Annotated in this window: 51 protein-coding genes and 1 pseudogene (1 of these 52 running past the window's edge); 27 read left to right on the top strand and 25 right to left on the bottom strand. The window is 71.7% G+C overall.

The features are described from left to right. On the top strand, positions 1 to 278 hold the final stretch of the coding sequence (locus tag M503_RS0106960; protein WP_028928162.1) for a putative peptide modification system cyclase. Its footprint begins 2,338 nt before the window's first position; 278 of the gene's 2,616 nt are visible here — the last part of the coding sequence; its start codon lies beyond the left edge, outside the window; it ends in the stop codon at positions 276 to 278. Here the strand turns inward: M503_RS0106960 and M503_RS0106955 are convergent. Next, complete coding sequence (locus tag M503_RS0106955) at positions 233 to 571, bottom strand: NHLP-related RiPP peptide (RefSeq protein ID WP_028919549.1); 339 nt, start codon at positions 569 to 571, stop codon at positions 233 to 235. The genes M503_RS0106960 and M503_RS0106955 overlap by 46 nt on opposite strands. A gap of 172 nt (positions 572 to 743) precedes the next feature. Between M503_RS0106955 and M503_RS0106950 the strand changes: the two genes are divergently transcribed. Continuing rightward, positions 744 to 1,907, top strand: a complete 1,164-nt coding sequence (locus M503_RS0106950; protein WP_028928161.1) for a putative peptide maturation dehydrogenase — start codon at positions 744 to 746, stop codon at positions 1,905 to 1,907. Positions 1,908 to 1,978: 71 nt separating this feature from the next. Here the strand turns inward: M503_RS0106950 and M503_RS0106945 are convergent, their stop codons facing one another. The 3 genes from M503_RS0106945 to ubiK all read right to left on the bottom strand — a co-directional run bounded on the left by M503_RS0106945 (position 1,979) and on the right by ubiK (position 5,995). Next, complete coding sequence (locus M503_RS0106945) at positions 1,979 to 4,051, bottom strand: S9 family peptidase (RefSeq protein WP_028928160.1); 2,073 nt, start codon at positions 4,049 to 4,051, stop codon at positions 1,979 to 1,981. A 137-nt stretch (positions 4,052 to 4,188) separates the two neighbouring features. Then, on the bottom strand, positions 4,189 to 5,709 hold the full coding sequence (locus M503_RS0106940; protein ID WP_028919552.1) for a YifB family Mg chelatase-like AAA ATPase: 1,521 nt from the start codon (positions 5,707 to 5,709) through the stop codon (positions 4,189 to 4,191). 7 nt (positions 5,710 to 5,716) lie between these two features. Beyond that, positions 5,717 to 5,995, bottom strand: coding sequence for a ubiquinone biosynthesis accessory factor UbiK (ubiK, locus tag M503_RS0106935; RefSeq protein WP_024868901.1), 279 nt, complete (start codon positions 5,993 to 5,995; stop codon positions 5,717 to 5,719). A 189-nt stretch (positions 5,996 to 6,184) separates the two neighbouring features. Between ubiK and M503_RS0106930 the strand changes: the two genes are divergently transcribed. Then, positions 6,185 to 6,523 carry a P-II family nitrogen regulator gene (locus M503_RS0106930; protein WP_024868900.1) on the top strand — a complete coding sequence of 113 codons (339 nt, stop codon included), beginning with the start codon at positions 6,185 to 6,187 and terminating at the stop codon, positions 6,521 to 6,523. A gap of 59 nt (positions 6,524 to 6,582) precedes the next feature. Here M503_RS0106930 and M503_RS0106925 read toward each other — a convergent pair whose 3' ends face one another. Both M503_RS0106925 and speE read right to left on the bottom strand, forming a co-directional pair. Next, on the bottom strand, positions 6,583 to 7,233 hold the full coding sequence (locus tag M503_RS0106925; protein ID WP_028928159.1) for a phosphotransferase: 651 nt from the start codon (positions 7,231 to 7,233) through the stop codon (positions 6,583 to 6,585). A 205-nt stretch (positions 7,234 to 7,438) separates the two neighbouring features. After that, positions 7,439 to 8,293 (bottom strand): polyamine aminopropyltransferase, encoded by an 855-nt coding sequence (gene speE / locus M503_RS0106920; RefSeq protein ID WP_028919555.1) that lies wholly within the window; start codon positions 8,291 to 8,293, stop codon positions 7,439 to 7,441. Positions 8,294 to 8,446: 153 nt separating this feature from the next. Between speE and speA the strand changes: the two genes are divergently transcribed. After that, a complete protein-coding gene (gene speA, locus M503_RS0106915; RefSeq protein ID WP_028919556.1) occupies positions 8,447 to 10,339 on the top strand; it encodes an arginine decarboxylase in 1,893 nt (630 codons plus the stop codon). A 70-nt stretch (positions 10,340 to 10,409) separates the two neighbouring features. Next, positions 10,410 to 11,087 carry a MarC family NAAT transporter gene (locus M503_RS0106910; RefSeq protein WP_028928158.1) on the top strand — a complete coding sequence of 226 codons (678 nt, stop codon included), beginning with the start codon at positions 10,410 to 10,412 and terminating at the stop codon, positions 11,085 to 11,087. 39 nt (positions 11,088 to 11,126) lie between these two features. Here M503_RS0106910 and M503_RS0106905 read toward each other — a convergent pair whose 3' ends face one another. The 4 genes from M503_RS0106905 to radC form a co-directional block, all read right to left on the bottom strand. Next, positions 11,127 to 11,876 (bottom strand): SDR family NAD(P)-dependent oxidoreductase, encoded by a 750-nt coding sequence (locus tag M503_RS0106905; RefSeq protein WP_028919558.1) that lies wholly within the window; start codon positions 11,874 to 11,876, stop codon positions 11,127 to 11,129. Between the two features lie 225 nt (positions 11,877 to 12,101). Continuing rightward, entirely contained in the window at positions 12,102 to 12,863 is a 762-nt protein-coding gene (locus M503_RS0106900; RefSeq protein ID WP_028919559.1) for an SPOR domain-containing protein, read from the bottom strand. Between the two features lie 30 nt (positions 12,864 to 12,893). Continuing rightward, the gene (argS, locus tag M503_RS0106895; protein ID WP_028919560.1) at positions 12,894 to 14,582 is read right to left on the bottom strand and encodes an arginine--tRNA ligase; all 1,689 of its coding nucleotides are present in this window, start codon (positions 14,580 to 14,582) and stop codon (positions 12,894 to 12,896) included. A 362-nt stretch (positions 14,583 to 14,944) separates the two neighbouring features. Then, the gene (gene radC, locus M503_RS0106885) at positions 14,945 to 15,619 is read right to left on the bottom strand and encodes a RadC family protein (protein WP_024868892.1); all 675 of its coding nucleotides are present in this window, start codon (positions 15,617 to 15,619) and stop codon (positions 14,945 to 14,947) included. Positions 15,620 to 15,715: 96 nt separating this feature from the next. On the opposite strand from radC, the gene coaBC reads away from it, so the two are divergent. Genes coaBC through M503_RS0106870 form a run of 3 tightly spaced genes read left to right on the top strand, consistent with a single transcriptional unit; the run spans position 15,716 to position 19,776 of the window. After that, positions 15,716 to 16,963, top strand: coding sequence for a bifunctional phosphopantothenoylcysteine decarboxylase/phosphopantothenate--cysteine ligase CoaBC (coaBC, locus tag M503_RS0106880; RefSeq protein WP_028928157.1), 1,248 nt, complete (start codon positions 15,716 to 15,718; stop codon positions 16,961 to 16,963). Continuing rightward, a complete protein-coding gene (dut, locus tag M503_RS0106875) occupies positions 16,960 to 17,424 on the top strand; it encodes a dUTP diphosphatase (protein ID WP_028919562.1) in 465 nt (154 codons plus the stop codon). The genes coaBC and dut overlap by 4 nt, the downstream gene beginning before the upstream one ends. A gap of 51 nt (positions 17,425 to 17,475) precedes the next feature. Continuing rightward, positions 17,476 to 19,776, top strand: a complete 2,301-nt coding sequence (locus tag M503_RS0106870) for a phosphomannomutase/phosphoglucomutase (RefSeq protein ID WP_231472339.1) — start codon at positions 17,476 to 17,478, stop codon at positions 19,774 to 19,776. A gap of 175 nt (positions 19,777 to 19,951) precedes the next feature. Here M503_RS0106870 and M503_RS0106865 read toward each other — a convergent pair whose 3' ends face one another. Further along, on the bottom strand, positions 19,952 to 20,647 hold the full coding sequence (locus M503_RS0106865; protein WP_081720964.1) for a hypothetical protein: 696 nt from the start codon (positions 20,645 to 20,647) through the stop codon (positions 19,952 to 19,954). A gap of 22 nt (positions 20,648 to 20,669) precedes the next feature. Next, positions 20,670 to 21,329, bottom strand: a complete 660-nt coding sequence (gene pyrE, locus M503_RS0106860) for an orotate phosphoribosyltransferase (protein ID WP_028919565.1) — start codon at positions 21,327 to 21,329, stop codon at positions 20,670 to 20,672. Positions 21,330 to 21,449: 120 nt separating this feature from the next. Between pyrE and M503_RS0106855 the strand changes: the two genes are divergently transcribed. The 3 genes from M503_RS0106855 to M503_RS0106845 all read left to right on the top strand — a co-directional run bounded on the left by M503_RS0106855 (position 21,450) and on the right by M503_RS0106845 (position 23,886). Then, on the top strand, positions 21,450 to 22,262 hold the full coding sequence (locus M503_RS0106855) for an exodeoxyribonuclease III (RefSeq protein WP_028919566.1): 813 nt from the start codon (positions 21,450 to 21,452) through the stop codon (positions 22,260 to 22,262). Then, a complete protein-coding gene (locus M503_RS0106850; protein ID WP_028919567.1) occupies positions 22,259 to 23,578 on the top strand; it encodes an AmpG family muropeptide MFS transporter in 1,320 nt (439 codons plus the stop codon). The genes M503_RS0106855 and M503_RS0106850 overlap by 4 nt, the downstream gene beginning before the upstream one ends. An 80-nt stretch (positions 23,579 to 23,658) precedes the next feature. Next, positions 23,659 to 23,886, top strand: a complete 228-nt coding sequence (locus M503_RS0106845) for a hypothetical protein (protein WP_024868884.1) — start codon at positions 23,659 to 23,661, stop codon at positions 23,884 to 23,886. A gap of 24 nt (positions 23,887 to 23,910) precedes the next feature. On the opposite strand, the gene M503_RS17745 is transcribed toward M503_RS0106845, so the two are convergent. Then, entirely contained in the window at positions 23,911 to 24,177 is a 267-nt protein-coding gene (locus M503_RS17745) for a hypothetical protein (protein ID WP_231472338.1), read from the bottom strand. Here M503_RS17745 and M503_RS17740 point away from each other — a divergent pair. Then, the gene (locus M503_RS17740) at positions 24,170 to 24,679 is read left to right on the top strand and encodes a hypothetical protein (protein WP_231472337.1); all 510 of its coding nucleotides are present in this window, start codon (positions 24,170 to 24,172) and stop codon (positions 24,677 to 24,679) included. The genes M503_RS17745 and M503_RS17740 overlap by 8 nt on opposite strands. 177 nt (positions 24,680 to 24,856) lie before the next feature. After that, positions 24,857 to 25,372, top strand: coding sequence for an O-acetyl-ADP-ribose deacetylase (locus tag M503_RS0106835; protein ID WP_028919568.1), 516 nt, complete (start codon positions 24,857 to 24,859; stop codon positions 25,370 to 25,372). A gap of 24 nt (positions 25,373 to 25,396) precedes the next feature. On the opposite strand, the gene M503_RS17735 is transcribed toward M503_RS0106835, so the two are convergent. Next, positions 25,397 to 26,392 (bottom strand): isoaspartyl peptidase/L-asparaginase family protein, encoded by a 996-nt coding sequence (locus M503_RS17735; RefSeq protein WP_051414354.1) that lies wholly within the window; start codon positions 26,390 to 26,392, stop codon positions 25,397 to 25,399. 186 nt (positions 26,393 to 26,578) lie between these two features. Further along, positions 26,579 to 27,133 (bottom strand): annotated as a pseudogene (locus tag M503_RS17730) (cyanophycinase); the annotation flags it as partial. Positions 27,134 to 27,424: 291 nt separating this feature from the next. Here M503_RS17730 and M503_RS15875 point away from each other — a divergent pair. The 3 genes from M503_RS15875 to M503_RS0106815 all read left to right on the top strand — a co-directional run bounded on the left by M503_RS15875 (position 27,425) and on the right by M503_RS0106815 (position 32,211). After that, complete coding sequence (locus M503_RS15875; protein WP_051414352.1) at positions 27,425 to 28,021, top strand: RNA polymerase sigma factor; 597 nt, start codon at positions 27,425 to 27,427, stop codon at positions 28,019 to 28,021. Further along, positions 27,999 to 29,099 (top strand): FecR family protein, encoded by a 1,101-nt coding sequence (locus M503_RS0106820; RefSeq protein WP_028919570.1) that lies wholly within the window; start codon positions 27,999 to 28,001, stop codon positions 29,097 to 29,099. The genes M503_RS15875 and M503_RS0106820 overlap by 23 nt, the downstream gene beginning before the upstream one ends. An 88-nt stretch (positions 29,100 to 29,187) precedes the next feature. Then, positions 29,188 to 32,211 (top strand): TonB-dependent receptor, encoded by a 3,024-nt coding sequence (locus M503_RS0106815; RefSeq protein WP_028919571.1) that lies wholly within the window; start codon positions 29,188 to 29,190, stop codon positions 32,209 to 32,211. A 111-nt stretch (positions 32,212 to 32,322) separates the two neighbouring features. Here M503_RS0106815 and M503_RS0106810 read toward each other — a convergent pair whose 3' ends face one another. Beyond that, positions 32,323 to 33,435 (bottom strand): anhydro-N-acetylmuramic acid kinase, encoded by a 1,113-nt coding sequence (locus tag M503_RS0106810; protein WP_028919572.1) that lies wholly within the window; start codon positions 33,433 to 33,435, stop codon positions 32,323 to 32,325. 159 nt (positions 33,436 to 33,594) lie between these two features. Then, entirely contained in the window at positions 33,595 to 35,010 is a 1,416-nt protein-coding gene (locus M503_RS0106805) for a M23 family metallopeptidase (protein WP_028919573.1), read from the bottom strand. Positions 35,011 to 35,180: 170 nt separating this feature from the next. On the opposite strand from M503_RS0106805, the gene tyrS reads away from it, so the two are divergent. Beyond that, the gene (gene tyrS / locus M503_RS0106800; RefSeq protein WP_028919574.1) at positions 35,181 to 36,398 is read left to right on the top strand and encodes a tyrosine--tRNA ligase; all 1,218 of its coding nucleotides are present in this window, start codon (positions 35,181 to 35,183) and stop codon (positions 36,396 to 36,398) included. 474 nt (positions 36,399 to 36,872) lie between these two features. Here the strand turns inward: tyrS and M503_RS16805 are convergent, their stop codons facing one another. The 3 genes from M503_RS16805 to M503_RS0106785 form a co-directional block, all read right to left on the bottom strand. Next, positions 36,873 to 38,024, bottom strand: a complete 1,152-nt coding sequence (locus M503_RS16805) for a GGDEF domain-containing protein (RefSeq protein WP_051414350.1) — start codon at positions 38,022 to 38,024, stop codon at positions 36,873 to 36,875. A 209-nt stretch (positions 38,025 to 38,233) separates the two neighbouring features. Then, positions 38,234 to 41,458 carry a bifunctional proline dehydrogenase/L-glutamate gamma-semialdehyde dehydrogenase PutA gene (gene putA, locus M503_RS0106790; protein ID WP_028919575.1) on the bottom strand — a complete coding sequence of 1,075 codons (3,225 nt, stop codon included), beginning with the start codon at positions 41,456 to 41,458 and terminating at the stop codon, positions 38,234 to 38,236. Positions 41,459 to 41,631: 173 nt separating this feature from the next. After that, a complete protein-coding gene (locus M503_RS0106785) occupies positions 41,632 to 42,345 on the bottom strand; it encodes a helix-turn-helix transcriptional regulator (protein ID WP_024870340.1) in 714 nt (237 codons plus the stop codon). A 233-nt stretch (positions 42,346 to 42,578) separates the two neighbouring features. Here M503_RS0106785 and M503_RS15865 point away from each other — a divergent pair, with 233 nt between their 5' ends. From M503_RS15865 to M503_RS0106755, 6 genes are all read left to right on the top strand, one after another. Beyond that, positions 42,579 to 43,076 carry a DUF2244 domain-containing protein gene (locus M503_RS15865; protein WP_024870339.1) on the top strand — a complete coding sequence of 166 codons (498 nt, stop codon included), beginning with the start codon at positions 42,579 to 42,581 and terminating at the stop codon, positions 43,074 to 43,076. Continuing rightward, a complete protein-coding gene (gene coxB, locus M503_RS0106775; protein WP_028919576.1) occupies positions 43,073 to 44,008 on the top strand; it encodes a cytochrome c oxidase subunit II in 936 nt (311 codons plus the stop codon). The genes M503_RS15865 and coxB overlap by 4 nt, the downstream gene beginning before the upstream one ends. A gap of 62 nt (positions 44,009 to 44,070) precedes the next feature. Continuing rightward, on the top strand, positions 44,071 to 45,684 hold the full coding sequence (gene ctaD, locus M503_RS0106770) for a cytochrome c oxidase subunit I (protein WP_028919577.1): 1,614 nt from the start codon (positions 44,071 to 44,073) through the stop codon (positions 45,682 to 45,684). A 55-nt stretch (positions 45,685 to 45,739) separates the two neighbouring features. Continuing rightward, positions 45,740 to 45,874, top strand: coding sequence for a hypothetical protein (locus M503_RS17895; protein WP_255326755.1), 135 nt, complete (start codon positions 45,740 to 45,742; stop codon positions 45,872 to 45,874). Then, on the top strand, positions 45,871 to 46,464 hold the full coding sequence (locus M503_RS0106760; RefSeq protein WP_028919578.1) for a cytochrome c oxidase assembly protein: 594 nt from the start codon (positions 45,871 to 45,873) through the stop codon (positions 46,462 to 46,464). Before M503_RS17895 ends, M503_RS0106760 begins: the two co-directional genes overlap by 4 nt. A gap of 19 nt (positions 46,465 to 46,483) precedes the next feature. After that, the gene (locus tag M503_RS0106755; RefSeq protein WP_028919579.1) at positions 46,484 to 47,353 is read left to right on the top strand and encodes a cytochrome c oxidase subunit 3; all 870 of its coding nucleotides are present in this window, start codon (positions 46,484 to 46,486) and stop codon (positions 47,351 to 47,353) included. 146 nt (positions 47,354 to 47,499) lie between these two features. On the opposite strand, the gene M503_RS0106750 is transcribed toward M503_RS0106755, so the two are convergent. Beyond that, entirely contained in the window at positions 47,500 to 47,718 is a 219-nt protein-coding gene (locus M503_RS0106750) for a twin transmembrane helix small protein (protein WP_024870334.1), read from the bottom strand. A 63-nt stretch (positions 47,719 to 47,781) separates the two neighbouring features. On the opposite strand from M503_RS0106750, the gene M503_RS0106745 reads away from it, so the two are divergent. From M503_RS0106745 to M503_RS0106730, 4 genes are read left to right on the top strand one after another with little or no spacing between them, the layout of a single operon-like run. Next, positions 47,782 to 48,549, top strand: coding sequence for an SURF1 family protein (locus tag M503_RS0106745; protein WP_028928156.1), 768 nt, complete (start codon positions 47,782 to 47,784; stop codon positions 48,547 to 48,549). Next, entirely contained in the window at positions 48,546 to 49,118 is a 573-nt protein-coding gene (locus M503_RS0106740; protein WP_028919580.1) for a hypothetical protein, read from the top strand. The genes M503_RS0106745 and M503_RS0106740 overlap by 4 nt, the downstream gene beginning before the upstream one ends. A gap of 13 nt (positions 49,119 to 49,131) precedes the next feature. Next, positions 49,132 to 50,319: a COX15/CtaA family protein gene (locus M503_RS0106735; RefSeq protein ID WP_028919581.1), complete on the top strand. Its 1,188-nt coding sequence runs from the start codon at positions 49,132 to 49,134 to the stop codon at positions 50,317 to 50,319. Further along, the gene (locus M503_RS0106730; RefSeq protein WP_028919582.1) at positions 50,316 to 51,221 is read left to right on the top strand and encodes a heme o synthase; all 906 of its coding nucleotides are present in this window, start codon (positions 50,316 to 50,318) and stop codon (positions 51,219 to 51,221) included. Before M503_RS0106735 ends, M503_RS0106730 begins: the two co-directional genes overlap by 4 nt. 60 nt (positions 51,222 to 51,281) lie before the next feature. Here M503_RS0106730 and M503_RS0106725 read toward each other — a convergent pair whose 3' ends face one another. The 4 genes from M503_RS0106725 to dnaG all read right to left on the bottom strand — a co-directional run bounded on the left by M503_RS0106725 (position 51,282) and on the right by dnaG (position 55,424). Next, complete coding sequence (locus M503_RS0106725; RefSeq protein WP_231472336.1) at positions 51,282 to 52,256, bottom strand: MBL fold metallo-hydrolase; 975 nt, start codon at positions 52,254 to 52,256, stop codon at positions 51,282 to 51,284. Between the two features lie 73 nt (positions 52,257 to 52,329). Continuing rightward, entirely contained in the window at positions 52,330 to 53,073 is a 744-nt protein-coding gene (locus M503_RS0106720; protein ID WP_028919584.1) for a TerC family protein, read from the bottom strand. A gap of 83 nt (positions 53,074 to 53,156) precedes the next feature. Next, the gene (locus tag M503_RS0106715; RefSeq protein ID WP_028919585.1) at positions 53,157 to 53,450 is read right to left on the bottom strand and encodes a zf-TFIIB domain-containing protein; all 294 of its coding nucleotides are present in this window, start codon (positions 53,448 to 53,450) and stop codon (positions 53,157 to 53,159) included. Between the two features lie 240 nt (positions 53,451 to 53,690). Continuing rightward, positions 53,691 to 55,424: a DNA primase gene (gene dnaG, locus M503_RS0106710; RefSeq protein ID WP_028919586.1), complete on the bottom strand. Its 1,734-nt coding sequence runs from the start codon at positions 55,422 to 55,424 to the stop codon at positions 53,691 to 53,693. Positions 55,425 to 55,703 lie beyond the last annotated feature (279 nt).

The following is a 55,703-nucleotide window of genomic DNA, read 5'->3' as shown; positions in this document are numbered from 1 at the left end:
CCCGCGGCGATACCGCGCGCAGCCTGCGCGAATCGCGCTGGCTGGCCGCGCACCGCGGCCGCAGCTACGTGGAACCCGGCTGCGGCCGCTGCCAGCAGGCCTTGAACGTGTTCGACACCGTCGTCAGCCATCTCGACAGCGCCGAGCTGCTGGCGTCCTCCGCCAGGGCGAAGGACGCCGCCGCGGAACTGGAACGCTTCGACAGCGCGTGGCCGGCCGAACGCCTGCCCGACTACTTGAGGCGGCGCAGGGACGCGGTGCTGGCCGCGTTCAACTGATTCGGGGTCATGCCCACGCCCGAACCGAGCATCGCCTCCAGCGACGAGCGCGCGCTGGCGATCGCCGCCTTCGGCGCGATCCGCTCGACGCGCAGGCACACGGCCAGCCGTTCCAGCGCGGCCTCGCCGGCGGCGTCGCCCTTGGCCACCTTGTAGCCGGACGCGAGCAGCGCGGCCTTCGGGTCCTTCTTGAACAGGCGGCGGAACTCGTTGTCCGTGCCCAGCTTGTCCAGGAACTTGCGCGCCACCTTCGGATCCAGCGGCACGCTGCTGCCAGCCTTCTTCGTTGCCATGATGGTTTTCCCCAGGAACGTCCCGGAATGGGCCGCCCCCGCAATCTAGCGGCCGTGCCGGCCGCCTACAAGCAGCCGCGTTGCGGGGCAGCGGCCGATCGCGCAGGCTGTCGCGGGGTTTCCGCGGCGCTAACGCGCCTGCCGGACGGGTGACGGGGACGAGGAGGGGCGGATGCGCGTGCGGCGGTGCCGGGTGCTCTACATCGAGCCCCGCGAGGAAGTGGAATTCGACCTGGCGGACGTGCTGCGCGGCGGCGACGGCCTGGCCAGCCGCATGCGCTGGCTGGCGCTGGCGCCGCACCTGGGGCGGGAAGTGGAACTCGACGCGCGCGAGCGCGAACTGCTCGGCCGCTTGAGCGCCGAGCGCTGGGTGGACCGCGCCACGCTCGACGAGGACGCGCGCAGGGCGCTGCCGCGGCTGCTGCGCGAGGGCCTGGTGCTGGGCAGCGGCAAGCGGCATGCGGCGATGCGCGAACGCGAGGAGGCGCTGCGCGAGGTGCACTGGGATCCGCTGGCGGCAACCATGCACGCCTTCACCCGCTGGGAGGACGCCGACGCGGTGCGCTCGATGGAGGACACCGGCACGGTGACCATCGAGGAGGTGCGCGAGCTGTTCGGCGCGCCGCCACCGGAAGTACCGCTGCCCGAAGACGACACGTTGCTGCAGCTGCCGCGCGCGCCGCGCGGCGACTTCGACGCGCTGCTCGGGCGTCGCGTCACCTGCCGCAACTTCGACGCCGGAAGGCCGCTGCCACGGGCGCTGTTCGCGCAGGTACTCGAGCGCGTGTTCGCCGCCCACGGGAAGATGGAGGTCACCGGCGACACCGTGTTCCTGAAGAAGAACTGCCCGTCCGGCGGCGGCCTGCATCCGGTGGAGGCCTACCTGCTGGTGCAGAACGTCGAGGGACTGGCGCCGGGCCTGTACCACTACCACCCGGTGCGCCACGCGCTGCGGCCGCTGCCGCCGCCCGGCCTGCCGCTGGCCGGACTGGCGCTGGAGGCGGTGGCGCGGCAGTACTGGTTCGCCAACGCGCATGCGATGGCGATCCTCGCGCCGCGCTACGACCGCCACTTCTGGAAGTACCGCCGCCATCCCAAGGGCCTGCGCGTGGTCACGCTGGAGGCCGGGCATCTTTCGCAGCTGCTGTACTTGGCGGCGACCGACGCGGGACTGGCGGCCTGCATCACCGCGGCGATCAACGAACAGCCGCTGGAGCGCGCGCTGGGCCTGGATCCGCTGCGCGAAGGCGTGCTGGCGGTGTGCGGCTTCGGCTGGCGCGCCGCGACGATGGAGACGATGGAACTGGATCCGGCCGCGGCGGTCTGGCAGCCGTAACGGACACGCCGGACGCGGAAAAGAAACGGACGCCGTTGCCGGCGCCCGCCGCCCACCCAACCACGGATGGCTTACTTGCGCACGTTTGGCGTGTGGTTCTCCAGCGCCTCGGCCAGTCCCTCCACGCCTTCCGCGCCCACCGGCACGGTGGCGCTGGAACCGGCCAGGTCCTCGCCGATCGGCTGGGCGCGGCCGCCAAGGCACCTGGCCAGGAAGTTCTCCGCGATCGCGTTGAACGCCTTGTTGTTCTCCGGGCGGGCGAAGCCGTGGCCCTCGTCGGGGAACAGCACGTAGGTGACCGGGATGTTCTTCGCCTGCATCGCCTCGACGATCTGGTCGCTCTCGGCCTGCTTCACCCGCGGATCGTTGGCGCCCTGGCCGATCAGCAGCGGCCTGGTGATCTGGTCGGCGCGGGTCAGCGGTGAACGCTCGGCCAGCCAGGCGCGGCCTTCTTCGGTGCGCGGATCACCCATGCGTCGCGCCAGCTGCTCGAAGAAGCTGGCCCAGTACGGCGGCACCGTCGACAGCAGGGTGGCGAGGTTGGACGGGCCGACGATGTCCACGCCGCAGGCGAAGGTGTCCGGGGTGAAGGTCAGGCCGACCAGCGTGGCGTAGCCGCCGTAGCTGCCGCCCATGATCGCGACCTTGTCCGGCATGGTGATGCGCTGCTCCACCGCCCAGTTCACCGCATCGACGAGGTCGTCGTGCATCTTGCCGGCCCATTCGCCGTCGCCGGCGTTGGTGAACTCCTTGCCGAAGCCGGTGGAGCCGCGGTAGTTCACCAGCAGGACCGCGTAGCCGCGGTTGGCCAGCCACTGGTTCCAGCTGCTGTAGCCGTAGCCGTCGCGCGCCCACGGTCCGCCATGTACCAGCAGCACCAGCGGCACCGGCGTGTCGGCCTTGCCGTCGCCGTCGGGATCGGCCTGCGCCGGCAGGGTGAGGTAGCTGGGCAGGGTCAGGCCGTCGCGCGATTTCAGCTCCAGCGGCCACTGCGGCACCAGCGGCTTGCCGTCCAGCGCCGGGCGCGCGGAGAACAGTTTCGTCAACCTGCCCTCGGCGCCGGGCGTGCGGTCGTAGCGGTAGTACACGACCGGCGACTCGGCGGCCGAGTAGGTGACGATCCAGGTGCTGTCGTCGAGCGTGCGCGCGTTGACGCCGACCTCGCCCGGGCCGATGCCTTCGAGCACCTTGAGGTCGGCGGCCAGCGCATCGCCGACCGGCTTCCACTCGTTGCGCAGGTAGTCCACCGACACCGCCTGCAGTTCGCCGGTGCGCGGATCGGCCAGGCCGCCGCCGATGTCGGCGCGCGCGTCCTCGGCCAGCAGCGTGCGCTCGCCGCTGGCGCTGTCGACCGCGTACACGGCCGCGGTGTTGCGGTTGCGCGAATCGGCCAGGTACAGCGTGCTGCCGTCGTGGGTCAGGCCCAGCACGGTGGTGGTGAGCACGTCCTCGAACGGCACGTCGTCGGCCTGCTCCCAGCCCTTGCCGGCGCGGCGCAGGATGTCGAGGCCGCCGTCGGGGCGCGAGCGGGCGGCGAAGCGGAGGTTGTAATCGCCGTCGGCGAAGTAGCTGGCGATCTGCTGCGTGTTCTCCTCCACCAGGCTGCGGTTGCCGCTGGCCAGCTCGACCCGGTACAGGTCGTGCCACTTGGCATCTCGGTCGTTCATTCCGACCAGGATGCTGTCCGGCTGCGTCGGGCTGACGCCGACGACCTGCGCGGTGGTCTTCGCGAACGGAGTGAGGTCGCGCGCCTGGCCGGTGGCGAGGTCCACCGCGTAGAGGTGGAAGTCCTCGTCGCCGCCGGTATCGCGCAGGTACAGCAGCGTGTCGGGGCGGTACGACCAGAAGTAGTTGCGGATGCCGCGCGCCTTGTCGTCGGTGACCGCGCGCGCGGCGGAGGGATCGTTGGCCGGCGCGACCCAGACGTTCATCACGCCGTCCACCGGCGCGACCCAGCTGAGGTATTTGCCGTCGGGGCTGATCTGCACCACCGCACGCTCGGGATTGCCGAACAGCGCATCGCGCGGGATCAGTTCCACTTCCTTCGGTGCAGCGGGAGCGCTGCTGCCTTCCTCCTGCCTGCCGCTGCACGCGGCCAGGGCGAGGGCGAGGCTGGAGACAGCGAACAGGGCGGTGCGGCGCATGGCGGTGACTCCCCGGTGATGCCGGCGGCATCGGAGCGGACACGCTAGCGCGGATGCGGCGTGGACGAGGTTGCCTGCGCGTTAAACCGTGACCATGACCGATGGGGGATGAGCCGTTCGCGACAGGCCTGCCCGGCTCAGGCCGGTCCCGGCACCGGCGCCAGCGGCGTGCGGTAACCCAGCGCCTCGGCCAGGTGCGCGGCGCCGATCCCGGCGCTGGCGTCGAGGTCGGCGATGGTCCGCGCCACCCGCAGCACGCGATGCAGGCTGCGCGCGGTCAGCTGCAGGCGTTCGGCGGCCTGTTCGAGCAGCTGCTGGCCGGCGTCGTCGAGGCGGCAGGCCGCGGCCAGGCCGGGGGCATCGAGGTGGGCGTTGAGGATGCCGCTGCGCGCCTGCTGGCGGTCGCGCGCCGCCTCCACCCGTACCCGCACCGCGGCGCTGGATTCGCCCGGGGGCGCGTCGGCGCGCAGCAGCGCCGGTGGCAGGCGCGCCATCGCCAGGTGCAGGTCGATGCGGTCCAGCAGCGGCCCGGACAGCCGGCTCCAGTAGCGGCGCACCATGTCCGGGGTGCAGCGGCAGCGCGAGGACGGATCGCCGGCCCAGCCGCAGGGGCAGGGGTTCATCGCCGCGACCAGCTGGAAGCGCGCCGGGAACTCGGCGCTGCGCGCGGCGCGGGAGATGGTGACGCGGCCGGATTCCAGCGGCTCGCGCAGCACTTCCAGCGCGGCCCGGCTCCACTCCGGGAGCTCGTCGAGGAACAGCACGCCGTTGTGCGCCAGCGAGATCTCGCCCGGCCGCGGCGGACTGCCGCCGCCGGCCAGGGCGACCGCGCTGGCGCCGTGGTGCGGCGCGCGGAACGGCCGCTGCCGCCAGCGCGCCGGGTCCAGGCCGCGGCCGCTGATCGAATGCACGGCCGCGGTCTCCAGCGCCTCGGCCTCGCTGGCCTCCGGCAACAGGCCGGGCAGGCGCGAGGCCAGCAGGGTCTTGCCGCAGCCGGGCGGGCCGCTCATCAGCAGGTGGTGGGCACCGGCGGCGGCGATTTCCAGTGCCCGGCGGGCCTGGGCCTGGCCGCGGACGTCGGCCAGGTCGGGGATGGCCGGGGCTGCGACCGGGCCGGCACCGGCCTCGGCCGCGCGCGGCAGCGAGGTGCGGCCGTCGAGCCCGGCGCAGGTTTCCAGCAGGGTGCGGGCGACATAGGCCTCCGCCTCGCGGGCCAGCGCCGCCTCGGCTGCGCTGCCGGCCGGCACCACCAGGCGGCGGCCGTCGCGCGCGGCGGCCAGCACCGCCGGCAGCACGCCGTCGATCGGGCGCAGCTCGCCGGTCAGGCCCAGCTCGCCGAGGAATTCGCAGCCGGCCAGGCGGTCGCGGTCGATCTGGCCGCTGGCGGCGAGGATGCCCAGGGCGATCGGCAGGTCGAAGCGGCCGCCGTCCTTGGGCAGGTCGGCAGGGGCGAGGTTGATGGTGATGCGCCGCTGCGGATATTCGAACTGGGCGCAGAGGATGGCGGCGCGCACGCGGTCGCGCGATTCGCGCACCGCCGCCGCGGGCAGGCCGACGATCTGGGTGGTGGGCAGGCCGCCGGAAAGGTGGACCTCCACCTGGACCGGCGGCGCGAGGACCCCGGCGCGGGCACGGCTGTGCACCAGCGCCAGGCCCATGGGTGGCTCAGCGGCTGCCGTCGGCCGGGTTGCCGGAGGACGGGGCCAGGCGCGCCTCCAGTTCGGCGACCTGGCGCTCCAGCGCCTCGAGCTTCTCGCGGGTGCGCAGCAGCACCGCGCGCTGCACGTCGAACTCCTCGCGGGTGACCAGGTCCAGGCGGGCCAGGCCGGACTGCAGCGCGGCGCGGAAGCTGGCCTGCAGCTCCTCGCCCGACTGGCGCAGGCCCGGCGGCACCAGGTCGGTGAGGCGGCGCGCGAGGTCGTCGATGTGCTCGAGGTTGATCATGGGTTCCTCCGGCGGGGATGCCAGTGTGCGCCGGCGGGGCGGCGGTGGGGATCGGGAAGCGGCGCCGGCTGGCGTCGGAAAACTCCGAAACCGGGCCGTGGGGGCAGGGCATTGGAAACCGCCGTGCCCGGGCGTGGCAAGCAGGCGTCGCGTTATCCTGTCCTGCCCACCTGCAAGCGGAGTCGCCTGATGAAGATGGTCATGGCCGTGATCAAGCCGTTCAAGCTCGACGACGTGCGCGAGGCGCTGTCGGCGCTGGGCGTGGCCGGCATCACCGTCACCGAGGTGAAGGGTTTCGGCCGGCAGAAGGGCCACACCGAGCTGTACCGCGGGGCCGAGTACGTGGTCGATTTCCTGCCCAAGGTGAAGGTCGAGGTCGCGGTCACCGACGACCAGGTCGAGGCGGTGGTGGAAGCCATCGTGCGCGCGGCCGGCACCGGCAAGATCGGCGACGGCAAGGTCTTCGTCTACGACCTGGGCCAAGTGGTGCGCATCCGCACCGGCGAGCTGGACGCCGACGCCCTGTAAGCGGAGAGGCCGCCTCGCGGCGGCCTCTCCATGTCAGCCTGTCGGCGCGCGGCGCCGGCTCAATGCCCGCGGAGGTCGCGGTAGAAGCGCTTCCAGCCTTCGCGCACGGCGGTCACCCAGCGCGGCTTGGCCAGCACCGACGACACGAAGTCGCCCGGCGCGCGCCCGGTCAGGCGCTGCTCGATGCGGAACGCGTTGGCGATGTCGCTGCGGCGCAGCTCGCGCAGCACCGGCGCATTGCGCAGCCAGCGCGGCGTGCGCAGCGCCGAGGCGAAGTCCAGCAGCACCACGCGGTCGCCATTGACCATCACGTTGGCCGGGTGCAGGTCGTTGTGGGTGAACCCGCTGGCATGCAGCTGGGCCACCGCGCCGCGCAGCCGGCGGAACACCTCGTCGTCGACCTGGTCGGCGCTGCCCAGCGGCTCGCCCGGCACGAATTCCATGGTCAGGGCCAGGCCGCCGGCGATGCCCAGCAGCATCGGCGCATGCGCCCAGCCACGCAGGCGGCGCAGGATCCGCGCCTCGCGGCGGACCAGCAGGCGCGCCAGCGGCGCCAGCGGGGTGCACCGGTAGCGGCTGTAGTCCTTCACCACGGCGGGCATGTCGTCGACCCGGGTCACGTAGACGTCCGGCTCGAGCAGGCGCTCGCCGCGCTTGAGCAGCTGGGCGCGGGGAAGGGGGGTGGGCAGGGCGAGGGGGAAGGTGGTCATGGGGGAATGGCGACCCGTCGCGTCCGGGGGAAGACACGGGGCCGGCTGGGGTGGTGTGGCGAAGCCTAGGGTGGGGCACGGCCGTATAAACGGCGTGCCGCTCATTAATGCGTTGCGGTGCCGCAACACTGGCTTAATTACGGGGTTTCCGGCCGTTTCCGGCCTGTGCCGGACCTCACGGCGAGGTCCGGCGGTCGGCGTCCGTTCAGGCTTCGCCGAGGGCCTCGGCCACGAACGGCGGGGCGACCAGGACGCCCTGGTGCAGGTGCGCGCTGTAATAGCGGGTCGGGAAGCCCTTGGCGGCCGCGTCGGCCTGGCGGAAGTCGAAGCCCTGGCCCTTGCGCGCCAAGGTCACGCTCCACCAGCCGGTCGGGTAGCACGGCTGCGGGAACGGCAGGGTCTTGAAGGTGCTGAAGCCGGCCTTGCCCATCTCGGCACGCATGGCCTTGATCAGCTCCAGCTGGGCCAGCGGCGATTCGCTCTGCTGGACCAGGATGCCGTCGTCCTTCAGCGCGCGGAAGCAGCTGGCGTAGAAGTCCTTGTTGAACAGGCCTTCGGCCGGGCCGACCGGGTCGGTCGAGTCCACGATCACCACGTCCACGCTGCCGGCCGGGCAGTTGGCCATGTAGGCCACGCCGTCGTCGAACAGCAGCTCGGCGCGCGGATCGGCGTTGGCATCGCACAGCTCCGGGAAATGCTTCTCGGCCATGCGGGTGACCTGCTCGTCGATGTCGCACTGGGTGGCGCTCTCCACGCCCGGGTGCTTGAGCACCTCGCGCAGGGTGCCGCAGTCGCCGCCGCCGATGATCACCACGCGCTTCGGAGCGGCGTGGGTGAACAGCACCGGGTGGGCGATCATCTCGTGGTACAGGAAGTTGTCGCGGGTGGTGAGCATCACCGCGCCGTCGATCAGCATCAGGTTGCCCCAGTCGGTCGTCCTGTAGATCTCGATCTTCTGGAACGGCGACTGGACCTCGTCGAGCTTGGCCTCGATCCGGTAGCCGATGGCCGACCCGGTCGGCTCGAAATGCTCGATGTACCAGTTGTCCTGGGTGCTCATGGCGGTCCTCGTGGGGGAGCGTGGGGCGGCGCGGCTGGCGGCCTGGCGGGCCGGCGCGGGGTGGCCCGGCGGCGGGGCCGCGCATTGTAACGGAGCATTCTGAACCGCAGGGTTAGAATGCGCGTCCTTTTCCGTCCCCCGAGCCGCACGCCGATGAGCGACTGGTCCGCCGACCACGCCCGCAAGACCTGGTCCATCCCGCACTGGTCGGGTGGGTACTTCGACGTGGCCGATGGCGCCATGCAGGTGCTGCCGCGCGGCGAAGGCGGCCCGGCGCTGCCGCTGCCGGCGCTGGTGGAGGCGGCCCGCGGCCGCGGCATGCAGCTGCCGCTGCTGCTGCGTTTCCCGGACATCCTCGGCGACCGCCTGGGGCGGCTGCAGGACGCCTTCGCCCAGGCCATGGCCGAGTGGGACTACGCCGGCGGCTACACCGCCGTGTACCCGATCAAGGTCAACCAGCACCGCGGCGTGGCCGGCACCCTGGCCTCGCACCAGGGCGAGGGCTTCGGCCTGGAGGCCGGCAGCAAGCCGGAGCTGATGGCGGTGCTGGCGCTGTCGCGCCCGGGCGGCCTGATCGTGTGCAACGGCTACAAGGACCGCGAATACATCCGCCTGGCCCTGATCGGGCGCAAGCTCGGCCTGGAGACCTTCATCGTCATCGAGAAGCCCTCCGAGCTGGCGCTGGTGATGGAGGAGGCGCGCGCGCTGGACGTGCGCCCGGGCCTGGGCGTGCGCATGCGCCTGGCCAGCCTCGGCGCCGGCAAGTGGCAGAACAGCGGCGGCGACAAGGCCAAGTTCGGCCTCTCCCCGCGCCAGGTGCTGGACCTGTGGAAGTCGCTGCGCGACACCGGCATGGCCGACTGCCTGCAGCTGCTGCACTTCCACATGGGCTCGCAGATCTCCAACGTGCGCGACATCGCCAACGGCATGCGCGAGGCGGTGCGCTACTTCACCGAGCTGTCGCGGCTGGGCGCGACGATCCGCTACATGGACGTCGGCGGCGGCCTGGGCATCGACTACGAAGGCACCCGTTCGCGCAGCTACTGCTCGATCAACTACGGGCTGAACCAGTACGCGGCCAACATCGTGCAGCCGCTGGCCGAGGCCTGCGCCGGACTGGGCCTGCCGCAGCCGCGCATCGTCACCGAGTGCGGCCGCGCGATGACCGCGCACCACGCGGTGCTGGTGGCCAACACCACCGAGGTGGAGAAGGCGCCGGAAGGCCGCGTGCCCGACGCCCACGACGACGAGCCGGCGGCGATCCGCCACCTGCGCGAGCTGCACTCCGACCTCGACCGGCGTCCGCCCCTGGAACTGTTCCACGAGGCCCAGCACTTCCACGCCGAGGGCCTGGCCGCCTATGCGCTGGGCCAGATCGACCTGCCGCAGCGGGCGCGCGTGGACGACCTGTTCTACGCCGTCGCCCACGGCGTGCGCGCGCGCCTCGACGGCGCCGAGCGCAGCCACCGCGCGGCGCTGGACGAGCTCAACGACCGCCTGGTCGACAAGTACTTCGTCAACTTCAGCGTATTCGAGTCGATCCCCGACGCATGGGCGATCGACCAGGTGTTCCCGATCGTGCCGATCGAGCGCCTCGACGAGGAACCGACCCGCCGCGGCGTGATCGCCGACATGACCTGCGACTCCGACGGCATGGTGAAGACCTACGTCGAGAACGGCGGCCTGGACACCTCGCTGCCGCTGCACCCGGTGCGCCACGGCGAGAGCTACCGGCTGGCGTTCTTCCTGGTCGGCGCCTACCAGGAGATCCTCGGCGACATCCACAACCTGTTCGGCGACACCGATGCGGTGGAAGTGCGGCTGACCGGGGAGGGCGGCTACGAGCTGACCCAGCAGCGCCGCGGCGACACCACCGACGTGATGCTGGACTATGTCGGCTACCGCCTCGACGACCTGCGCGCGGCCTACGCCCAGCGCGTGCACGACGCGCGCCTGCCGCAGGACGAGTCGCTGGCCATCGCCGCCGCGCTGGAAGCCGGCCTGACCGGCTACACCTACCTGTCCGACGAGGCACCGCTGGCCTGATCGCGGCGCGGCGTGCAGGCGCCGCGCGATTGGGTGAAGATGCGGCCATCCCGTCAGATGGGGGTGGCCGATGCTGGACCTGCTGAAGGCCGTCGCGATCGGACTGGCGGCGATCCTGCCGCTGGCCAATCCGCTGACCACCGTGGCCCTGATGATGGGCCTGTCCCACGGCATGGACGAGGCCGAGCGCAACCGCCAGGCGCTGCGCGCGTCGATCTACGTGTTCGTGATCATGGCCGTCGCCTACTACGTCGGCCAGCTGGTGATGAACGTGTTCGGCATCTCGATCACCGGCCTGCGCATCGCCGGCGGGCTGATCGTGTCGTTCATCGGCTTCCGCATGCTGTTCCCGGAGCAGCGCCTGGACGAGACGCCCGAGGTCGAGCGGCGCAGCGAGGAACTGCGCCAGCACCGTACCGAGGACATCGCCTTCATCCCGCTGGCCATGCCCAGCACCGCCGGACCCGGCACCATCGCCCTGATCATCAGCCTCGCCGCGGCGGTGCGCGACGAGCGGCCCTACGCGGAGTGGGTGATGCTGGTCGCGCCTCCGCTGGTGTTCGCCCTGGCCAGCCTGATCCTGCTGCTGTGCCTGCGCAGCGCCACGCGGATCATGCGCGTGCTCGGCAACAGCGGCGTGGAGGCGTTCTCGCGGCTGATGGGCTTCCTGCTGGTCTGCATCGGCGTGCAGTTCGTGGTCAACGGCATCTACGAGATCGCCACGGAAGTGCAGGCGCGGCTGGGCTGAGCGGAGAGAGGGCGGTAGGCGCCGCCCCGTGGCGTGGCCTCAGCCGCGGAACACCTGGAAGCCGGCGAAGCTCTGCGTCACCGGCATGATCTCCAGCCGGTTGATGTTGAGGTGCGGCGGCAGGGTGGCGACGTAGTAGATCTGCCCGGCGATGTCCTCGGCGGTCATCGGCTGGGCGCCCTTGTACAGCGCGTCCGAGGCGGCCTGGTTGCCATGCGTGCGGACCAGGGTGAACTCGGTCTCGGCCATGCCCGGCTCGATCGTGGTCACGCGCACGCCGGTGCCGTGCAGGTCGCTGCGCAAATTCAGCGAGAACTGGCTGACGAAGGCCTTGGTGCCGCCGTAGACATTGCCGCCGGGATACGGGTAAACGCCGGCGACGGAGCTGACGTTGATGATCGCGCCCTTGCGCTCGACCAGCTGCGGCAGCAGGCGGTGCGTGAGGGTGACCAGCGCGGTGACGTTGGTGTCGATCATCGTGCGCCAGTCCTCGAGGCTGGCCTGCTGCGCCGGGGCGGTGCCCAGCGCCAGGCCGGCGTTGTTGACCAGCACGTCGATGGCGGCGAACTCCGCCGGCAGCGCCGACAGCGCCGCATCCATCGCCGCCGCGTCGCGCACGTCGAAGCAGGCCGGGTGCACGTTGGCCGCGCCCAGTTCATCCACCAGCGCCTGCAGGCGGCTCTCGCGGCGGCCGGTGGCCACCACCTTCCAGCCGGCGGCGACGAAACGACGGGCGGCAGCCAGTCCGAAGCCGGAAGTGGCGCCGGTGATGAAGGCGGTCTTGGACATCGCAGATTCCCTGGTAGGACAAGCCTGCCGATTTTCGCACCATCGCGCGCCGATGGCCCAACAAAGGGGTGCAGGCCCCTCGCCGATGCGCTGTCAGACGGAGGCAGCCCCCCCTTGAGTCAAGGGGGGCGCGCCGGCAGGCGCAGGGGGTTGTGGGTGGGGCGTAGCGGCACGGGGCCCAAGGTTTGCAAGGCAAACCCTGGGGTAATACCGCCCAAGGCGGTATTACTGCGCCCGGATAGCCATCGCCGGCAGCCCGCTGTCGGCGAGCTTCTGCTTGGCCTCGGCCAGTTCGCTGGCGGTGGCGTATGGCCCCATGCGCACGCGGTAGACGGTGCGGCCGTTGGCCTGGCCGGTTTCCACGCGCGCGCCGAGGCCGATCATCGCGATGCGGGCCTTCACTTCCTCCGCGTCGCCGGAACTGCCGAAGGCGCCGGCCTGCAGGATGTAGCGCGCGCCGTCGGCCTTGGCCGGCGTCGCAGCCGCGGTGGTGGTCGCAGGCGTCGCGGCCGGCGCAGGCGTGGTGGCCGCGCTGGTGGTGGCCGCAGTCGCCGGTGCCGGGGTGGCCGCCGCCGGCGCGGGCGTGCGGCCTTCCAGCGCGTCGCGGGCGCGGCGCGCCTCGGCCTGCTGGCGGCGCGCCTCTTCCTCGCGCGCGCTGGCGGCCAGCTCGGCGTCGGACATGCGCACTTCGTTGCCCGGCAGCACGGTGTAGAAGTCGTACTGCGGCGCGGTCTCGACGGGCGCCGGTTCCGGCAGCGCCGGGGTGTCGGCGATCGCGTCCGGATCGGCGATCGGCGCCGGCTGCGCGTCGGGGTTGGCCTTCGGGCCGAAACGGGCGAAGCCGTCGCCGTCCTTCTTCAGCAGGCCCGGCACGGCCAGCACCACCACCGCGCCGATCGCCAGGCCGACCACCAGCCAGACCCAGGCCGGGCGACCGCCATTGCCGCCGTTGCGCTTCGCCTGGCTCCTGCCACGTCTTGCCGCCATTACATCGTTCTCCGCTTGCTGCCTGACCGCTTACATCCGCTCCGGCGCGCTCACGCCGAGGAGGCCGAGGCCGTTGGCCAGCGCCTGCCGCACGGCCAGCGCCAGCGCCAGGCGCGCGTCGCGCAGGTCGGCGTCCTCCACCAGCACGGGGGTGTTCGCGTACCAGGTGTGGAAAGCATAGGCCAGTTCGCGCAGGTACTGGGCGACCAAGTGCGGTTCCAGCGACTGGCCCGCCGCCTCGACCACTTCCGGATAGCGCGACAGCTCGACCATCAGCGCCAGCGAGCCCTCGTCGTCCAGGCGCGCCAGCTGCGCCAGCGCGTTGGCCTGGTCGTAGGCGTAGCCCTTCTCGGCGGCCTGGCGCAGCAGCGCGCACACCCGGGCGTGCGCGTACTGCACGTAGAACACCGGGTTGTCGTTGCTCTGCTGGCGTGCCAGGTCGATGTCGAACACCAGCTGCGAATCGGGCTTGCGCGCGATCAGGAACCAGCGGGTCGCGTCGCGCCCGGCTTCCTCGATCAGGTCGCGCAGGGTCAGGTAGGAGCCGGCGCGCTTGGACAGCTTCACTTCCTCGCCGCCGCGCATCACCGTGACCATCTGGTGCAGTACGTATTCCGGCCAGCCCTTGGGGATGCCCACGTCCAGCGCCTGCAGGCCGGCGCGCACGCGCGCCAGCGAGCCGTGGTGGTCGGCACCCAGCTCGGTGATCGCGCGCTCGTAGCCGCGCTGCCACTTGCTCAGGTGGTAGGCCACGTCCGGCACGAAGTAGGTGTAGGTGCCGTCGGACTTGCGCATCACGCGGTCCTTGTCGTCGCCGAAGTCGGTGGTGCGCAGCCACAGCGCGCCGCCTTCCTCGTACGTGTGGCCCTTGGCGGTGAGCTCGCGCACGGTCTCTTCGACCTTGCCGTCGCGGTACAGCGAGCTCTCCAGGAAGTAGATGTCGAAGTCGACGCCGAACGCGGCCAGGTCCTGGTTCTGCTCGTTGCGCAGGTAGGCCACGGCGAAGCGGCGGATCGCCTCGAAGTCCCCGGCGTCGCCGCTGCCGGTGACCGCGTGGCCCTCGATCTCCACGGTGTCGCCGCGCGCGTAGGCATCGGCCACGTCCTGGATGTAGTCGCCGTTGTAGGCTTCCGCCGGCCACTGTTCGTCGCCGGGCCTGAAGCCGCGCAGGCGCGCCTGCACCGAACGGGCCAGGTTCTCGATCTGCACGCCGGCGTCGTTGTAGTAGAACTCGCGCTTGACCTTCCAGCCGTTGGCATCGAGCACCCGGGCGATGCAGTCGCCGATCGCCGCGGCGCGGCCGTGGCCGACGTGCAGCGGGCCGGTCGGGTTGGCCGACACGTATTCCACGCCGGCGGTGCGGCCGCCGCCGGAGCTGTTGCAGCCGTACTCGGCGCCGTGGCGCAGGGCGGCGGCGACTTCGCGCTGCCAGGCACCCGGGCTGAGGTGGAAATTGATGAAGCCCGGCCCGGCGATCTCGACCCGGGCGACATCGTCGCTGGCCGGCAGCGCCGCGACCAGCGCCTGCGCCACCGCGCGCGGGTTGGTGCGCGCGGCCTTGGCCAGCAGCATCGCCGCGTTGGTGGCGAAGTCGCCGTGTTCGCGGGTCTTCGGCCGCTCGATGACGAAGTCGGGGGTGGCCACGTCGGCGGGCAGGGTGCCGGCGGCGCGCAGCGCTTCGATGCCCTGGGAAACCAGGGCGCTGAGAAGGATCTTCACTCGGGGGACGGTTTCATGCGGTCTGGCCGGGCATTTTACCTGCTAAGCCGCAGCGGGGCGGCCGGGCCTCCCTGGCGGGGCCGGGGCCCGGATCGCAGGCAGGCCGGGCCGGACAGCCCCGCCAGTGGCCAAAGCCTGAACGGAGTGACTTGTCCGGCCCCGGCTGGAGCGGGCACGTGCCGGGAGCTCCTTCGGGGCCGGCGCCACCACGCTCACCGTGGCCGGCACGCGCGCGACGGCCTCCATGAGTGTGCCTTGGTCTTGCCACCCGGCCCCGCTGGCCCGCCCGCCGCATCGCCCTTGCCGGTGCCAGACGCCGCGGCGAGGCGGCGGCTCGGAGACCGCCCCGCCGCGGCGCCGGCTCAGACCAGCCCGCGCGCGGCCATCGACACCGGCTCGCCGTCGCCGACCACGAAATGGTCCAGCAGCCGGATCTCGACCAGCCCCAGGGCCTGCTTCAGCCGGGCGGTGACCGCACGGTCGGCCGCCGAGGGGTCGCTGCAGCCGGAAGGGTGGTTGTGGCCGACGATCACCGCCGCGGCGTTGTGCGCCAGGGCCCGCCGCACGATCTCGCGCGGATGCACCTCGGCACCGTCGATGGTGCCGTGGAACAGCTCCTCGAAGGCCAGCGCCCGGTGCCGGGTGTCCAGGAACAGCACCGCGAACACCTCGTGCGGGCGGCTGCGCAGGCGCCGGGCGAAGTAGCGGCCGGCGGCGGCCGGATCGGTCAGCACCTCGCCGCGCTCCAGCGCCGCGGCCAGGTGGCGGTTGCCCAGTTCCAGCGCCGCCGCCAGCTGGCAGGCCCGCGCCGGGCCCAGCCCGGGCAGCCGCGCCAGCCCGGCCGGCGGCCGGTCCAGCAGGGCGCGCAGCGGGCCGTGGCTGGCCAGCAGCTCTCGCGCGGTCTGCACCGCATCGCGGCCGTGCAGGCCGGAGCCGAGGAAGATGGCGAGCAGTTCGGCGTCCGACAGCCCGGCCGGGCCGCGGGCCAGCAGCCTTTCCCGGGGGCGTTCGTCGCTGGGCCAGTCGCGGATGCGCATGCAGCCACTGTGCCGTCCGGCGGCGACGCGCGGGATCGGCCGGTGCCGGCGCTTGGAGTAAGCTGGACACCCTGTTCAGCGTAGGAAAACGCCCGCGTGAGTGTCACCGCCAACAGCCCGCTTGCCGGGCAGCGGATCCTGTTGTGCGTCGGGGGCGGGATTGCCGCCTACAAGGCGCTGGAGCTCGTGCGTCGCCTGCGCGACGCCGGCGCGGACGTGCAGGTGGCGATGACCGCCGGCGCGCAGCAGTTCGTCACCCCGCTCAGCTTCCAGGCCCTGTCCGGCTATCCGGCGCGCACCACGCTGTGGGACAGCGCCGCCGAGCAGGCGATGGGCCACCTGGAACTGGCGCGCTGGGCCGACCGCGTGATCGTCGCACCGGCCACCGCCGACCTGCTCGCGCGCCTGGCCCATGGCCTGGCCGACGACCTGGTCACCACCCTGTGCCTGGCCACCGAAGCGCCGCTGGCGGTGGCCCCGGCGATGAACCACCGCATGTGGAAGCACCCGGCCACCGTCGCCAACGTCGAGCTGCTGCGCTCGCGCGGCGTGCAGGTGATCGGCCCGGACGACGGCCCCCTGGCCGAAGGCGAATCCGGCCCCGGCCGCCTGGCCGAGCCGGAGGCGATCGTCGCCGCGCTGGCCGGCGCGACCGCCCCGGCGGCCGGAGCGGGCCCCGGCCTGCTGCAGGGGCTGAAGGTGGTGGTCACCGCCGGCCCGACCTACGAGGACCTGGATCCGGTCCGCTACCTGGGCAACCGCAGTAGCGGCAAGATGGGCTTCGCCGTCGCCACCAGCGCGGCGCGCGCCGGCGCCGAGGTGGTGCTGGTCGCCGGCCCGGTGCAGCTGGACACGCCGCCGGGCGTGCAGCGGGTCAACGTCCGCTCGGCCGCGCAGATGCGCGATGCAGTCAACGCCGCGCTGCCGGCCGACGTCTACATCGGCGCCGCCGCGGTCGCCGACTACACCCCGCGCGCGTTCTCGCCGAACAAGATCAAGAAGACCGGTACCGGCGAAACCCTCGCCCTGGACCTGGTGCGCACGCCGGACATCCTCGCCGAGGTCGCCAGCCGCGAGGACGCCGGCCTGAAGCTGGTGGTCGGCTTCGCCGCCGAAACCAACAACGTGGCCGACTACGCGCGGCAGAAGCTGGAGGCCAAGCGCCTGGACCTGATCGTCGCCAACCGCGTCGGCGTGCCCGGCACCGGTTTCGAGAGCGACGACAACGCCATGACCGCGTACTGGCCCGGCGGCGAGCGCGACTTCCCGCCGGCGCCGAAGCTGCGCCTGGCCGATGGCCTGGTCGAACTGGTCGCCGAACGGCTGCGGGCGGACGCGCGATGAGCCTGGTGCACGAGCTGGAAGTGCGCGTGCTCGACCCGCGCTTCGGCGCGGAGTGGCCGCTGCCCGGGTACGCTACCGCCGCCAGCGCCGGGATGGACCTGCGCGCGGCGATCGCGGACGACCTGGTGCTGCAGCCCGGCGACGCCGAGCTGGTCCCCAGCGGCCTGTCGATCCATGTCGCCGATCCGGGCCTGTGCGCGCTGGTGCTGCCGCGCTCGGGCCTGGGCCACCGCCATGGCATCGTGCTGGGCAACGGTACCGGCCTGATCGACGCCGATTACCAGGGGCCGTTGCTGATCAGCGTGTGGAATCGCGGCCGCGAGGCGTTCACGATCCACCCGGGCGACCGCATCGCCCAGCTGGTCCTGGCACCGATCGTGCGGGCAGAACTGAAGGTGGTCGAAAGCTTCGCCGGCTCCGCGCGCGGCGAAGGGGGGTTCGGCCACACCGGAGTACGTTGACAGGGGGAACTGGAAGCGATGGGCCAGATGGATGCAGGACGGGGAGCGCAGATGAAGCGCAGTGGACCGCTGCTGGCGGTGCTGCTGGTGCTGGTCGCTGCGTGGGTCGGCTGGAGCGGGGTGCAGCAGTGGCGCGGCGACGTCCGTGCCGAAGCGCTGGGCGCGGCCCGCGACCGGATGGTCTCGACGACGGTGGACGCCGTCGCCGCGCAGACCCGGGATCTGGCCACGCGGCTGGCCCGGGAAGAGGTGCAGGCCGCGCTGGCCAGCGGCGATACCGCCGCCGCCGGCACCGCCCTGCTGGCCGGGTGGAACGGCGCCGGTCCGGCGCAGTTCCTGCCGGCAAGCCTGGCCCCGGCCTACGCCGACGCGGCCAACTTCGGCTACGCGCGCCTGGGCCTGCTGGAGAAGGCGCTGGCCGACGACGCCGCCACCGCCATGGTCGTGCGCGACGACGGCAAGCCGGCGCTGGGCGTGGCCGCGCCGGTGGCCGTGTCCGGCGCGCCGGCGGTGGTCTACGTGCGCCTGCCGCTGGGTGTCATCACCGCCGCCGTCGAACAGGCGCCGGTGCCGGATGGCGCCTACCTGGCGCTGCGCCAGGGCAACTACAACGTCGCCGAGCGCGGCGACGGCTCGCTCGGCGGCAGCGCCGACGTGCTGTCGCGCGAAGTCGGCAAGACCGGCCTGCGCGCCGCCGCGGCGCTGCCGGACGTGCCGGAAGGTCCGTTCGGGCTCGGTGCGCTGCCGTGCATGGTGCTGGCCGGCCTGCTGGCGGTGCTGGCCGTGCTGGTGCTGCTGATGGCGCTGGGCAAGCTGCCCAAGCTGAAGGTCCGCCGCAAGGCCGCCGACGAGCCGGAGGACGCCGAGCCGACCCTGGGCGAGGCCCTGCAGCGCGAGCAGGCCGCCGCCCCGGCCGCGCCCGCCGCGCGCGCGGCCGCCCCGGCGCCGGCCGCCACCGGTGTCGAGGTCGACCCGGGCATCTTCCGCGCCTACGACATCCGCGGCGTGGTCGGCCGCGAGCTCACCCCGCAGGTCGCCACGCTGATCGGCCAGGCCATCGGCAACCTGATGGAAGAGAAGGGCCTGACCGACATCGTGGTCGGCCGCGACGGCCGCCTGTCCGGCCCCGAGCTGGCCGCCGGCCTGGTCGAAGGCCTGCGCCGCGCCGGCCGCAACGTCATCGACGTGGGCCGGGTGCCGACGCCGGTGGTGTACTTCGCCGCCTACCACCTGCGCGCCGGCAGCGGCGTGGCGGTGACCGGCAGCCACAACCCGCCGGACTACAACGGCTTCAAGATCGTGGTCGGCGGCGAGACCCTCTCCGGCGACGCGATCCAGGACCTGTGCGAGCGCATCCGCGAAGGCCGCCTGCTGCAGGCCGCCGCGCCCGGCTCGCTGCAGCAGCAGTCGGTGGACGAGGACTACATCCGCCGCATCGCCGACGACGTGCAGGCCGAGCGCCCGCTCAAGGTCGTGGTCGATGCCGGCAACGGCGTGGCCGGCGACATCGCCCCGCGCCTGCTGGAGGCGATCGGCGCCGAGGTGATCCCGCTGTACTGCGAGGTCGACGGCAGCTTCCCCAACCACCATCCGGACCCGAGCGAGCCGCGCAACCTCGAGGACCTGGTGCAGATGGTGCAGCGCTTCGACGCCGACCTGGGCGTGGCCTTCGACGGCGACGGCGACCGCCTCGGCGTGGTGACGAAGGAAGGCCGGATCGTGTTCCCCGACCGCCTGCTGATGCTGTTCGCCGCCGACGTGCTGCAGCGCAATCCCGGCGCGCTGGTGATCTACGACGTGAAGTGCACGGGTCGCCTGCAGGACTACATCCTGCGCAACGGCGGCAGCCCGATGATGTGGAAGACCGGGCATTCGCTGATCAAGGCCAAGATGCGCGAGACCGAGGCGGAACTGGCCGGCGAGATGAGCGGCCACTTCTTCTTCAAGGAGCGCTGGTACGGCTTCGACGACGGCCTGTACTCGGCCGCGCGTCTGCTGGAGATCCTTGCCGGCCGTTTCGAGACCCCCTCGGAAGTGCTCGACGAGCTGCCCGGCGGCGTCTCCACCCCGGAGATCAAGGTGCCGGTCGACGGCAATCCGCACGCGCTGGTGGAGCGCTTCGTGCAGGCCGCGCAGGGGGAGGAATCGCCGTTCGCCGGTGCGCGCCTGACCACGATCGACGGCCTGCGCGCGGACTGGAGCGACGGCTGGGGCCTGCTGCGCGCGTCCAACACCACGCCTGTGCTGGTGCTGCGCTTCGAGGCCGACGACGATGCCGCGCTGCGGCGGATCAAGGACCTGTACCGCGAGCAGCTGCGCGCGCTGCTGCCGGACGCGGCGCTGGATTTCTGAGTGCGGGCGAAGGGCGGGCTTTCCCGCCCTTCGCGTTACTGCGAGCGGGTACGCGGGTGCGGCGTACGCCGTGCGCGCCGCCGGGAGCCGTGGAAACGGCGGGCGTCCGGCTCCTGCGTGGACCAGGCAACCGCGCGGCGGAGTTCCCGTCCGCGCGGAACCCGATGGTCGCCCGTCAGGGCGACGGCGGCGTGGCGTCGGCGGTGGCCGCGGTGGCTTCGGCGGCCGGGGCGATGCCCTTCAGCTCGCGGTAGCGCTGCAGGGTCTGCTCGATCTCGCTGTCCAGCTCGGCACGCTGGCGTTCGTAGCTGGCCTGCAGGACGGTGTTGTAGCGCAGCTGCGCGTGGCGGGCGCGGATGTCGTTGGCGACCTTGTCCGGCACCGGCTTGCCGGACAGCTCGCGCTCGCCGGCGGTGCGCAGCAGGGTGACCAGGCCTTCGCGCAGGCTGGTGACGTTGTAGCGCGTGGTGGCGATGCTGTTGTCGACCAGGTTGACCCGCTCGGCGAACACGCGGCGCAGTTCGTCCTCGGTCTGGAACGAGGTGAGCATGGCCTGGTCGGTGAGCCGCCGGGTCTCGGCGGCGGCGGCCTCGGTGCGGCGCACGGCCTCTTCCTCGGCCTGGGCGGCGCGCTCGGCGTCGGTGAGCGCGCGCTGCACCTCGGCGGTGCGCATCATGCCGCTGCTGGAGCTGATCTCCTCGCGGGCGACGCCCAGCGCCTCCGGCGGAAGAGAATCGGCGCAGATCCGCTTGCCGTCCTGGTCCCAGCAATAGAGCTTCTTCTTGGCGTTCTTGTCCTGCGCCGCGGCGGGCAGGGCCACGGCGGCCAACAGCGCGACCAGCAGCGGTCGCCACGTCTTCGTTACTGGCATCACGGCAGCCCCCCGCTGTCACTCAGCCGTTGGTTTCGCAGCCGTAGCGGGCGCGATAGGCCTGCAGCGGTGCGCGGAATGCTGAAAGTGTGTCCTTTCCGTCGGCGAATGCAAGCAGGTCGGCCAGGCCGGCCACCGCCAGCACCGGCACCCCGGCCTCGGCGGACACCGCCTGGGCGGCTGAACGGCGGTCCTGCTCGCCGGCGATCTCCTGCCGGTCCAGGGCCACCACGATCCCGGCCACGCTGCCGCCGGCGCCGGCGATGATCCCCAGCGCCTCGCGGATGGCCGTGCCGGCGGTGATCACGTCGTCCACCACCAGCACCTTGCGCCCGGCCAGCGGCGCGCCGATCAGGCTGCCGCCCTCGCCATGGGTCTTGGCCTCCTTGCGGTTGAACGCCAGCGGCAGGTCGCGGCCGCGGCGGGCGTACTCGCAGGCCAGCGCCGTGGCCAGCGGGATGCCCTTGTAGGCCGGGCCGAACAGCAGGTCGAACTCCACCCCGGAGGCGTCGATCGCATCGGCGTAGCACGCCGCCAGCGCGGCCAGGCTGGCGCCGCCGTCGAAGCGGCCGGCGTTGAAGAAATACGGGGACAGCCGTCCGGACTTGAGGGTGAACTCGCCGAAGCGCAGCGCGTCGGCGTCCAGGGCCAGCTGCAGGAAGCGGGTGCGGTGGTCGGACATCGCGGTGGAATGTGAGGGGGCTCAATAGGATACCCCCGCTGGCCGGCCCGGGCGGGGACGCCGGGCCTCACGGGCTGCCGGATTGGTTAGGCTAGCCGCCTGTCCGACCGGTTCTCCTGCATGCGCATCATCAGCTTCAACGCCAACGGCATCCGCTCCGCCGCGACCAAGGGTTTCTTCGACTGGCTCCAGGCCCAGGACGCCGACGTGGTGTGCCTGCAGGAGACCAAGTCGCAGGAGGACCAGCTCACCGATCCGCGCTTCCGCCCGGACGGCCACCACTGCTTCTACCGCGACGCCAGCACCAGGAAGGGCTACAGCGGCGTGGCGATCTACGCCAAGCGCGAGCCGGACGAGGTGCGCACGGCGCTGGGCCGGCCGGACTTCGACGAGGAAGGGCGCTACATCGAGGCGCGCTTCGGCAACCTGAGCGTGGTCTCGTTCTACATCCCGTCCGGCTCCTCGGGCGAGCTGCGCCAGGGCTACAAGTTCGAGGTGATGGAGTGGCTCGGGCCGATCCTCGACGAGTGGCTGGCCAGTGGCCGCGACTACGTGCTGTGCGGCGACTGGAACATCGTGCGCAGCCGTCTCGATATCAGGAACTGGACCTCCAACCAGAAGAATTCCGGCTGCCTGCCGCCGGAGCGCGCCTGGCTCAACGGCATGCTCTGCGACGACGGCGGCAGCGACGGCACGGCGCCGCGCGCGGACGGCTGGGTCGACACCTATCGCAGGCTGCATCCGCAGGGCCAGGACTACACCTGGTGGAGCAACCGCGGCGCCGCGCGCGCCAACAACGTGGGGTGGCGCATCGACTACCAGTTCGCGACCCCGGCGCTGGGCCAGCGGGCGCGGGCGTGCTCGATCTACCGCGAGCAGCGCTTCTCCGACCACGCGCCGTTCACCGTCGACTACGCGGACGCCGGCAAGTGAGCGAGGCCAAGCCGGCCGCCGGCGCGGCCACCAAGTACAAGGGCTGGGCCGGCATCCGCCGCGCCTTCGGCACGCCGTCGGCGCTGACCATGGCGCTGCTGGGCTTCGGCTGCGGCCTGCCGTTCCTGCCGATCGCGTCGATGACCCTCTCCACGCGCCTGCGCGATTCCGGGCTGGACCTGGGCAGCATCGGCCTGATCAGCCTGGCCAGCTTCTTCTACCTGTTCAAGTTCGTGTGGGCACCGCTGCTGGACCGCTACGTGTTCCGGCCGCTGGGCGTGTTCGGGCGCCGCCGTTCCTGGCTGCTGGCGTCGCAGCTGGGCATCGCCGCCGGCCTGGCCGCGCTGGCCTTCGTGCGCCCGGAGCTGGGCGTGGCGCCGCTGGTGGGCTGGGTGCTGTTCACCTCGTTCTGCGGCGCGACGCAGGACTCGGTGGTCGACGCCTACCGCATCGAGATCGCGCCGGCCAACGCGCAGGCGGCGCTGGCGGCGACCTACACCCTCGGTTACCGCATCGGCCTGATCCTCGGCGGCGCCGGCGCCCTGTACCTGGCCGACTTCGCCAGCTGGAAGATCGCCTACCTGGGCATGGCCGCGCTGATGCTGGCGCCGCTGCTGGCCACGCTGCTCAGCCGCGAGCCGGTGGCGCCGGAGATGACGGTGCAGCGCCGGATCGATTTCCTCGGCGCGTTCTGGCAGCCGTTCTCCAGCTTCTTCCGCAACAACGGCGTGGCCTTCGGCCTGGCCCTGCTGGTGTTCGTGGGCCTGTTCAAGTTCCCCGACCAGGTGATCGGGGTGATGGCCGGGCCGTTCTACCTGGATTCGGGTTACAGCAAGGCCGACATCGCCACGGTGTCCAAGCTGTACGGGATCTGGGCGGGCATCGGCGGCGCCTTCCTCGGCGGCATGTGCGTGGCGGCGTTCGGCTTCCGCCGGATGCTGCTGGTGGCGGCGCTGGGCGTGGCCCTGTCCAACCTGGCCTTCCTGCTGATGGCCAGGCATCCGTCCGAGCTGTGGGCGTTCTACGCGGCGATCACCGCCGACAACGTCGCCCAGGGCTTCGCCGGCACCACCCTGGTCGCGTTCATGTCGTCGCTGACCGACCGCAACTTCACCGCCACCCAGTTCGCGCTGATGGTGTCGCTGGCCAACCTGCCGGGCAAGTTCGCCGGCGGCGTCTCCGGCTACGTGGTGGAGGCCAGCTCGTACGGCACCTTCTTCCTGCTCAGCGCCCTGACCGTGGTGCCGACGCTGCTGCTGCTGGCCTGGCTGTGGCCGCGGATCCGCGAGGCGGCGCCGGTTCCGGCGGACGGCTGAAAACGCCGGTGGAAAGGCATGTCGACGCCGGCGATTCGTGGCAGTCTTGGCCGTCGTCGACCATGCCGAAGGGGACCGCCATGACCGACCTGCTGCTGCAGGACATCGACGCGATCCTGGCCGAGCGCATCCGCCGCGTGGCCGTTGCCCGCGGCTGGAGCGAGCACGAGACCATCCTGCGCCTGCTGGAGCAGGGCCTGTTCGCCTGCGAGCAGGAAGTCCGCGGCGGTTTCGAGGAGCAGGAAGTCGATGCCCTGGCCGCGGCGATCGCCGCACTCAAGGAAGTGCCGGCCGGGCGCAGCTTCTGAGGCTGGCCCGCCGGGGCTGCGGCGTTACTGCGGCAGCCGGGTCCGTGCCTGCGCGTAACCCTGCGTGGCCTGGACGCGGCCACCGGCCAGCGCCTTGCGCCGCTCGTGCAACCGCTGCGCGGCGTAGGTGAGCGCAGAGGCCATGACCAGGGTGTAGCCCAGCAGCTCCGTGCACTCCTCGGCGGCGTTCTTGACCACGCGCACGTAGCTGTCGGCCAGCAGGCCTTCCCACAGCGCGGTCATGCCGAACAGGCGCGAGTAGATCAGCAGCAGCACCAGGCCGATGGTCATCACCGTGCTGGCGCGCGAGCGCAGGAAGCGGGCGATGGCGGCCAGCGTCGACTGGCGGTGGGCGCAGGGCGTAGCCGAGGCTGCCGGCGGCCACGCCGGCGACCATGATCGACCACAGGCCGCGGAAGAGCAGGTCCCAGACCGCGTCCAGCTCGCGGATCAGCATGGAGGCGAAGAAGCCGGCGGCCAGCACGGCGAAGCCGCGCTCGTCCGGGCGCGCGCGGGCCACCCGGGCGAACGCCAGGACGGTGGCGACGAGGAAGCCCAGCTGGGTCAGCTCGACCAGCGACCATTCGCCCACGCTGTCGCCCAGCCACTGGATGTCGGCGTACAGGAGGGCCACGGGCGCGGCCATGATCAGCGCCAGCAGCGCGGAACGGCCCACGTGGGCCAGGAGGATGTCAGTTCTTTGTCCACGGCGGGAACCCTGGGCGAGAGGTTGCGCGGGGTGCTCGCCGGCCGGATGCGGGGCACCGGGGCGGTTGGAGTGGCGGAATTTTAACTTCCGCGGCGGACGCCCTCGGCATCACCGCTGGAACGCTGTAATCGCCGCTTCAGGTGGCCGCTGGCGGATCGGGCTACGTGGCCTCACCGGGCCCCGGAGGCCGTGGCAGTCTTGGAGGGACACACGTGGAGGGAGGCGGACGTGGCGGACGCCGTTCCCCGGGAGTTGCAGGCAATGCCGCTGAGGTTGCGGGCCCTGGCCGCCGACAACACCACCCTGCGGGTGGATGCCATCGTCAACGCCGCCAATTCCTCGCTGCTGGGCGGCGGCGGGGTGGACGGCGCGATCCACCGCGCCGCCGGCCCGGGCCTGCTCGAGGAATGCCGCGGGCTGGGCTGGTGCCCCACCGGCGAGGCCCGCATCACCGGCGGCCACCGCCTGCCGGCGCGGCACGTGATCCACACCATGGGCCCGGTCTGGCGCGGCGGCGGCGCCGGCGAGGCCGGGCTGCTGGCGGCCTGCTACCGCAACAGCCTGGTGCTGGCCGAGGCGCATGGCTGCCTGGTGGTGGCGTTCCCCTCGATCAGCACCGGCGTGTGCGGCTTCCCGCCCGACCTGGCTGCGCCGATCGCGGTGGAGACGGTGCTGGCGTTCCCGGCGCAGCGGGTGCACGAGGTGGTGTTCTGCTGCTTCTCGGTGGACGACCTGCTGCGCTACGAAAGCGAGCTGGCCGGCGTGCCCGGCCTGTGACCGGGACGCCGGCAACGCCGCCGCTCAGGGCAGCGGCAGCGGGTCGTCGCGGTAGATGGCCACGTGCGGCACGCCGTCGGCGCCGATCCAGCCGCGGTACATGCCGCCGGTGTTGAACGGGAAGGCGGCCTTGCCCTGCGCGTCCAGGGCGATCGCGCCGCCGTCGCCGCCGGCCTTCGGGATGACCCCGTTGATCACCTGTTCGCCGGCGCGGGCGATGCTGTCGCCGGACAGGCGCACGCGCGCGCAGATCTCGTGCGCGGCGGCGGTACGGATGTAGAACTCGCCCCAGCCGGTGCCCGACACCGCGCAGCGCTCGTCGGCCCAGGTGCCGGCGCCGATGATCGGCGAGTCGCCGACGCGGCCGTAGCGCTTGTTGGTCATGCCGCCGGTGGAAGTGCCGGCGGCCAGGCGCCCGTCGGCGTCCAGCGCCGCGGCACCGACGGTGCCGAAGTAGGCCCTGGCCGGCGCGTTCGAGTGCAGCGCATGCGGCTTGCTGTCGTCCTGCAGCGCCTTCTGCAGCTGCTGCCAGCGCTTCTCGGTGCGGAAGTACGCCGGGTCGACCAGGGTGATGCCCTGTTCCTTCGCGAAGATCTCTGCGCCGTCGCCGACCATCATCACGTGGCGCGACTTTTCCATGATCGCGCGCGCCAGGGTGATCGGGTTGCGCACGCGGTGCAGGCCCGCCGCGGCGCCGGCCTTGCCGCTGGCGCCGTCCATGATCGAGGTGTCCAGCTCGTTGCGGCCGTCGTGGGTGAACACCGCGCCGCGGGCGGCGTTGAACATCGGCGCGTCCTCCAGCACGGTCACCGCCGCGGTCACCGCCTCCAGTGCCGGCTTGCCCACCTGCAGCTGCGCGTGGCCGGCGCGCAGGGCGTCGGCCAGCGCCGCGCGCGCGGCGTCTTCTTCCGCAGGCGTCAGGTCGCCCGGCTCGACGCCGGCGCCGGCGTGGATCACCAGCAGCGGCTGCTCCAGCGCCGCCAGCACGCCGTCGCGTACCGCGTAGGCGCGCTTCGCCACGGGACGCTCGACCTCGCCCGAGGGCAGGTGCAGGGTCGAACCTGCGCCGGCGACCACCGCCTCGAAGCGCGCCTGCTGCATCGGCATGTCTTCGGCCTGCGCGTCGAAGCGGCCGCGGACCACCGTGGCGCCGGCGCCCGGCGCGGTGGCGTAGATGCGGCCGCGGCCGTCGGCGTCCACCGCCACCGCCGCGTCCTCGTCCACGCCCAGGCCGAGTAGCGGGCGGTCGGCCAGCGATTCGGCCCTGGCGACGAAGGCGACCAGCCGGCCAAGGCGGTTGCGCTCGCTGAAATGGGTGTCGGTGACCACGCCCCTGAGCAGGTCGAGGTGCAGGAAATCCGTCTCGATGGTGACCTCGTCGCCCAGCGGATCGGCCAGCGCGCGCGGGCTGGTGACGCTGCCGCCGTCCATCGCGCCGTAGAGGTACTCGCCGAGGATCGCCAGGCCGGCGCTGGTGCCGCCCAGCGGCTTGCCCGCCTTCACGTGCGCGTCCAGCGCCGCGGCCACCGGGGTGCCGCGCCAGTAGCGCACGTAGCGCGACTGGTCGCCGCCGGCGATGAAGATGCCGTCGGCACGCCTGAGCGCGCGCAGGATCGCCGGGTCGGAGGCGGCCTGGCGGTCCTTGAACACGAAGGTTTCCACCGAGGCGATGCCGCCGACCTCGTTGTAGAACTCCTCGCCGATCTCCCCGCCCAGCGAGGCGCGCAGGACCACGATGTGGCCGTGGCCGGCCTTGTCCATGAACCAGCGCAGCGCGTCGTGGTTGCGGTCGCCGCCGCCCATCAGCAGCAGGCCGGGCGCGACCTTGCCGGGCGTCTTCGCCTTCGGGTCGCCCAGCAGGTGGTGGCCATAGTCGGCGGCCAGCACCGGCGCCGCCAGCAGGCAGCCCAGGGCGAACGCGACCATCTTCCGCATACCGCGCATCTTCATCCGCAACTCCGTGTCCTGGCCGCGGCGAAACGCCGGGCTGTCGCCAGAGACTAGACGAACCGGGGAGGGCATTCCCCCATCCCGGTCAGCTAGAGTGCGGCGATGTCCACCGAATTCGACGACTGGTTCGCGCGCGAGGTCCTGGCGCACGAGCGCGCGCTGGTGCACTACCTGCAGCGCTGCTGGCCGCACCGCGACGAGCTGCACGACCTGCGCCAGGAGGTCTACGTGCGGATCTACGAGGCCGCCGCGCGCAGCCGCCCGACCGCGCCGAAGGCGTTCCTGTTCGCCACCGCCCGCCACCTGATGGCCGACCGCGCCCGCCGCGGGCGGGTGGTGTCGATCGAGCCCGTGGGTGATTTCGACTCGTCGAACGTCTACCTGATCGACGAGGTTTCGCCGGAACGCTGGACCGGCACCCGTCAGGCCCTGCGCCGGCTGGTGGAGGCGCTGGACCGGTTGCCCGGACGCTGCCGCGAGGTGGTGTGGCTGCGCCGGGTCGAGGAGCTGTCGCAGAAGGAAGTCGCCCAGCGCCTGGGCATCAGCGGGAGGACCGTGGAAAAGCACCTGGCCAAGGGGATGCGCTTGATCGCGGACCACCTGTACGGGGGCGGGCCGTTGCCGCGGCCCGCCTCCAGGCGCGCCGGGCAGGGCGACACGGTGCCGGAGCGTGGACATGGACGACAGCAGGACGATTGAACGCACCGCCGCGGCCTGGCTGGCGCGGCGCGAGGGTGGCGACTGGAGCACGCAGGACCAGCAGGCGCTGGACGCCTGGCTGGCCGGGTCCACCGCGCACCGCGTCGCCCTGTTGCGCCTGCAGGCGGCCTGGAACGAGGCGGCGCGGCTGAAGGCGCTGGCCGCCGGCCTGGCGCCGGGCAGCGTGCCCGGACGGGGGCAGTGGGCCGGATGGGCGGCTTCCGGCGCACCGCGCCCCGAACCGGCCATGGCGGACGAAGCGCCGCCGCCGGCCGCGCCAGGCCATGCCGTGCCGGACCTGCGCGCGGTGTCCTTCGCCCGGCGCCGGGCCGCGTCGCGCCCGGCGCGCTGGCCGCGCGCGCTGGCGGCCGGGTTCATGCTGGCCGTGGCCGGCGGGCTGGGCTGGGGCGCCTGGCAGCTGGGCGGGCAGCACGAGGCCGCCTACGCCAGCACGGTGGGCGAGGTGGTCGAGGTGGCGCTGGCCGACGGTTCGACGGCCACGCTCAGCAGCGACAGCCGGCTGCAGGTGCGCATGGACCGTGGCGAACGCCATGTCGCCCTGCTGCGCGGCGAAGCCTTCTTCGAGGTCGCCCACGAAGCCGGGCGGCCGTTCGTGGTCGAGGCCGACGGCCATCGCGCCGTCGCCGTCGGCACCCGCTACGCGGTGCGCCGCGACCCGGACACACTGCGGGTGGTGGTGACCGAGGGCCGGGTACGGCTGGACAGCGCCGCCGGGGGCCGCAACCGCCCGGTCTCGCTGCTGCCGGCCGGCAGCGTCGCCACCGTCGGCCGCAACGGCGTGCTGGTGCGCTCGCTGCCACCAGAGGAAGCGGCCCGCTACGTGGAGTGGCGCAGCGGCTTCCTGGTCTTCGACGACGCGCCGCTGGCGCAGGCGGCGGCCGAGTTCAACCGCTTCAACACCCGCCGCCTGGAACTGGCCGACCCGGCGGTCGCCGAGCTGCGGATCGGCGGCAACTTCCGCTGGTCCGGGCTGGACGCTTTCGTCGGGCTGCTGGAGCAGGGCTTCCCGGTGCGCGCCGAGCGCCACCCCGACCGGATCGTCCTCCACTCGCGCTGAGCGCCGGGCGCGGGGCGATGGGGGAAGCGGCCGTCTCGTTCGTCATGGCAAGCAGAGGGTGCCGTCCCGGCACCGGGAGAGAGAGTCGATGCGTCATCCGTCGCGTGTCCTGTTGTTGACCCTGGCCTGCTCCGCCGCGCTGGCGGCGCAGGCCGCCGAGGCGGCCGGCCCGATCAACGTGCCGGCCGGCGACCTGGCCGCCGCGCTCAACGCGCTGGCGCGCCAGTCCGATACCCAGCTCGTGTACCGGGCCGACGAGCTGCGCGGCCGGCAGACCGCCGGGGTGCAGGGCGCGGCGGACACCGACCAGGCGCTGCAGCAGCTGCTGCAGGGCAGCGGCTTCAGCGCCCGCCGCGACGCCAGCGGCGCGGTGCTGGTGGCGCGCGCCGATGCGCCGGCGCGTCGCCGCGCCCCGGCGCCGCAGCCGCAGGACGGCGCCGGCGGCAGCGCCCCGGCCGCGGAGCCGGTGGTCCAGATCGACACGATCACGGTGACCGGTTCGCGCATCCCGCGCGCGCAGATCGAAGGCCCGGCGCCGATCAGCGTGGTCACCGCCGAGGAGATCCGCGCCAACGGCTTCACCTCGGTGCCGGACGTGCTGCGCGCGATGACCCAGAACGGCGGCGAGACCCAGAGCCAGCAGTCGGCCAGCGGCGCCGACTTCTCGCCGGGCGCGCAGCAGGTCGACCTGCGCGGCCTCGGCCCGAACCACACCCTGGTGCTGGTCAACGGCCGCCGCATCGCCGACTTCCCGATGCCGTTCAAGGGCCGCAGCAACTTCACCGACATCTCCAGCATCCCGATCGCGATGATCGACCGCGTCGAGGTGCTCACCGGCAGCGCCTCGGCTATCTACGGTTCGGACGCGATCTCCGGCGTGGTCAACTTCATCCTCAAGAAGAAGGCCGACGGGACCACCGTCGACATGCGCCTGGGCACCACCAGCGAAGGCGGCGGCGAGTCGTTCGACGCCAGCCTGGTCAGCGGCTTCGAGCGCGGCGGCTTCAGCGGCGTGTACAGCATCGACATCCAGTCGCAGACCCCGCTGTGGGCCTACGAGCGCGATATCCAGGATTCGACCAAGGACGGCCCCACCGCCAATTCGCGGATCGCCCGCCGCGCTTACCTGCGCACCGACTGGTGGGACGACTACATCGACCCGGGCCAGGCCACCTGCGACGCGTTGTCGGGGCAGAACGGCGGCACCACCTACCATGCCTACCGCCCGCGCTACGGCTACTACTGCGGCAGCGACGAGTCGATCGGCTACGGCACCATCCTCAGCAAGCGCCGCGGCGTGAACGGCTACGCCTCGCTGAACTACGACTTCGGCAACGGCCACCTGTGGTTCGCCGACGTGCAGGCCGGCCACCACCAGGTCGAGCTGTTCCGCGACGTGTCCTCGTGGAGCTACATGGCGCCGGACGGCAACGAGGAGGGCTACTTCTACAACGCGGCCACCGGCCAGGTGGAGTACTGGCAGCGCCAGTTCTCGCCGGAGGAAATGGGCGGGCTGGACCGCGGCATGGTCGAAACCACGCAGAAGACCTTCGGCCTGACCACCGGCTTCCAGGGCAGCTTCGCCGCCGACTGGGACTACGAGGCCTCGCTGAGCTACTCGCAGTACAAGGCGCGGATCAGCTGGCCGCAGATCGTCGCCGCGCGCGCCAACGACCTGTTCCTCGGCCCGCAGCTGGGCGTGGACGACGACGGCTTCCCCATCTTCAACGCCGATCCGTCGCGCCTGTACCGGCCGCTCAGCCGCGCCGAGTACGACAGCATCGCCGCGCGCACCGTCTACCACCCGCAGTCGGAGACCGCGACGCTGGCGGCGACGGTGAGCACTGCCGACCTGTTCGCGCTGCCCGGCGGCGACGCCGGCTTCGCCGCCACGGTCGAGTACGGCCACCAGAGCTACGACCTCAATCCCGATCCGCTGGCGACGCAGTACTACTACTACAGCTGGAAGGACTCCGACGGCCACGGCAGCCGCAACCGCTGGGCCGGCGCGGCCGAGCTGCGCATGCCGCTGCTGGACTCGCTGAGCTGGAGCCTGGCCGGTCGCTACGACCAGTACCGCTACTCCGGCAACAGCATCGGCAAGGCCACCTGGAGCACCGGCCTGGAGTGGCGTCCGCTGGAGAGCCTGCTGGTGCGCGGTTCCTACGGCACCGCGTTCCGCGCGCCGGACCTGCACTACGTCTACGCCGGCATCGGCAACGACGAGACCTCGGGCAACGACTACTACAACTGCCTGCTCGACCAGGCCGACGACTGCTCCGACTACAGCGAGGGACTGATCCGCACCCGCGCCGGCAACCGCGACCTGGATCCGGAGACCAGCACCTCCTGGACCGCCGGCTTCGTCTGGTCGCCGCTGGAAAGCCTGGACCTGTCGGCCGACTGGTTCGACATCGACATGCGCGACCAGGTGCAGGACATGAGCGTCGACGCGATCCTGCGCGACGAGGCCGCCTGCCGGCTCGGCGAGCTGCCCGCGAGCTCGCCGACCTGCGTCGACGCGCTGGCCCGCGTCACCCGCAGCGCCAACGGCAGCCTGTACGGGATCTCGGTGGCGCCGATCAACGTCGCCCGCGAGCGCACCCGCGGCGTCGACGTGGTCGCGCGCTACCGCCTGGAGACCGGCATCGGCCGCTTCACCCTGACCTTCAACCACACCTGGGTGAAGGAGCACGACTTCCAGCAGTTCCCGGGCGATCCGGTCGAGGACCAGTTCGCCACCAACAGCGGTTTCGACATCCCGCGGACCAAGAGCAACGCCAGCATCGGCTGGGATCGCGGCCCGTGGACGGTGACGCTGTACGGCTCGCGCCTGGGCCGGCTGCCGAACGGCTGGTCGTACGACCAGGTGTGGGAGGACGGCGACCCGGGTCCGTGGATCCCGGCGACCTACCGCTACAACGCCTCGGTGCAGTTCCGCTTCAACGACCACTCGCGCCTGAGCCTGGTCGTCACCAACCTGGCCAACAAGATGCCGCCGAAGGATCCGACCTACACGGCGTATCCGTACTACGACATCTCCTGGTTCGACTCGGTGGGCCGCACGATCAACCTGCAGTACACGCGCCAGTTCGGCGGCAGCGGGCTGTAAGGCGCCGGCCCACCCGACCGCAGCAATCCACCGGGCCCCATGCGGGTCCGGTGGCGGTTTTTATTCGGGATTCGGGATTCGGGATTCGGGATTACGGCCGGGTGTCGCGGCTCAGGCCGGATGCACCACGCCCAGCACGCGCGGGCCGTGCGCGCCGGTGACCGCCGGCAGGTTGCCGGGGCGGCCGGCGAGGGTCTCGCGCGCCAGCCAGGCGAAGGCCATCGCCTCGACGAAGTCCGGGTCCAGCCCGTAGGCGGCGGTGTCCTCGATCGCCACGCCCGGCAGGCGCGCGGCGATGCGTTCGAGCAGGCGCGGATTGCGCACGCCGCCGCCGCAGGCGATCACCCGCGCCGTGGCCGGCTGCTGCGCCAGCAGCGCATCGGCGGCGGTGGCCGCGCTCAGTTCCAGCAACGTGGCCTGTACGTCGGCCGGCGCTTCGTCGCCCAGCAGGCGCGCTTCCACCCATTCAAGTTGGAACTGCTCGCGGCCGGTGCTCTTCGGCGGCGGCAACGCGAACCAGGGATCGTCCAGCAGCCGTTCCAGCAGCGCCGCATCGACCGTGCCGCTGGCGGCGAACGCGCCGCCGGCGTCGAAGGCCGCGCCGGTGTGGCGCTGGCACCAGGCATCGAGCAGGGCGTTGGCCGGGCCGGTGTCGAAGCCGCGCACTTCGCCGATGCGCGGCAGCAGGGTGTAGTTGCCGATTCCGCCGAGGTTGAGCACGGCGCGGTCTTCCTGCGCCGAATGCAGCAGCGCGGCATGGAAGGCCGGCACCAGCGGCGCGCCATGGCCGCCGGCGGCGACGTCGCGGCGGCGGAAGTCGGCCACCGTGGCGATGCCGGTGCGTTCGGCGATCACGCTGCCGTCGCCGATCTGCATGGTGAACGGCGCATCGCCGTGCGGGCGGTGGCGGATGGTCTGGCCGTGCGATCCGATCGCGGCGACCTGCGCCGGGGCGACGCCGGCGGCATCGAGCAGGCCCAGCGCGGCGTCGGCGAAGGCGGCGGCCACCTGCACGTCCAGCCGGCCCAGCTCGTCCAGCGATTCCGGTTCGCCGCCCTGGCCCAGCGCGACCAGGCGCGCGCGCAGTCCCGGCGCCCACGGCGTGGTGCGGCCGGCCACCAGGCGCAGGCCGGCGGCGTCGGGAGTATCGGGGAATTCGACCAGCGCGGCGTCGATGCCGTCGGCGCTGGTGCCGGAGATCAGTCCGAGGAAGAGGCGTGGCATGCGCACATCGTAGCCCGGGCCGGCGCGGCGCACCTCGGACGTGTCACGTCGAGTGCGGACGCGCCGGTGGCATGTCGAGCGTTGCGGTCATGGCCCGGGCAAGTGCAGCGCACCCGGGACGCTCACGCCGGTCGCATCGCGCCCGGCGCGTGGCGCGGCTCAGCCGCGCTTTTCCTTCTTCGCCGGCACGTCGGCCCTGGCGTACAGCAGCGCTTCCATCGATTCCATGCGCGCCAGCGCCGGCGCGGTGGCGGCCTTGAACGCGGCCAGGTCGGCGCCCTTCAGCGGCTCCGGTGGCGGCATGGTCACCGACAGCGGGTTGCGGTGCTGGCCGTTGACCCGGAATTCGTAGTGCAGGTGCGGGCCGGTGGCCAGGCCGGTGGAACCGACGTAGCCGATCACCGTGCCCTGCGAGACCTGCTGGCCCTGGCGGATCTTGCCGAAGCGCGACATGTGCGCGTACAGCGTGGTGTGGCCGCGGCCATGGTCGAGGATGACGACGTTGCCGTAGCCGCGCTGCTGGCCGACGAACTGCACCTTGGCGTCGCCGGCGGCCATGATCGGGGTGCCGGTGCCGGCGGCGTAGTCGACGCCCTTGTGCATGCGCATCTTGCCCAGCACCGGGTGGTGGCGGGCGCCGAACTTCGAGCTCAGGCGCGCGTACGGGATCGGCATGCGGATGAAGCTCTTCTTCAGCGGCCGGCCGTCGGCGGTGAAGTACTCGGCCTTGCCGTTGCGCTCGAAGCGGAAGCCGGTATAGGTCTTGCTGCCGGTGGTGAAGCTGGCGGCGAGGATGCGGCCGGTGCCGATCCGCTCGCCGTCGCGCCAGGTCTCCTCGACCACGGCGCTGAAGCGGTCGCCCGGCTGCACGTCCTTGAAGTCGATGTCGTAGCGGAAGATCTCGTCGGTCATCACCGCGATCGCGGCGGGGCTGAGCCCGGCCTTCACCGCCGAGGCATACAGCGAGCGGTCGATCTCGGCGCTGGCCACGGCCACGCGGGTGGTGGTGGCGCGCTCGAGCACCTTCTCGCGGATGCTGTCGCCGCGCAGGTCCAGTTCCACGCGCTGGGTCGGGCCGCGGTCGAAGCGGAAGCCGCGCAGGCCGCCTTCGCCGTCCAGGGCGAAGCCCAGCTCGGCGCCCGGGCGCAGGCGGGTCAGGGCCTCGCGGTTGGCCGGGTTCTCGAGGATCCGGTGCATGGTCGCCACCGGGATGCCCATGGTCTCGAACACCTGGCCCAGGGTCTGGCCGCGCTCGATCTCCACCACTTCCCAGAAATGGTCGGCGCCTTCGCCGGTCGGGGCGCGCACGGTCAGCGGCGGCAGCTGCAGCGGCAGCACCGCGCTGACCTGCGAGGCGGGTTCGAGCTGCGAGGAGAAACCGGGGACGATGGTGGCCAGCAGGGCGCCGAGGGTGGCGAACAGGCTGGCGTGGAGCCAGTGGCGGCGGGTCCAGCGCTGGTTGAAGGCGACGGGGAACCGCTCTTTCAGCTTGCGGTGGAGGGTCCGGTGGTGAAGGATGCCGAGGCGGTCGTGGAACTGCTGCTTGCGGACGCGGCCGTGGTCGGTGAGGGGCATGCTTGACTTCCTTCACGGGACCCCGGGGTGCGGCCCACTGGCGGGTAAAATAGACACCTCAAACTAGTGCGTCAAACCATTGATGGTGCTGGACTTTCATCTGGCCTTCCGGTTAACCCGCACGTAACATTCCATTCAAGTTTGTCATCGCCCCACCGTCTGGAGTCCCCGTGTTTTCCGAGAAGTCCGTCGAAGAATCCCTCGCCCTCATCGGCCGCGGCGCCGATGAGATCCTCAAGCGCGAGGATCTGGAGGCGCGGCTGAAGCTGGGTCGCCCACTGCGGGTCAAGGCGGGCTTCGACCCGACGGCGCCGGACCTGCACCTGGGCCATACGGTGCTGCTGAACAAGATGCGCCAGTTCCAGGACCTGGGGCACCAGGTGATCTTCCTGATCGGCGACTTCACCGGGATGATCGGCGACCCGACCGGCAAGAACGTGACCCGCAAGCCGCTGTCGCGCGAGGACGTGCTGGCCAACGCCGAGACTTACGCCGAGCAGGTCTTCAAGGTGCTCGACCGCGAGCGCACCGAGGTGCGCTTCAATAGCGAGTGGTTCGGGAAGATGTCGGCGGCGGACATGATCAGGCTGGCCGGCCAGCACACCGTGGCGCGCATGCTCGAGCGCGACGACTTCTCCAAGCGCTTCGCCGCGCAGCAGTCGATCGCGATCCACGAGTTCCTCTACCCGCTGGTGCAGGGCTACGACTCGGTGGCACTGCAGGCGGACGTGGAGCTGGGCGGCACCGACCAGAAGTTCAACCTGCTGATGGGCCGTGGCCTGCAGGAGCACTACGGGCAGGCGCCGCAGGTGGTGTTGACCATGCCGCTGCTGGAAGGCCTGGACGGCGTCAACAAGATGAGCAAGTCGCTCGGCAACTACATCGGCATCGCCGAGCCGGCGATCGACATCGTCAACAAGACGATGAAGATCGGCGACGGGCTGATGTGGAAGTGGATCGAGCTGCTGAGCTTCGAGATCTCCGCCGAGGAGGCGCGCAAGCTGCGCGGGGAGGTGGCCGCCGGCCTCAACCCGCGCGACATCAAACTGCGCCTGGCGCGCGAGCTGGCCACGCGCTTCCACGACGCGGCCGCGGCGGAAACGGCGATCGCCGGCTGGCACGCGGCCGTCACCGGCCAGGGCGACACCTCGCTGCTGCCGCTGCAGGACGTGGCGGTCCCGGCCGAGGGCCTGCGCATCGCGGCGCTGCTCACGGCCGCCGGCATCACGCCGTCCAATTCGGAGGCCAACCGCAAGCTCAAGGAGCGCGCGGTGAAGATCGACGGCGAAGTCGTCGAGGATGCGGCCCGCGTATTCGCGCCCGGCTTCGAAGGCGTGCTGCAGGTCGGCAAGCGCAACTTCGCGCGCGTCCGCCTCATCGCAGGCTGATTTCCTTACCCCTCTCCCCCCGGGAGAGGGGCCAGGGGTGAGGGTCGGAACCCCGCTAGCGTTTCCGGTCGCGTGAGCGGTGATGCCCGATTGCACGGGTGCCACTCGGCTGCGCCAACAGCAAGCAAACGCAACAGCACAGCGTTGGGTTGCGCGGGCTTCGGACGGAGCCGCGGCAGCACGGGGGTATGCCGCATCGCGCGGTTCCGCGTCCTGCTCCAACGCGCGAACGCGGCACATCCATGTGCCGCTTGCGGCATNCCCCCGCGCTACCGCGTCTTCGGGCACGTTGAGTTCGTGGCTTCGCTCTTTTCTCCCCTCTCCCCCCGGGAGAGGGGCTGGGGGNGAGGGTCCGGTGCCAGCGGCATCGGAATGTCGACCCTCTCCCGATCCCCGCTTCGCGCCCTGCCCGCGGCCTCACTCCAGGGAGAAGAGGGGGCTGGAACCCGGATGCGGCCTTTGGCCTTGTCCGGGCTACAGGGTGTGGGTGACCACGCAGTCGCGGCCGGCGCGCTTGGCGGTGTAGAGGGCCTCGTCGGCGGCGCGCATCAGCATCGACAGGGACATCGGCCGGTTGCACAGCGACACGCCGAGGCTGGCGGTGACGCGGACCGGCGGGGCGGGCGGTTCCAGGCGGATGGTGGCCAGGGCGACGCGGATGCGTTCGGCCAGCTGCTGGGCGTTGCACGCGTCCGGGCCGGTCACCACGATCACGAACTCCTCGCCGCCGGTGCGGGCGAACACGTCGTGCTCGCGGGTCTGGCCGCGGATGGTGTCGCTGGTCTTCTGCAGTACCAGGTCGCCGATCTCGTGGCCGTAACGGTCGTTGACCCGCTTGAAGCGGTCCAGGTCCAGCGCGATCACCGCCAGGTGCGCTTCGCGGGTGAGCCGCTCGAGGTCGGGGTCGAGGCGGGCGAACAGGCCGCGGCGGTTGAGCGTGCCGGTGAGCGGGTCGAGCATCGCGGTCTGCCGCAACGATTCGGCGGCGCGGAAGCTGGCCAGCATCAGCATGCAGAAGTTGATCAGGTACCACAGCGACAGGTCGACGTTGACCCAGGCTTCGTTGGGGCCGTACTGGCCGGTCAGCGCCTGCAGCAGGTCGCGCGCGTACAGCCAGGCCAGCACCGCGGCACCGACCACCATCAGCCGCGCCGGCACGCGCAGCGGCGGGACGTCGAGGTGGCGCAGCTGCCACAGCATCACGCCGAGCAGGACCAGTTCGGCCAGGCTCATCGCCGCGCCCTGGCCATCGATCGCGTCGCCGGCCAGCCAGGCCAGCAGCGACAGCGCGGCCAGCGCCGGGACCAGCAGCCATTCGGTGCGGGTCTGCTCCCGCTGCTGCACGAACTTGATCACCGAGCCGGCTAGCACTGCCAGGCCACCGCAGGCGAACATGCCGCCCAGGGCAGCCACGGGCGCGGTCGCGGCGGTGGCGCCGGCGCGCTCGAGCTGCTGGGCGGTGCCGTCGAGCATCGCCGCGCCGAGCGAATAGAAGAAGTGGCCCACGCCCCACGAGGCGATGCCGCGCACGCCGCGCGACACGCGCGACACGTACCAGAACAGGCCCAGCAGGATGAACGCCAGGGCACAGTTGGCCAGCAGCAGGTTGTAGAAGTCGGTGGTCATCCGCCTCCCCGGGGCAGCGCACTGCGGTGCCACAACGACTATAGCGGCCAACAGCGGCCGCGCGCGGCCAGGGGCGGAACCGGCGCGGCCGGCATCCGGGGGCGCCGCGGCCAAGGGGGCAGGACGGGGAGGGGGAGCGCGGCGCCCGCCAGACGGGCTGGCGGGGCCGGGGCAGCGGGGCGGCGCGGATGGCCGCCCCTGCGCGGGCGTCAGTCGCCCAGGGTCAGCAGCGAGGCGTTGCCGCCGGCGGCGGTGGTGTTGACCGTCACCGTCTTCTCGGTGGCGAAGCGCAGCAGGTAGTGCGGGCCGCCGGCCTTGGGGCCGGTGCCCGACAGGCCCTGGCCGCCGAACGGCTGCACCCCGACCACCGCGCCGATCTGGTTGCGGTTGACGTAGATGTTGCCGACCTTCGCCCGCGAGGCGATCCGCTCGACGGTCTCGTCGATGCGCGAGTGGATGCCCAGGGTCAGGCCGTAGCCGGTGGCGTTGATCTGGTCGATCACCGCGTCGAGCTGGTCGGCCTTCCAGCGGACCACGTGCAGGACCGGGCCGAACACCTCGCGCTGCAGCTGCGACAGCGACTGCAGTTCGTAGGCGCGCGGCAGGAAGAAGGTGCCGTGCTCCAGTGCCGCGTCGGACGGGGCGATGGCGATCAGCCTGGCCTCGGTGTCCATCCGCTTCGCGTGCGCTTCCAGCAGCGCGCGCGCGTCCTCGTCGATCACCGGGCCGACGTCGGTGGACAGCAGGCCCGGGTCGCCGACCTTCAGCTCGGCCATGGCGCCGGCGAGCATGGTCACCACCTTGTCGGCGATGTCCTCCTGCACGAACAGCACGCGCGCGGCCGAGCAGCGCTGGCCGGCGGAGGTGAAGGCGCTGGCGATGGCGTCCTTGACCAGCTGCTCGGGCAGGGCCGAGGAGTCGGCGATCAGCGCGTTCTGCCCGCCGGTCTCGGCGATCAACACCGCGATCGGCGCTTCCTCGCGCGCGGCCAGGGCGCGGTTGATCGCGCGCGCGGTCTCGGTCGAACCGGTGAAGGCCACGCCGGCCACCCGCGCATCGGCGGTCAGCGCGGCGCCGACGGTGGCGCCGTCGCCGGGCACGAACTGCAGCACATCGGTCGGCACGCCGGCTTCGTGCAGCAGCTTCACCGCGGCGTGGCCGACCAGGTTGGTCTGTTCGGCCGGCTTGGCGATGACGCTGTTGCCGGCGGCCAGCGCCGCGGCCACCTGGCCGAGGAAGATCGCCAGCGGGAAGTTCCACGGGCTGATGCAGACGAACACGCCGCGGCCCTGCAGGCGCAGCTCGTTGGATTCGCCGGTCGGGCCGGGCAGGTGTTCCGGCGCGCCGAACTGGCGTCGCGCCTGGCCGGCGTAGTAGCGCAGGAAGTCGACCGCCTCGCGCACTTCGGCGACCGAGTCGGGCAGGGTCTTGCCGGCCTCGCGCACGCACAGGGCCATGAACTGCGCCATGCGCTGCTCGAGCAGGTCGGCGGCGTGCTCGAGGATCGCGGCGCGGCTGGCGGCCGGGGTGCGGTCCCAGGCCGGCTGCGCGGCGGCGGCATTGGCCAGCGCGCGCTGCACGGTGGCCGCGTCGGCCGGCTGCCAGTGGCCGACGACCTGGCGGCGGTCGGCCGGGCTGGTCACCGGCAGCGAATCGCCGTCGGCGATCGCGCCGGGCACCAGCGGTCCGGCGCTGTACGCGCCGGCGTGCTCGCCCAGGCGCGCGGCCAGGGCCTTCAGTTCGAGGTCGTCGGCGAGGTTGGCGCCCATGGAGTTGTTCCTGTCGAAGCCTTGCTGGGTGTAGAGGTCGCGCGGCAGCGGGATGCGCGGATGCGGGATCGATTCGAAGCCGGAGACGGCGGCCACCGGGTCCTGGACCAGGTCGGCGACCGGGACGTCCTCGTCGGTGATGCGGTTGACGAAGCTGGAGTTGGCGCCGTTCTCGAGCAGGCGCCGCACCAGGTACGGCAGCAGGTCCTCGTGGCTGCCGACCGGGGCGTACACGCGGCACGGCACGCCCAGGCGGTCGGCCGGCACCACTTCGGCGTAGAGGTCGTCGCCCATGCCGTGCAGCTTCTGGTGCTCGTACGGGCGGCCTTCGGCGATGGCACGGATCGCGGCGATGGTCTGCGCGTTGTGGGTGGCGAACATCGGGTAGATCGCGTCGCTGTTGGCGAACATCCGCTTCGCCGTGGCCAGGTAGGACACGTCGGTGTTCTGCTTGCGGGTGAACACCGGGTAGCCCGGCAGGCCTTCGACCTGGGCGCGCTTGATCTCCGCGTCCCAGTACGCGCCCTTGACCAGGCGCACCGGGATGCGGCGGCCGACGCGGCGGGCCAGCCCGGCGAGGAAGTCGATCACGAACGGCGCGCGCTTCTGGTAGGCCTGCACCGCCAGGCCGTAGCCTTCCCAGCCGACCAGGGTCGGGTGCGAGTAGGTGGCCTCGATGATGTCCAGCGACAGCTCCAGGCGCTCGCTTTCCTCGGCGTCGACGGTGTAGCCGATGCCGTAGGAGCGGGCCAGCTGCGCCAGCTCCAGCACCGCGGGCGCCAGCTCGGCCATCACCCGCTCGCGCTTGGCGTGCTCGTAGCGCGGGAACAGCGCCGACAGCTTGATCGAGATGCTCGGCGCGGCGAACACGTCCGAGCCGACGTAGTTGCCGCTGCGGCCGATGGCGTGGATCGCGTCGCGGTACGCCTGCAGGTAGCGCCGGGCGTCCTTCATGGTCAGCGCGCCCTCGCCGAGCATGTCGAACGAGTAGCGGTAGCTGGCGTTGTCGCCCTTCTTCGAGCGCGCCAGCGCCTCGCCGATGGTCCGGCCCATGACGAACTGGTGGCCCATGATCCGCATCGCCTGGCGCACGGCCAGGCGCACCACCGGCTCGCCGACGCGGCCGACCAGGCGCTTGAACGCCCCGGGCACGTCGTGGCGGGTCATGTCGTTGAGGTTGACCAGCTTGCCGGTGAGCATCAGGCCCCAGGTCGAGGCGTTGACCAGCACCGATTCGCTCTGGCCCAGGTGCTTCTCCCAGTCGGCGTCGCCGAGCTTGTCGCGGATCAGCCTGTCGGCGGTGTCCTGGTCGGGAATGCGCAGCAGCGCCTCGGCCACGCACATCAGCAGCACGCCTTCCTCGCTGCCGAGGTCGTACTGGCGCATGAAGGCCTCGATCGCGCCCTGGTCATGGACGCGGGCGCGGACCCGGCGGACCAGGTCGGCGGCCAGCGCGTCGACCTCGGCCTGGCGCTGCGGCTCCAGGCGCGCCTGCTCGAGCAGTTCGCGCACGTGGGTGGCCTCGTCGCGCAGCCAGGCGGCGGTGATCGCCGCCCGCGGCGGCGAAGGCGGCGCGGGCGGGGCGTCGAACACGGGCGGCGCGCCCACGACGCGGAGCGGGCCGTGTCCGTGCGCGCTCGGGAAGGAGGAAGGAGTGGCGTTCATCGTGTCGCTCGGCAGGGATGCGGACGCCGGCCACGGCCAGTGTCGCGCCGCCGCATGGGGCGGGCGTGAACGGGCGGGGCCGGGGGCGCGACATGATCGCGTGCGCCCGCGCCGGCTGGCTTGACCGATTCCGGCGCGGACCGTGCCTGCCGCGGCACAAGCCGGCCGCGGGTTCAGCCCTGGCGCAGGGCGCGGTACTCGCTGGGGGTCATCCCGACCAGGGCGACGAAGCGGCGGGTGAAGGCGCTCTGGTCGCCGAAGCCGCAGGCCTGGGCGATGCTGGCGATGCTGCCGGGGCCGTGCAGGCGGTGCATCGCCGCCTGGATCCGGATCCGGGTCAGCAGCTGCAGCGGCGACAGCTGGAACACCTTGTGGAAGGTGCGTTCGAGCTTGGAGGCGGAGAAGCCGGTGATCGCCTGCAGGTCCTGCACCCGCACGTTGCCGGCGTAGTTCCGGTTCATGTGCACCAGCGCCTCGCGCAGGGAGCGGTAGTCGTCCTCCAGGCCCTCGCGGCTGGCCAGGTCGCGGGAGATGCCGATCAGGCCGGCGACCTCGCCGCCGATCCGCAGCGGGCGCTTGCAGGTCAGGCACCAGCCCGGCTCGCGGTCGGAGAACAGGTGCAGCTCCAGCAGGTTGTCGATCACCGCCCCGCCCAGCACCTGCTGGTCCTGCAGGCCGTAGGTGGCGCCCATGCCGCTTGGGTAAACCTCGCTGGCGCGGCGGCCGATGATCTCCCGGCGCGAACGCAGGCCCAGCCGCCGCAGCATGGTGGCGTTGACGTGGGTGTAGCGGCCCTCGCGGTCCTTGATGAAGAACAGGACATCGGGGATCGAATCGAACAGCGCCTCGACCTCGGCGGCGTCCACGTTGAGGGGGGCGGGGCTCACGGCAGGCAGGTGCGGCGGGGGCAGGGTCGGGCGACCGGGGCGTGGACATCTTAAAGGTGTGCCACGGCCGTGGCCGGCCCTGGTGCTGCGCCGCACGGAAGCGGGCCCGGCCGCCGCCCCGCGCCGCGCCAGCCCCCGCGGGAGTTGAGCGGAATCAATGCAAGTTGCCGCCGAATGTGCTCAACGCTTACCATCCTGATGTTTTCCGCAGCCGGCTTGCGGCGGTGGGCGACATGATCGAGGTGGTCCCGACGGGGGCCGGCGGTGCCGGTGCGCAGCTGCGGTTGCGCCCGCCGCGGGCCCTGACGGCCGCGCAGTTCAGGGCGTTGTTCGCCGCCCTGGCGGGCGCGATGTGGCTGGTGGCTGGCCTGGGCTGGCTCGCCGGCAACGTGTTCGCCCCGGTCTTCGCCCTGCTGCACAGCGCAGGGGTCGCGCTGGCGCTGCGCTGGCTGTGGCGCAGCGGGGAACGTGGCGAGGACATCGCCATCGGTCCGGGGGCGGTGGAAGTCCGTCGCGGGGCCGAGTCCGTCTTCCGTGCCCATCCCCACTGGGTACGGATGCGGGTGGAGGGGGACGACGGCAGGGTGATGCTGTCGTCCAGCGGCAGGCGGGTGGAGGTGGGCGCTTTCCTGGGCCCGGCCGAACGCTCCCAGCTGGTGGGGTGCTTGAAGGAATTCCTGGCGGCCGCCGACCGGCCGCAACCGATGACGCAACCAGGGTCTAGGCAATGATGCAAGCGAAGGGATGGTGGAAGCGGTTGATGGCGGCGGGCGCGCTCCTGGCGGCGCCGGTGCTGGCCTGGGCCCAGTCGGCGGACCCGCACCGCTGGCAGCTGAACATGGGACGCGGCGTCACCGCTTCCTCGCAGAACGCCTACGAGGCGCACATGATCGCGCTGTGGGTCTGCGTGATCATCGGCGTGCTGGTGTTCGGCGCCATGGCCGTGGCCATGGTCCGGTTCCGCAAGTCCAAGGGTGCGGTGGCGGCGCAGTTCGCCCACAACACCACCGCCGAGATCATCTGGACGGTGATCCCGGTGCTGATCCTGATCGCGATGGCGTGGCCGGCCACGGCCAAGCTGATCGCCATGTACGACACCCGCGACGCGGCCATGACCGTCAAGGTCACCGGCTACCAGTGGATGTGGAAGTACGAATACCTGGGCGAGGGCGTGGAGTTCACCAGCCGCCTCGACCGCGAATCCGACCGCATCCGCCAGAGCGGCGAGCGCCCGGACTTCGAGAAGAACCCGCACTACCTGCTGGACGTGGACAACCGCCTGGTCCTGCCGGTGGACACCAAGGTCCGCTTCGTCATCACCTCCGACGACGTCATCCACGCCTGGTGGGTGCCGGCGCTGGGCTGGAAGCAGGACGCGATCCCGGGCCTGATCAACGAGGCCTGGACCGAGATCAAGACGCCGGGCGTGTACCGCGGCCAGTGCGCCGAGCTGTGCGGCAAGGACCACGCCTTCATGCCGATCGTGGTGGAAGCCGTCTCCAAGGAGGACTTCGCCCGCTGGCTGGCCTCGAAGAAGCCGGCCGCCGCTGCGCCGGCCGAAGCCGCTGAAGGCGACGCGGCTCCCGCCGACGCCCCGGCCAGCGAGGCCCCGGCCGCCGATGCCGCGCCCGAAGCGGCGCCGCAGGACGCCGGCCAGGCCTGATCCGTACACGCAACGGCCGCGCCGCGGCCGCCACGCAAACGCATTCCAGAGGTAGCAACGCCATGGCCCATTCCGCCGCCGAGCACCACGACGACCACCACGGCCACAAGCAGGGGTTCGTCGAGCGCTGGTTCTTCTCGACCAACCACAAGGACATCGGCACGCTGTACCTGCTGTTCTCCTTCGTGATGTTCATCATCGGCGCGGCGATGAGCGTGGTCATCCGCCTCGAGCTGATGCAGCCGGGCCTGCAGCACGTCAGCCCCGAGTTCTTCAACCAGATGACCACCGTGCACGCGCTGGTCATGATCTTCGGCGGCGTGATGCCGGCCTTCGTCGGCCTGGCCAACTGGATGATCCCGCTGCAGGTCGGCGCGCCGGACATGGCGCTGCCGCGCATGAACAACTGGTCCTTCTGGATCATGCCGTTCGCCTTCGCGCTGCTGCTGGTCACCCTGTTCCTGCCGGGCGGCGCCCCGGCCGGCGGCTGGACCCTGTACCCGCCGCTGTCGCTGCAGGGCGGCTACAACGTCGCGTTCACGATCTTCGCCATCCACATGATGGGCGTCAGCTCGATCATGGGCTCGATCAACATCATCGCCACCGTGCTGAACATGCGCGCGCCGGGCATCGACCTGCTGAAGATGCCGATCTTCTGCTGGACCTGGCTGATCACCGCCTTCCTGCTGATCGCGGTGATGCCGGTGCTGGCCGGCGCGGTGACCATGCTGCTGACCGACAAGTTCTTCGCCACCTCGTTCTTCAACGCGGCCGGCGGCGGCGACCCGGTGATGTACCAGCACATCTTCTGGTTCTTCGGCCATCCCGAGGTCTACATCATGATCCTGCCCGCCTTCGGCGTGGTCAGCGAGATCATCCCGACCTTCAGCCGCAAGCCGCTGTTCGGCTACCAGGCGATGGTCTACGCGACCGCCTCGATCGCGTTCCTGTCGTTCATCGTGTGGGCCCACCACATGTTCACGGTGGGCATGCCGCTGGGCGGCGAGATCTACTTCATGTTCGCCACCATGCTGATCGCGGTGCCGACCGGCGTGAAGGTGTTCAACTGGGTCTCCACGATGTGGAAGGGCTCGCTGACCTTCGAGGCGCCGATGCTGTGGTCGGTGGCCTTCGTGATCCTGTTCACCATCGGCGGCTTCTCCGGCCTGATGCTGGCGATCGTCCCGGCCGACTTCCAGTACCACGACACCTACTTCGTGGTGGCGCACTTCCACTACGTGCTGGTGACCGGCGCGGTGTTCGCGCTGATCGCCGCGGTCTATTACTGGTGGCCGAAGTGGACCGGCCGCATGTACAGCCAGGCCGCCGCCAAGTTCCACTTCTGGTGGTCGGTGGTGTTCGTGAACCTGCTGTTCTTCCCGCAGCACTTCCTGGGCCTGGCCGGCATGCCGCGCCGCATCCCGGACTACAACGTGGTGTTCGCGGACTGGAACCTGGTCAGCTCGATCGGCGCGTTCGGCATGTTCGTCACCCCGTTCATGATGGCGGCGATCCTGTTCCACTCGCTGCGCAACGGCGCCAGGGCCGACGCGCGCTCGTGGGAAAGCGCCCGCGGCCTGGAGTGGACCGTGCCGTCGCCGGCGCCGCACCACACCTTCTCGACCCCGCCGGTCATCAAGGACGGCGACCTGGCCCACGGCGACGTGAGCCACTGAGGCAGCACCGCCGGGGCGCCGGCTTGAAGGCGCCCCGCGCAACCGGAAGTACCGCATGAACGCAGGCAACGGCCACAACCAGGACACGGAACGCCGCCGCAAGGGCGCGGTGCGGACCGCGCTGGTGCTGGGCGCGATCGCGCTGGCGATCTACGTGGCCTTCATCCTCTCGGGCGTGCTGGGCGCATGAGCGGCCCGCAGGCCCCGGCGAAGCGCAGCGCGGGCTGGCTGAAGCTGGCCGGCGTGGCCCTGGCCGCGTTCGCCTTCACCTTCTCGCTGGTGCCGCTGTACCGCATCGCCTGCGAGAAGGTGTTCGGCATCCGCCTGGAGCAGGGGCCCGGCCAGGTGCGCGCGCAGGCCGCCGGCGAGGCGCGCAAGGCGCGCACGGTGACCGTGCAGTTCGACGGCGGCGTGAACTCGAAGCTGCCGTGGGCGTTCGAGCCGGAGCAGCTGACCATGCAGGTCGTGCCCGGCGAGCTCAACGAGGCGATGTACGTGGCGCGCAACGACGGCGACCGCGCCATCGTCGGCAGCGCCACCCCGTCGGTGGCGCCGGCGCGCGCCTCCGGCTACTTCACCAAGACCGAGTGCTTCTGCTTCACCGCGCAGACCCTGCAGGCGGGCGAGACGCGCGAGATGCCTGTGCGCTTCATCGTCGATCCGGACCTGCCGGCCGACGTCAGCACCATCACCCTGTCGTATACCTTCTTCAAGAACGAGGAACTGACCGCGCGACTCGGCGCGGCGCAGGCCACCCACCCGCCGCACGCGGCGCCCTGACGAGCACGGAAACACCACCATGGCCCAACCGCAGACGGACCACTACTTCGTACCGGCGCAGAGCAAGGCGCCGATCCTGGCCTCGATCTCGCTGTTCACCCTGATGGTGGGCGTGGCCAACTGGCTCAACGACGTGTCCTGGGGCCGCTGGGTGTTCTTCCTCGGCCTGGCGATGATGGTCGCGGTGCTGTTCTACTGGTTCAGCGCCGTGGTGCGCGAATCGCTGGCCGGCCACTACAACCGCCAGGTCGACGTCTCGTTCCGGATGGGGATGATCTGGTTCATCTTCTCCGAGGTGATGTTCTTCGGCGCGTTCTTCGGCGCGCTGTTCTATGCCCGCCAGTTCGCGCTGCCGTGGCTGGGCGGCGAGGGCGACGGCGCGATGACCAACGCGCTGCTGTGGGACGGCTACTCCGCCGCGTGGCCCACCGCCGGTCCCGGCCAGGTCGGCGGCCAGTTCCAGACCATCCCGGCCTGGGGCCTGCCGCTGGTCAACACCCTGATCCTGCTGACCTCGGGCGTGACCCTGACTATCGCCCACCACGCGCTGAAGGCGGCGCGCCGCGGCCAGGTACTGCTGTGGCTGGGCATCACCGTGCTGCTGGGCCTGCTGTTCCTCACCTTCCAGGCCGAGGAATACATCCACGCCTACAAGGAGCTGAACCTGACCCTGGGTTCGGGCATCTACGGTTCGACCTTCTTCATGCTCACCGGTTTCCACGGCGCGCACGTGCTGCTGGGCACGATCATGCTGGCGGTGATGTGGTTCCGCGCGCTGAAGGGCCACTTCACCCCGGACAGCCACTTCGGCTTCGAGGCGGCGGCGTGGTACTGGCACTTCGTCGACGTGGTCTGGCTGGGGCTGTTCCTGTTCGTCTACGTGCTTTGAGAGCCGTGATGGGTGATTCGGGATTGGTGATTCGCTAGCAGCGGAAGCAGAAGCGGATCATGGAACAGGGGCGCCGGACCGGCGCCCTTGCTCTTTCCAACCACGAATCACGGATTACCGGTCACGGCGCGCGCGCAGCGCGCGCCTCAGCCACCGATGCCGTGCGGGGTGATCACCCCGGTCCAGATGCCGAGGATCACCAGCAGGATCAGCGCCACCGAGAAGCCGATGCGGCGGGTGAGCGCGTTGACCGTGCGCTTGCTCTGGCCGCGGTCGACCAGCAGGTAATACAGGGCGCTGCCGAGGTTCCAGAGGATGACCAGCAGGAACGCGACGATCAGCAGGGTCTTGAGCGAATCGTTCACGGCACGGGCCTCGGCGTGGCAGGAAGAATGCCGCGCATTATCGCAGGCGCGGGGCCCGGCGTCGTGAGCGCGCGCCACCTGCCGCTGTGGGCCGGCTGGCTGCTGGCGCTGGCCGTGGCCGCGGGCTGCGCCTCGCTGGGCCTGTGGCAGCTGCAGCGCATGCATGCCAAGCAGGCGCTGCTGGACGCGTCGGCGCAGGTGCTGGAACAGCGCCGCGAGCAGCCGCTGGCGCTGGCTGGCGAGACCTCGCGCGTGCGCGCCTACGACTGGGCCGCCGGCGATGGCAGCTTCGCGCCGCTGCCGGCGGTGCTGCTGGACAACCAGAACCGCGATGGACGCGCCGGGGTGCGCGCCTACCGCGTGTTCCAGCCTAAGGCCGATGGCGCGCTGCCGGTGCTGGTCGAGCTGGGCTGGTTGCCGCTGCCCGGCGACCGGCGCCTGCCCGACGTGCCCGCGCCGCCGCTGGAACGCGTTTCCGGCCTGCTGCTGCCGCCGCCGTCACCGGGCCTGGCCGCGCCGGCGATCGAGAAGCAGGCCGACGGCACGCTGCTGCTGGTCGCCCTCGATCCTGGAGCGGTGGCCGCCGCGCTGGGCCTGCCGGCGCTGGCGCCGCGGTTGCTGCGCCTGGATCCGGACCTGCCGGTGGGCTATGCGCGCGACCTCGACCTGCTCCCCAACACGCTGCCGCCGGAGCGCCATCTCGGCTATGCGGTGCAGTGGTTCGCCCTGGCGCTGGCGGTGCTGGCGATCGCCACGCTGCTGAGCCTGCGCCAACGCAGGCGGGCCGCGCGGGCGGCCTCGCCGCACAACGTGCGAAAATCCGGCCCATGACCGTACCTGCAACCGACGCAGCCCGACTCCGCCGCGGGCGACTGATGCTGATCGCCCTGTTCGTGCTGTTCTTCGGTTCGGCCTTCGGCGCCGGCCTGCTGCGCCTGAGCGGCTGGATGCCGGCGGGGCTGAAGAACCACGGCGAGCTGCTGCAGCCGCCGGCCGACCTGCGCGAGGTCCCGCTGCTGCACGCCGACGGCCGCCGCTACGACTGGGACCCGGCCGCGCGCACCTGGCGCATCCTCGCCGCGCCGCCGGCTGGATGCGCCGACGAGTGCACGCAGCTGCTGGCGGAGCTGGACAAGGTGTGGAAGCTGTTCGGCCACAATGCCGACCGCGTCGAGGTGCTGTGGCTGGGGGCGACGCCGGATGGCGTCTCCTTGCCGCCGGAGCTGCGCCCGCTGCTGGACGATCCTGCCGTACGCGCCGCGCTGCCGCGCGCCGACGACCCGGCCGGCATTCCGCTGTACGTGATCGATCCCAACGGCTTCGTCGTGTTGCGCTATGCGCCGCACGCCGATCCGTCCGGGCTGCGCACCGACGTGGCCCGCCTGTTGAAGCTGAAGTGAGGCCCGTGCGCCGATGAAACCCCTGTCCCGCCCCGCGCTGGCCCGCCACTTCCACCGCTTCGCCTGGCTGGCGGTGGCGCTGACCGCCTGCGTGGTCGTGTTCGGCGCCTTCGTGCGCCTGTCCGATGCCGGCCTCAGCTGCCCCGACTGGCCGACCTGCTATGGACGCGCCACCTGGCCGTCGGCGCCGCAGGACGCGGCCGCCCACGCGGCCAGCGAGATCCGCCAGTTCGACACCACCAAGGCCTGGCGCGAACAGGTGCACCGCCACCTGGCCGCGTCGCTGGGCGTGCTGGTGCTGCTGCTGGCGCTGCTGGCCGCGCGCCGCCGCCGCTTCGGCATGGGCGTGATCGTCGGGGCCTCGCTGCTGGTCGCCGCGGCGATCCCGGCCTACATGTACGGACAGATCGGCCTGGCCTTTGCCCTGGCCGGTGCCGGCGAGGCGGTGCTGCTGCTGGCGGCGATGCGCTGGTCGAACATCGACCTGGCCCGCGCCGCGGTGCTGACCCTGGCGGTGATCGTGTTCCAGGCGCTGCTGGGCAAGTGGACCGTGACCCTGCTGCTGAAGCCGATCGTGGTGATGGGGCACCTGCTCGGCGGCCTGACCACGTTCTCGCTGCTGCTGTGGATGGCGTGGCGCGCCACCCACCTGCCGATCGTGCTGGCCGACGCGCGCGTGTTGCGGCGCTGGCTGGTCGCCGGGCTGGTGGTGCTGGGCGTGCAGATCGCGCTGGGCGGCTGGACCAGCGCCAACTACGCGGCGCTGGCCTGCGGCGGCGGTGGCTGGACCACGGCGCAGCACCACTACCTCGATTTCCCGAAGTGCGTCGGCCAGTGGTGGCCGCCGACCGATTTCCGCGAAGGCTTCGTGCTGTGGCGCGGGATCGGCGTGGACTACGAAGGGGGCGTGCTCGACGGCGCCTCCCGGATCGCGATCCAGATGGCGCACCGGATGATGGCGGTGGTCGTGCTGCTGTACATGCTGGTGCTGGCCGTGCGCCTGTTCCGCCTGCCGGGCATGCGCGGCTGGGGGGCGCTGCTGGCGGTGCTGGTCCTGGCCCAGGTCGCGCTGGGCGTGCTCAACGTCAAGCTGGCCCTGCCGCTGCCGGTGGCGGTGCTGCACAACGCCGGCGCGCTGGCGCTGCTGGCGGTGCTGGTGACCCTGCTGGCGCGGCTGAAGGAACCCGAGCCGGTCGCATGAGCCCCGCACCCGTCCCCGTCTGGCGCGAGTACCTGGAGCTGACCAAGCCGCGCGTGGTCGCGCTGCTGGTATTCACCGCCCTGGTCGGCATGTTCCTGGCCGTGCCCGGGCTGCCGCCGCTGCGCGAGAGCGTGTTCGGCCTGCTCGGCATCTGGCTGGCCGCGTCCTCGGCCGCGGCGATCAACCACCTGATCGACCAGCGCATCGACCGGGTGATGGCGCGCACCTCGCACCGCCCGCTGGCCACCGGCGCGCTCAACCCGCTGCAGGTGCTGGTGTTCGCAGTGGTGCTGGGCGTGGTCTCGATGGCGATCCTGGTGCTGCTGGTGAACACCGTCACCGCGCTGCTCACCTTCGCCTCGCTGATCGGCTACGCGGTGGTCTACACCGGCTTCCTCAAGCGCGCCACGCCGCAGAACATCGTGATCGGCGGCGTCGCCGGCGCCGCGCCGCCGCTGCTGGGCTGGGCCGCGGTCACCAACCTGGAAGGGCCGTGGGACTGGCAGTACGCGCTGCTGCTGGTGCTGATCATCTTCGTGTGGACGCCGCCGCACTTCTGGGCGCTGGCGATCTTCCGTCGCGAGGACTACGCGCGCGCGCTGATCCCGATGCTGCCGGTCACCCACGGCGTCACCTACACGCGCTGGCAGATCCTGTTCTACACGGTGCTGCTGCTGCAGGTGAGCCTGCTGCCGGTGATCTTCGGCATGAGCGGGTTCTTCTACCTGGGCGGCGCGCTGGTGCTGGGCAGCGTGTTCCTGTGGTACGCGTGGCGCCTGCTCGATCCGCCGGACGAGCTGTTCGCGATGCGGGTGTTCAAGTACTCGGTGGTCTACCTGATGGCGCTGTTCGCCTTCCTGCTGGTCGACCACTGGTTGCCGCTGCTGCTGCCGGCCGCCTGATCGGCGGCGCCTGCCGCGGCGGGGCAGCGGACGTGCGCCGTGGCGCACGTCCGCATCCGGTCACTCCGCGGCCCAGACCAGCCCGTCGCCCTGCCGCTCGATGTGGCCCAGCCCCGGGAACGGGAAATGCACGGCGTACACGCGCTCGCCGCTGTCGGCGAGCTGGCCGAGCAGGGCCTGGCGGCGTTCGCGGCCGGCGTCGGCATCGCGGTCGAAGGCGATGGTCCATTCCGGCCGCTGCACCGAGATGACGTGGTGGTGCATCGAGTCGCCCACGTAGAGCAGGCTGTCGCTGCCGCTGGTGATCCGGTAGGCGGCATGGCCGACGGTGTGGCCGGTCGCCTCGACCGCCTGCACCACGCCCGGCACCAGTTCCGCGCCGGCGGCGAAGGTTTCCACCTTCGGCGTGATCGCGGCCACCAGCGCAGCCTGCACCGGATCGGCGCCCTCGGCCGTGCCGCGCGTACGCAGGTCGTCCCACTCCTGCGCGGTCATGCGCACGGTGGCGTTCGGGAACGCCAGCGCGCCCTGCGCATCGACCAGGCCCCCGACGTGGTCGCCATGGGCATGCGAGATGAAGATGTCGGTGACCTCGCCGGGGGCCACGCCGGCGGCGGCCAGCGACTCGCCCAGCTTGCCGGCGCCGTCGCCCATGTTGCGGCCGGCGCCGGTGTCGAACAGCAGCACGCGGTCGCCCGTGCGCACCAGCAGCGGCTGCACGCCCAGGTGCAGGACGTCGGTGGGCTGGCCGGCCGCGGCCAGCACTTCGGCCACTTCCTCCGGCGTGCGGCCGACGCCGAACACGGCGTTGTCGTTGGGCACCGACAGGGTGCCGTCGCGCAGCGCGGTGGCCTGCAGCGAGCCGATGGCGAAGGCGTGGACGGTATCGCTCGCGGTAGCTGGGGCGGCAGCTTCGGCCGTCGCTTCGGTGGCGGGCGCGGCGTTGCCTGCGCTCGGGTCCTGGCGGTCGCAGGCGACCAGCGTGGTGGCCAGGGCGACGGCCAGCAGGGACAGTGCGGCAGTGCGGATACGCATCATGGCTTCCTCCGGGGGTGGACCGCGCGATTCTGGTCGCGCGGTCCACGGCCGGCAAGCGGCGCCGCGTGACTCAGCGCGCGTCCTGCCTCAGGGCGGCGCGCTGCTCGCGCCGCCGGATCCACAGGTTGATCAGCTCGACGAACACCGAGAACGCCATCGCCGCGTAGATGTAGCCCTTCGGGATGTGCTGGCCGAAGCCGTCGGCGATCAGCACCAGGCCGATCATGATCAGGAAGCTCAGCGCCAGCACCTTGACCGTGGGATGGCGCTCGACGAAGTCGCCGATCGGACCGGCGAAGCCGATCATGAAGGCGATCGAGATCAGGATCGCGGCCACCATCACCCAGCGCTCGTCGACCATGCCGACCGCGGTGATGATCGAGTCCAGCGAGAACACGATGTCCAGGATCATGATCTGGACGATCACGCCGCCGAAGGAACTGGCCATGCGCTTGGGACTGGGCGCGCCGCCGCCGCCGGCGCCCTCGATCTTCTGGTGGATCTCGTGGGTGGCCTTGGCGATCAGGAACAGGCCGCCGCCGATCAGGATCAGGTCGCGCCACGAGAACGGATGGTCGAACAGCGCGAACAAAGGCTTGGTCAGGCCGATGATCCAGGAGATGGTGAACAGCAGGCCCAGGCGGGTGATCGCCGCGGCGGCGATGCCCAGGCGGCGGGCCTTGTTGCGCTGCTCCGGCGGCAGGCGGCTGGCCAGGATCGAGATGAAGATGATGTTGTCGATGCCCAGCACCAGTTCCAGCGCGGTGAGAGTGGCCAGGGCGATCCAGATTTCGGGATTGAGGAAGGCGTCCATGTGGGGGCGTCAGGTGGGAGTGCGAGGAGAGGGTGCCACCGGCGGCGTGCAGGCGGCATCGGTGGGGTAGCGGCGGTGCCGGCCTAGAAGTCGAACAGCTCGCCCAGCAGGGATTTGGGCTTGCGCTTGCGGGTGTCGTAGCCATGGCCGCCGTAGCCTTGGCCGTGCCGGTGGCCGTCATGGCGGGGCGGAGGTGGCGCGCTGCGGAACCCGGCATGGGCCGGCGTCGGCGCCACGTCGGCCTCGACGCGGGCGAGCAGGCGGTCCAGCTCGCCACGGTCCAGCCAGATGCCGCGGCACTGGGGGCAGTAGTCGATCTCGATGCCCTGGCGTTCGGTCATGGCCAGGATCGTGGTCTTGCAGGCGGGACAATGCATGGGGGGCTCCGGTGATTCCAGGGCCACGGCGAATCTGCATCGGCATCGAAGAGACCGGACGCACCTTCGCCGCGGGGCGGCGAAGGTCTCGTCCACGGGCCCTTCGGGCCCGCTGCTGCACCGGGGCCGCAAGGCCCGTCATGACGGCGACAGCACGGAGGACTACTCCCCTTCGAGCGGCCATCCTAGCACGGGGACTGGCGAGGCCCGCGCGGAGAACGGGCCGGCGCCACGCCGCGCTCAGGCGCGGCCGGCGAGCACCTGCAGCAGCATCCGCAGTTCGTACTTGTCGGTTTCGTCCAGGCCCTGGGCGCGGGCCTTCTGCTGCAGTTCGTCGATGCGCTGCTGCAGGGTCTGGCGTTCGAGCTGGGCGATCGCGTCGTGCAGTTCATGCGCCCACACCGCTTCCTCGCCCGGCAGCGCCTGCGCGGCGAGGCGGCGCAGGGCCTCGCCCTGTTCGTGCTCGACGAAGTGTTCGAGCAGGGCGCCGGTGCTGATCTCCGGGCGCTGGGCGACGATGTCGAGGATCTCCAGCAGCAGCGGGATGCCGGGCTGGCGCAGGTCGGCGAAGCGGTACGGCCGTTCTACCTGCGCGCCCAGCGAGGGTTTCTGCAGCAGCAGGGCGATGGCGCTGCGCACCAGGCTGCGCTTCGGCGCCGGCGTCGAGGCGCCGCGTCGCGGCGGCGCACGCACCGGTTCGGGCGCGGGCGCGGGCCGCGCGGTGTCCACGCCGGTCTGGCGCTGCAGTTCCTGGCGCATCAGGTCGGCGAAGGCACCGTCCGGCAGCTGCGCCAGCAGCGGGCGCGCGCGTTCGGCCAGGCGGGCGCGGCCGTCGATGGTGTTGCGGTTGATGTCGCGGCCCAGTTCCTCGAAGAAGAACTGCGACAGCGGCGTGGCCTGGGCGAGGCGGGCGTCGAAGCCTGCGGCGCCCTCCTGGCGGACGATGGTGTCCGGGTCCTCGCCTTCGGGCAGGAACAGGAAGAAGGCCTGGCGGCCGTCCTTCATCCGCGGCAGCACCGATTCGACCGCGCGCCAGCCGGCGCGGCGGCCGGCGGCGTCGCCGTCGAAGCAGAAGTAGACGTCGGGGGCGTTGCGGAACAGCAGTTCGGCGTGGTCGGCGGTGGTGGCGGTGCCGAGCGTGGCCACGGCCTGGGTGATGCCGTGCTGGAACAGGGCGACCACGTCCATGTAGCCCTCGACCACGATCAGGCGTTCGAGCTTCTGGTTGGCCTGGCGGGCCTGCCACAGGCCGTACAGTTCGCGGCCCTTGTGGAACAGGGCGGTCTCGGGCGAGTTGAGGTACTTGGGGCTGGCGTCCTTGTCGAGCACGCGGCCGCCGAAGGCGATCACGCGTCCGCGGCGGTCGTGGATCGGGAACATGATCCGGTCGCGGAACTTGTCGTAGACGTGGCCGCGCTCGTTCTTCGAGAGCATGCCGGTACGCTCGAGCAGCTTGAGGCGGCGTTCGTCGGTGCCGAGGGCGTGCTTGAGCGTGGAGTAGCCGTCGGCGGCGTAGCCGATGGCGAATCTGGCGCGGTTGTCGGCGTCGACGCCGCGGCCGTCGAGGTAGGCGCGGGCACGGGGGCTGTCGGCCAGCTGGCGCTGGAACAGCCTGGCGGCGGCCTCGAGTGCGGCGTACTGGTCGCGGAGGTCGCTGTCCTGGTTGTTCTGGCGGGTCTCCTTGGGAACTTCGATGCCGGCGCGGCGGGCGAGTTCTTCGACGGCGTCGAGGAACTCGAGGCGGTCGTAGTTCATCAGGAAGCTGATGGCGGTGCCGTGGGCGCCGCAGCCGAAGCAGTGGTAGAACTGCTTGGTCGGGGAGACGTAGAACGAGGGGGTGCGCTCGTCGTGGAAGGGGCACGGTGCGCTGTACTCGCGGCCCTTGCGCTTCAGCGGCACGCGCGATCCGACGATCTCGACGATGTCGGTGCGTGCGAGCAGGTCGTCGATGAACGCGTCGGACAGGCGGGCCATCGCAATAGGATGCCACGCGGCGGTGCCATTCCCCTCTCCCACCGGGAGAGGGGCAGGGGAGAGGGGCAGGTGCCGACATCCGTCCGGTCACGTCGCGACTCGCCAGCTTCCTTGTCGCATCGCGCTGCGAGCGCCTGGCGAGTGTGCCTCTGAGTGGCCAGCTTCGGACGGAGCCGCGGCAGTACGGGGGTATGCCGCATCGCGCGGTTCCGCGTCCTGCTCCAACGCGCGAGCGCAGCACATCCATGTGCTGCTTGCGGCATACCCCCGCACTACCGC

Origin of the sequence: Pseudoxanthomonas suwonensis J47, from assembly GCF_000513955.1 — a bacterium.
GTDB classification, from domain to species: domain Bacteria; phylum Pseudomonadota; class Gammaproteobacteria; order Xanthomonadales; family Xanthomonadaceae; genus Pseudoxanthomonas; species Pseudoxanthomonas suwonensis_C.
Note: the sequence above shows the minus strand (reverse complement) of the source record. Positions and strands in the feature narration are given on the sequence as shown.

Bases quoted from the DNA above. Each gene is read 5' to 3' on its own strand.
- M503_RS0106955 (WP_028919549.1), bottom strand. From the start codon at position 571: ATGGCAACGAAGAAGGCTGGCAGCAGCGTGCCGCTGGATCCGAAGGTG.
- M503_RS0106950 (WP_028928161.1), top strand. From the start codon at position 744: ATGCGCGTGCGGCGGTGCCGGGTGCTCTACATCGAGCCCCGCGAGGAA.
- M503_RS0106945 (WP_028928160.1), bottom strand. From the start codon at position 4,051: ATGCGCCGCACCGCCCTGTTCGCTGTCTCCAGCCTCGCCCTCGCCCTG.
- M503_RS0106940 (WP_028919552.1), bottom strand. From the start codon at position 5,709: ATGGGCCTGGCGCTGGTGCACAGCCGTGCCCGCGCCGGGGTCCTCGCG.
- ubiK (WP_024868901.1), bottom strand. From the start codon at position 5,995: ATGATCAACCTCGAGCACATCGACGACCTCGCGCGCCGCCTCACCGAC.
- M503_RS0106930 (WP_024868900.1), top strand. From the start codon at position 6,185: ATGAAGATGGTCATGGCCGTGATCAAGCCGTTCAAGCTCGACGACGTG.
- M503_RS0106925 (WP_028928159.1), bottom strand. From the start codon at position 7,233: ATGACCACCTTCCCCCTCGCCCTGCCCACCCCCCTTCCCCGCGCCCAG.
- speE (WP_028919555.1), bottom strand. From the start codon at position 8,293: ATGAGCACCCAGGACAACTGGTACATCGAGCATTTCGAGCCGACCGGG.
- speA (WP_028919556.1), top strand. From the start codon at position 8,447: ATGAGCGACTGGTCCGCCGACCACGCCCGCAAGACCTGGTCCATCCCG.
- M503_RS0106910 (WP_028928158.1), top strand. From the start codon at position 10,410: ATGCTGGACCTGCTGAAGGCCGTCGCGATCGGACTGGCGGCGATCCTG.
- M503_RS0106905 (WP_028919558.1), bottom strand. From the start codon at position 11,876: ATGTCCAAGACCGCCTTCATCACCGGCGCCACTTCCGGCTTCGGACTG.
- M503_RS0106900 (WP_028919559.1), bottom strand. From the start codon at position 12,863: ATGGCGGCAAGACGTGGCAGGAGCCAGGCGAAGCGCAACGGCGGCAAT.
- radC (WP_024868892.1), bottom strand. From the start codon at position 15,619: ATGCGCATCCGCGACTGGCCCAGCGACGAACGCCCCCGGGAAAGGCTG.
- dut (WP_028919562.1), top strand. From the start codon at position 16,960: ATGAGCCTGGTGCACGAGCTGGAAGTGCGCGTGCTCGACCCGCGCTTC.
- M503_RS0106870 (WP_231472339.1), top strand. From the start codon at position 17,476: ATGAAGCGCAGTGGACCGCTGCTGGCGGTGCTGCTGGTGCTGGTCGCT.
- M503_RS0106865 (WP_081720964.1), bottom strand. From the start codon at position 20,647: ATGCCAGTAACGAAGACGTGGCGACCGCTGCTGGTCGCGCTGTTGGCC.
- pyrE (WP_028919565.1), bottom strand. From the start codon at position 21,329: ATGTCCGACCACCGCACCCGCTTCCTGCAGCTGGCCCTGGACGCCGAC.
- M503_RS0106855 (WP_028919566.1), top strand. From the start codon at position 21,450: ATGCGCATCATCAGCTTCAACGCCAACGGCATCCGCTCCGCCGCGACC.
- M503_RS0106845 (WP_024868884.1), top strand. From the start codon at position 23,659: ATGACCGACCTGCTGCTGCAGGACATCGACGCGATCCTGGCCGAGCGC.
- M503_RS17740 (WP_231472337.1), top strand. From the start codon at position 24,170: ATGGTCATCACCGTGCTGGCGCGCGAGCGCAGGAAGCGGGCGATGGCG.
- M503_RS17745 (WP_231472338.1), bottom strand. From the start codon at position 24,177: ATGACCATCGGCCTGGTGCTGCTGCTGATCTACTCGCGCCTGTTCGGC.
- M503_RS0106835 (WP_028919568.1), top strand. From the start codon at position 24,857: ATGCCGCTGAGGTTGCGGGCCCTGGCCGCCGACAACACCACCCTGCGG.
- M503_RS15875 (WP_051414352.1), top strand. From the start codon at position 27,425: ATGTCCACCGAATTCGACGACTGGTTCGCGCGCGAGGTCCTGGCGCAC.
- M503_RS0106820 (WP_028919570.1), top strand. From the start codon at position 27,999: ATGGACGACAGCAGGACGATTGAACGCACCGCCGCGGCCTGGCTGGCG.
- M503_RS0106815 (WP_028919571.1), top strand. From the start codon at position 29,188: ATGCGTCATCCGTCGCGTGTCCTGTTGTTGACCCTGGCCTGCTCCGCC.
- M503_RS0106810 (WP_028919572.1), bottom strand. From the start codon at position 33,435: ATGCCACGCCTCTTCCTCGGACTGATCTCCGGCACCAGCGCCGACGGC.
- M503_RS0106805 (WP_028919573.1), bottom strand. From the start codon at position 35,010: ATGCCCCTCACCGACCACGGCCGCGTCCGCAAGCAGCAGTTCCACGAC.
- M503_RS16805 (WP_051414350.1), bottom strand. From the start codon at position 38,024: ATGACCACCGACTTCTACAACCTGCTGCTGGCCAACTGTGCCCTGGCG.
- putA (WP_028919575.1), bottom strand. From the start codon at position 41,458: ATGAACGCCACTCCTTCCTCCTTCCCGAGCGCGCACGGACACGGCCCG.
- M503_RS15865 (WP_024870339.1), top strand. From the start codon at position 42,579: ATGATCGAGGTGGTCCCGACGGGGGCCGGCGGTGCCGGTGCGCAGCTG.
- coxB (WP_028919576.1), top strand. From the start codon at position 43,073: ATGATGCAAGCGAAGGGATGGTGGAAGCGGTTGATGGCGGCGGGCGCG.
- ctaD (WP_028919577.1), top strand. From the start codon at position 44,071: ATGGCCCATTCCGCCGCCGAGCACCACGACGACCACCACGGCCACAAG.
- M503_RS17895 (WP_255326755.1), top strand. From the start codon at position 45,740: ATGAACGCAGGCAACGGCCACAACCAGGACACGGAACGCCGCCGCAAG.
- M503_RS0106760 (WP_028919578.1), top strand. From the start codon at position 45,871: ATGAGCGGCCCGCAGGCCCCGGCGAAGCGCAGCGCGGGCTGGCTGAAG.
- M503_RS0106755 (WP_028919579.1), top strand. From the start codon at position 46,484: ATGGCCCAACCGCAGACGGACCACTACTTCGTACCGGCGCAGAGCAAG.
- M503_RS0106740 (WP_028919580.1), top strand. From the start codon at position 48,546: ATGACCGTACCTGCAACCGACGCAGCCCGACTCCGCCGCGGGCGACTG.
- M503_RS0106735 (WP_028919581.1), top strand. From the start codon at position 49,132: ATGAAACCCCTGTCCCGCCCCGCGCTGGCCCGCCACTTCCACCGCTTC.
- M503_RS0106730 (WP_028919582.1), top strand. From the start codon at position 50,316: ATGAGCCCCGCACCCGTCCCCGTCTGGCGCGAGTACCTGGAGCTGACC.
- M503_RS0106725 (WP_231472336.1), bottom strand. From the start codon at position 52,256: ATGCGTATCCGCACTGCCGCACTGTCCCTGCTGGCCGTCGCCCTGGCC.
- M503_RS0106720 (WP_028919584.1), bottom strand. From the start codon at position 53,073: ATGGACGCCTTCCTCAATCCCGAAATCTGGATCGCCCTGGCCACTCTC.
- M503_RS0106715 (WP_028919585.1), bottom strand. From the start codon at position 53,450: ATGCATTGTCCCGCCTGCAAGACCACGATCCTGGCCATGACCGAACGC.
- dnaG (WP_028919586.1), bottom strand. From the start codon at position 55,424: ATGGCCCGCCTGTCCGACGCGTTCATCGACGACCTGCTCGCACGCACC.